This window comes from Tsukamurella sp. II2bb (assembly GCF_057815145.1).
Map to the genome: position 1 here is coordinate 398436 of NZ_JBYPZI010000003.1, position 57520 is coordinate 455955.

57 protein-coding genes are annotated in these 57520 nt (G+C 72.0%); 48 read left to right on the plus strand and 9 right to left on the minus strand.

The annotated features are described in order from the left end of the window. Positions 1-94: 94 nt before the first annotated feature. Positions 95-1009 (minus strand): LysR family transcriptional regulator, encoded by a 915-nt coding sequence (locus tag AC21LY_RS10345; protein ID WP_489046372.1) that lies wholly within the window; start codon positions 1007-1009, stop codon positions 95-97. 120 nt (positions 1010-1129) lie between these two features. Here AC21LY_RS10345 and AC21LY_RS10350 point away from each other — a divergent pair, with 120 nt between their 5' ends. The 22 genes from AC21LY_RS10350 (at position 1130) to AC21LY_RS10455 (ending at position 22000) form a co-directional block, all read left to right on the plus strand. After that, positions 1130-2092, plus strand: a complete 963-nt coding sequence (locus AC21LY_RS10350) for a ketopantoate reductase family protein (protein WP_489046373.1) — start codon at positions 1130-1132, stop codon at positions 2090-2092. Positions 2093-2095: 3 nt separating this feature from the next. Beyond that, entirely contained in the window at positions 2096-2491 is a 396-nt protein-coding gene (locus AC21LY_RS10355; RefSeq protein ID WP_489046374.1) for a VOC family protein, read from the plus strand. Continuing rightward, positions 2488-2949, plus strand: coding sequence for a MaoC family dehydratase (locus AC21LY_RS10360; protein ID WP_489046375.1), 462 nt, complete (start codon positions 2488-2490; stop codon positions 2947-2949). Before AC21LY_RS10355 ends, AC21LY_RS10360 begins: the two co-directional genes overlap by 4 nt. Continuing rightward, positions 2949-4169, plus strand: a complete 1221-nt coding sequence (locus AC21LY_RS10365) for a CaiB/BaiF CoA transferase family protein (protein ID WP_489046376.1) — start codon at positions 2949-2951, stop codon at positions 4167-4169. The genes AC21LY_RS10360 and AC21LY_RS10365 overlap by 1 nt, the downstream gene beginning before the upstream one ends. Continuing rightward, positions 4166-4999, plus strand: coding sequence for a shikimate dehydrogenase (gene aroE / locus AC21LY_RS10370; RefSeq protein ID WP_489046377.1), 834 nt, complete (start codon positions 4166-4168; stop codon positions 4997-4999). The genes AC21LY_RS10365 and aroE overlap by 4 nt, the downstream gene beginning before the upstream one ends. 40 nt (positions 5000-5039) lie before the next feature. Then, positions 5040-5498, plus strand: a complete 459-nt coding sequence (aroQ, locus tag AC21LY_RS10375) for a type II 3-dehydroquinate dehydratase (protein WP_489046378.1) — start codon at positions 5040-5042, stop codon at positions 5496-5498. Further along, positions 5491-6555: a Gfo/Idh/MocA family protein gene (locus AC21LY_RS10380; protein WP_489046379.1), complete on the plus strand. Its 1065-nt coding sequence runs from the start codon at positions 5491-5493 to the stop codon at positions 6553-6555. The genes aroQ and AC21LY_RS10380 overlap by 8 nt, the downstream gene beginning before the upstream one ends. Before the next feature lie 652 nt (positions 6556-7207). Then, positions 7208-8710 carry a sugar transferase gene (locus tag AC21LY_RS10385; protein WP_489046380.1) on the plus strand — a complete coding sequence of 501 codons (1503 nt, stop codon included), beginning with the start codon at positions 7208-7210 and terminating at the stop codon, positions 8708-8710. Positions 8711-8758: 48 nt separating this feature from the next. Continuing rightward, a complete protein-coding gene (gene gmd / locus AC21LY_RS10390) occupies positions 8759-9787 on the plus strand; it encodes a GDP-mannose 4,6-dehydratase (RefSeq protein WP_489046381.1) in 1029 nt (342 codons plus the stop codon). After that, the gene (locus AC21LY_RS10395; RefSeq protein ID WP_489046454.1) at positions 9787-10752 is read left to right on the plus strand and encodes a GDP-L-fucose synthase family protein; all 966 of its coding nucleotides are present in this window, start codon (positions 9787-9789) and stop codon (positions 10750-10752) included. The genes gmd and AC21LY_RS10395 overlap by 1 nt, the downstream gene beginning before the upstream one ends. Positions 10753-10754: 2 nt before the next feature. Continuing rightward, positions 10755-11978, plus strand: a complete 1224-nt coding sequence (locus AC21LY_RS10400) for a glycosyltransferase family 4 protein (RefSeq protein WP_489046382.1) — start codon at positions 10755-10757, stop codon at positions 11976-11978. Further along, positions 11971-13182 (plus strand): hypothetical protein, encoded by a 1212-nt coding sequence (locus tag AC21LY_RS10405; protein ID WP_489046383.1) that lies wholly within the window; start codon positions 11971-11973, stop codon positions 13180-13182. Before AC21LY_RS10400 ends, AC21LY_RS10405 begins: the two co-directional genes overlap by 8 nt. Then, a complete protein-coding gene (locus AC21LY_RS10410; RefSeq protein ID WP_489046384.1) occupies positions 13179-14312 on the plus strand; it encodes a glycosyltransferase in 1134 nt (377 codons plus the stop codon). The genes AC21LY_RS10405 and AC21LY_RS10410 overlap by 4 nt, the downstream gene beginning before the upstream one ends. Beyond that, positions 14309-14908 carry a YveK family protein gene (locus tag AC21LY_RS10415; protein WP_489046385.1) on the plus strand — a complete coding sequence of 200 codons (600 nt, stop codon included), beginning with the start codon at positions 14309-14311 and terminating at the stop codon, positions 14906-14908. Before AC21LY_RS10410 ends, AC21LY_RS10415 begins: the two co-directional genes overlap by 4 nt. Further along, positions 14889-15623, plus strand: coding sequence for an acyltransferase (locus AC21LY_RS10420; RefSeq protein WP_489046386.1), 735 nt, complete (start codon positions 14889-14891; stop codon positions 15621-15623). The genes AC21LY_RS10415 and AC21LY_RS10420 overlap by 20 nt, the downstream gene beginning before the upstream one ends. Positions 15624-15625: 2 nt before the next feature. Beyond that, the gene (locus tag AC21LY_RS10425) at positions 15626-17002 is read left to right on the plus strand and encodes an O-antigen ligase family protein (RefSeq protein ID WP_489046387.1); all 1377 of its coding nucleotides are present in this window, start codon (positions 15626-15628) and stop codon (positions 17000-17002) included. Then, positions 16993-17613, plus strand: coding sequence for a Wzz/FepE/Etk N-terminal domain-containing protein (locus tag AC21LY_RS10430; RefSeq protein ID WP_489046388.1), 621 nt, complete (start codon positions 16993-16995; stop codon positions 17611-17613). The genes AC21LY_RS10425 and AC21LY_RS10430 overlap by 10 nt, the downstream gene beginning before the upstream one ends. Beyond that, complete coding sequence (locus AC21LY_RS10435; protein WP_489046389.1) at positions 17610-18176, plus strand: LbetaH domain-containing protein; 567 nt, start codon at positions 17610-17612, stop codon at positions 18174-18176. Before AC21LY_RS10430 ends, AC21LY_RS10435 begins: the two co-directional genes overlap by 4 nt. Next, the gene (locus AC21LY_RS10440; protein WP_489046390.1) at positions 18173-19000 is read left to right on the plus strand and encodes a glycosyltransferase; all 828 of its coding nucleotides are present in this window, start codon (positions 18173-18175) and stop codon (positions 18998-19000) included. The genes AC21LY_RS10435 and AC21LY_RS10440 overlap by 4 nt, the downstream gene beginning before the upstream one ends. 1 nt (position 19001) lies before the next feature. After that, positions 19002-20381 carry a lipopolysaccharide biosynthesis protein gene (locus AC21LY_RS10445; RefSeq protein WP_489046391.1) on the plus strand — a complete coding sequence of 460 codons (1380 nt, stop codon included), beginning with the start codon at positions 19002-19004 and terminating at the stop codon, positions 20379-20381. Then, on the plus strand, positions 20365-20943 hold the full coding sequence (locus AC21LY_RS10450) for an SGNH/GDSL hydrolase family protein (RefSeq protein ID WP_489046392.1): 579 nt from the start codon (positions 20365-20367) through the stop codon (positions 20941-20943). The genes AC21LY_RS10445 and AC21LY_RS10450 overlap by 17 nt, the downstream gene beginning before the upstream one ends. A 40-nt stretch (positions 20944-20983) precedes the next feature. Beyond that, positions 20984-22000: a cellulase family glycosylhydrolase gene (locus AC21LY_RS10455; protein WP_489046393.1), complete on the plus strand. Its 1017-nt coding sequence runs from the start codon at positions 20984-20986 to the stop codon at positions 21998-22000. 12 nt (positions 22001-22012) lie between these two features. Here the strand turns inward: AC21LY_RS10455 and AC21LY_RS10460 are convergent, their stop codons facing one another. From AC21LY_RS10460 to AC21LY_RS10470, 3 genes are all read right to left on the minus strand, one after another. Next, positions 22013-22738, minus strand: coding sequence for a hypothetical protein (locus AC21LY_RS10460; protein WP_489046394.1), 726 nt, complete (start codon positions 22736-22738; stop codon positions 22013-22015). Between the two features lie 96 nt (positions 22739-22834). Next, complete coding sequence (locus AC21LY_RS10465; protein WP_489046395.1) at positions 22835-24055, minus strand: lipase family protein; 1221 nt, start codon at positions 24053-24055, stop codon at positions 22835-22837. Between the two features lie 16 nt (positions 24056-24071). Then, the gene (locus AC21LY_RS10470) at positions 24072-24740 is read right to left on the minus strand and encodes a TetR/AcrR family transcriptional regulator (RefSeq protein WP_489046396.1); all 669 of its coding nucleotides are present in this window, start codon (positions 24738-24740) and stop codon (positions 24072-24074) included. A 109-nt stretch (positions 24741-24849) separates the two neighbouring features. On the opposite strand from AC21LY_RS10470, the gene AC21LY_RS10475 reads away from it, so the two are divergent. From AC21LY_RS10475 to nusB, 5 genes are read left to right on the plus strand one after another with little or no spacing between them, the layout of a single operon-like run. Next, positions 24850-25305: a nitroreductase/quinone reductase family protein gene (locus AC21LY_RS10475; protein ID WP_489046397.1), complete on the plus strand. Its 456-nt coding sequence runs from the start codon at positions 24850-24852 to the stop codon at positions 25303-25305. Between the two features lie 40 nt (positions 25306-25345). Beyond that, positions 25346-25882: a YceI family protein gene (locus AC21LY_RS10480; RefSeq protein ID WP_489046398.1), complete on the plus strand. Its 537-nt coding sequence runs from the start codon at positions 25346-25348 to the stop codon at positions 25880-25882. Between the two features lie 5 nt (positions 25883-25887). Further along, entirely contained in the window at positions 25888-26985 is a 1098-nt protein-coding gene (locus AC21LY_RS10485) for a M24 family metallopeptidase (protein ID WP_489046399.1), read from the plus strand. Positions 26986-27000: 15 nt separating this feature from the next. After that, positions 27001-27564 (plus strand): elongation factor P, encoded by a 564-nt coding sequence (gene efp / locus AC21LY_RS10490; RefSeq protein ID WP_489046400.1) that lies wholly within the window; start codon positions 27001-27003, stop codon positions 27562-27564. After that, positions 27565-28074: a transcription antitermination factor NusB gene (gene nusB / locus AC21LY_RS10495; RefSeq protein WP_489046401.1), complete on the plus strand. Its 510-nt coding sequence runs from the start codon at positions 27565-27567 to the stop codon at positions 28072-28074. Between the two features lie 28 nt (positions 28075-28102). On the opposite strand, the gene AC21LY_RS10500 is transcribed toward nusB, so the two are convergent. Next, positions 28103-30100 carry an FAD-dependent oxidoreductase gene (locus AC21LY_RS10500; protein WP_489046402.1) on the minus strand — a complete coding sequence of 666 codons (1998 nt, stop codon included), beginning with the start codon at positions 30098-30100 and terminating at the stop codon, positions 28103-28105. Between the two features lie 70 nt (positions 30101-30170). Between AC21LY_RS10500 and pyrR the strand changes: the two genes are divergently transcribed. The 15 genes from pyrR to AC21LY_RS10575 all read left to right on the plus strand — a co-directional run bounded on the left by pyrR (position 30171) and on the right by AC21LY_RS10575 (position 46610). Then, positions 30171-30752, plus strand: coding sequence for a bifunctional pyr operon transcriptional regulator/uracil phosphoribosyltransferase PyrR (pyrR, locus tag AC21LY_RS10505; RefSeq protein ID WP_489046403.1), 582 nt, complete (start codon positions 30171-30173; stop codon positions 30750-30752). Further along, the gene (locus tag AC21LY_RS10510) at positions 30749-31702 is read left to right on the plus strand and encodes an aspartate carbamoyltransferase catalytic subunit (RefSeq protein WP_489046404.1); all 954 of its coding nucleotides are present in this window, start codon (positions 30749-30751) and stop codon (positions 31700-31702) included. Before pyrR ends, AC21LY_RS10510 begins: the two co-directional genes overlap by 4 nt. Beyond that, the gene (locus AC21LY_RS10515; RefSeq protein ID WP_489046405.1) at positions 31703-33019 is read left to right on the plus strand and encodes a dihydroorotase; all 1317 of its coding nucleotides are present in this window, start codon (positions 31703-31705) and stop codon (positions 33017-33019) included. Beyond that, positions 33016-33507, plus strand: a complete 492-nt coding sequence (locus AC21LY_RS10520) for a PH-like domain-containing protein (RefSeq protein ID WP_489046406.1) — start codon at positions 33016-33018, stop codon at positions 33505-33507. The genes AC21LY_RS10515 and AC21LY_RS10520 overlap by 4 nt, the downstream gene beginning before the upstream one ends. Before the next feature lie 2 nt (positions 33508-33509). Beyond that, entirely contained in the window at positions 33510-34634 is a 1125-nt protein-coding gene (gene carA / locus AC21LY_RS10525) for a glutamine-hydrolyzing carbamoyl-phosphate synthase small subunit (RefSeq protein WP_489046407.1), read from the plus strand. Further along, entirely contained in the window at positions 34634-37963 is a 3330-nt protein-coding gene (gene carB / locus AC21LY_RS10530) for a carbamoyl-phosphate synthase large subunit (RefSeq protein ID WP_489046408.1), read from the plus strand. The genes carA and carB overlap by 1 nt, the downstream gene beginning before the upstream one ends. Further along, positions 37960-38754, plus strand: a complete 795-nt coding sequence (pyrF, locus tag AC21LY_RS10535; protein WP_489046409.1) for an orotidine-5'-phosphate decarboxylase — start codon at positions 37960-37962, stop codon at positions 38752-38754. The genes carB and pyrF overlap by 4 nt, the downstream gene beginning before the upstream one ends. Positions 38755-38778: 24 nt before the next feature. After that, positions 38779-39261, plus strand: a complete 483-nt coding sequence (locus AC21LY_RS10540; protein WP_489046410.1) for a cation:proton antiporter regulatory subunit — start codon at positions 38779-38781, stop codon at positions 39259-39261. After that, positions 39258-40472, plus strand: coding sequence for a cation:proton antiporter (locus AC21LY_RS10545; protein WP_489046411.1), 1215 nt, complete (start codon positions 39258-39260; stop codon positions 40470-40472). The genes AC21LY_RS10540 and AC21LY_RS10545 overlap by 4 nt, the downstream gene beginning before the upstream one ends. Positions 40473-40829: 357 nt before the next feature. Then, the gene (mihF, locus tag AC21LY_RS10550; RefSeq protein WP_068520860.1) at positions 40830-41144 is read left to right on the plus strand and encodes an integration host factor, actinobacterial type; all 315 of its coding nucleotides are present in this window, start codon (positions 40830-40832) and stop codon (positions 41142-41144) included. 6 nt (positions 41145-41150) lie between these two features. Beyond that, positions 41151-41747, plus strand: coding sequence for a guanylate kinase (gene gmk / locus AC21LY_RS10555; RefSeq protein ID WP_489046412.1), 597 nt, complete (start codon positions 41151-41153; stop codon positions 41745-41747). A gap of 69 nt (positions 41748-41816) precedes the next feature. Continuing rightward, a complete protein-coding gene (rpoZ, locus tag AC21LY_RS10560) occupies positions 41817-42089 on the plus strand; it encodes a DNA-directed RNA polymerase subunit omega (protein ID WP_489046413.1) in 273 nt (90 codons plus the stop codon). Positions 42090-42100: 11 nt separating this feature from the next. After that, the gene (coaBC, locus tag AC21LY_RS10565) at positions 42101-43339 is read left to right on the plus strand and encodes a bifunctional phosphopantothenoylcysteine decarboxylase/phosphopantothenate--cysteine ligase CoaBC (RefSeq protein WP_489046415.1); all 1239 of its coding nucleotides are present in this window, start codon (positions 42101-42103) and stop codon (positions 43337-43339) included. Between the two features lie 38 nt (positions 43340-43377). Beyond that, positions 43378-44601 carry a methionine adenosyltransferase gene (gene metK, locus AC21LY_RS10570; protein WP_489046416.1) on the plus strand — a complete coding sequence of 408 codons (1224 nt, stop codon included), beginning with the start codon at positions 43378-43380 and terminating at the stop codon, positions 44599-44601. Positions 44602-44618: 17 nt separating this feature from the next. Continuing rightward, a complete protein-coding gene (locus AC21LY_RS10575) occupies positions 44619-46610 on the plus strand; it encodes a primosomal protein N' (RefSeq protein WP_489046417.1) in 1992 nt (663 codons plus the stop codon). Positions 46611-46617: 7 nt separating this feature from the next. Here AC21LY_RS10575 and AC21LY_RS10580 read toward each other — a convergent pair whose 3' ends face one another. Then, positions 46618-47295, minus strand: coding sequence for a TetR/AcrR family transcriptional regulator (locus AC21LY_RS10580; RefSeq protein WP_489046418.1), 678 nt, complete (start codon positions 47293-47295; stop codon positions 46618-46620). A gap of 62 nt (positions 47296-47357) precedes the next feature. Here AC21LY_RS10580 and AC21LY_RS10585 point away from each other — a divergent pair, with 62 nt between their 5' ends. Then, positions 47358-47927 carry an ester cyclase gene (locus tag AC21LY_RS10585; RefSeq protein WP_489046420.1) on the plus strand — a complete coding sequence of 190 codons (570 nt, stop codon included), beginning with the start codon at positions 47358-47360 and terminating at the stop codon, positions 47925-47927. Positions 47928-47936: 9 nt separating this feature from the next. Further along, positions 47937-49742 (plus strand): neutral/alkaline non-lysosomal ceramidase N-terminal domain-containing protein, encoded by a 1806-nt coding sequence (locus tag AC21LY_RS10590; RefSeq protein ID WP_489046421.1) that lies wholly within the window; start codon positions 47937-47939, stop codon positions 49740-49742. A gap of 7 nt (positions 49743-49749) precedes the next feature. On the opposite strand, the gene gdhA is transcribed toward AC21LY_RS10590, so the two are convergent. Together gdhA and AC21LY_RS10600 are read right to left on the minus strand one after the other, a co-directional pair. Beyond that, positions 49750-51093 (minus strand): NADP-specific glutamate dehydrogenase, encoded by a 1344-nt coding sequence (gene gdhA / locus AC21LY_RS10595; RefSeq protein WP_489046423.1) that lies wholly within the window; start codon positions 51091-51093, stop codon positions 49750-49752. A 54-nt stretch (positions 51094-51147) separates the two neighbouring features. Then, complete coding sequence (locus AC21LY_RS10600; RefSeq protein ID WP_489046424.1) at positions 51148-52203, minus strand: alpha/beta hydrolase family protein; 1056 nt, start codon at positions 52201-52203, stop codon at positions 51148-51150. A gap of 168 nt (positions 52204-52371) precedes the next feature. Between AC21LY_RS10600 and def the strand changes: the two genes are divergently transcribed. From def to AC21LY_RS10615, 3 genes are read left to right on the plus strand one after another with little or no spacing between them, the layout of a single operon-like run. Further along, positions 52372-52911, plus strand: a complete 540-nt coding sequence (gene def, locus AC21LY_RS10605; RefSeq protein WP_489046425.1) for a peptide deformylase — start codon at positions 52372-52374, stop codon at positions 52909-52911. Then, complete coding sequence (locus AC21LY_RS10610) at positions 52911-53846, plus strand: methionyl-tRNA formyltransferase (RefSeq protein ID WP_489046426.1); 936 nt, start codon at positions 52911-52913, stop codon at positions 53844-53846. The genes def and AC21LY_RS10610 overlap by 1 nt, the downstream gene beginning before the upstream one ends. After that, positions 53792-55201, plus strand: coding sequence for an RsmB/NOP family class I SAM-dependent RNA methyltransferase (locus AC21LY_RS10615; RefSeq protein WP_489046455.1), 1410 nt, complete (start codon positions 53792-53794; stop codon positions 55199-55201). The genes AC21LY_RS10610 and AC21LY_RS10615 overlap by 55 nt, the downstream gene beginning before the upstream one ends. A 420-nt stretch (positions 55202-55621) precedes the next feature. On the opposite strand, the gene AC21LY_RS10620 is transcribed toward AC21LY_RS10615, so the two are convergent. Then, positions 55622-56647: an LGFP repeat-containing protein gene (locus tag AC21LY_RS10620; protein ID WP_489046427.1), complete on the minus strand. Its 1026-nt coding sequence runs from the start codon at positions 56645-56647 to the stop codon at positions 55622-55624. Positions 56648-56840: 193 nt separating this feature from the next. Here AC21LY_RS10620 and rpe point away from each other — a divergent pair, with 193 nt between their 5' ends. Beyond that, positions 56841-57518 carry a ribulose-phosphate 3-epimerase gene (gene rpe, locus AC21LY_RS10625; protein ID WP_489046428.1) on the plus strand — a complete coding sequence of 226 codons (678 nt, stop codon included), beginning with the start codon at positions 56841-56843 and terminating at the stop codon, positions 57516-57518. Positions 57519-57520 lie beyond the last annotated feature (2 nt).

Below are 57520 nucleotides of genomic sequence, written 5' to 3' on the forward strand. Positions count from 1 at the left end.
GAGCCTCTTCAAGGAGCCCCCTAGAACTACCCCCCCCCCCCCCCCCCCCCCCCCCCCCCCTCTCCCCCCCCCCCCCCCCGGCGCGTGGCCCGGCTCAACCGTTCTGCGGCGCGTGCCCGAACAGGCTCATGATCCGCGCGCGCAGCCAACGGTTGGCCGGGTCGTCGGCGTATCGGGGATGCCAGTGCTGGCGGACCATGAATCCTTCGACGGGGACCGGGCATGCGTAGGTCGCGAGGCGGTAGTTGTGCGCCAGGGTCTCCCCGATGTGCCGGGGCAGGGTCACGAGCAGGTCCGTCGTCGCAATGATGGGCCCGAGTCCCAGGAAGCCGGGCAGTTCGAGGACGACGCGGGGCGTCACCCGCGCGGCGGCCAGGCCCTGCCGGAGGAGTTCGGCGCCCGTGCCGGACGCCACGGAGACGTGCCCCTCCGCCTGGTAGCGGGCGATCGGCAGCTCGCCCTTCAGCCGCGGGTGATGGAGGTTGGCGAGGCAGACCCAGTCCTGGGGGTACAGGTCCTCGCCCGCGACCCCGCTGCCGAGCCATGGCGCGTGGCCGATCGCGAGGTCGGCCTCGCCGGACTGGAGGACGCGAGCGGTGTTGCCGTCGATCTGCGCGGCGGCCAGGCGCACGCCCGGCGCCTCGGTCCGGATCGTCGCCAGGAGGCGGGGGAGCAGGGTGATGTGGCTGGCGTCGGTCATGCAGACCCGGAAGACGCGCCGCGCGGTCCGCGGGCTCCACGTGGCCTCGCTCGCGGTGAGCCGCCGCAGGGACTCGAGGACGTCGCGACTCGGCCCGATGAGGGCGTCGGCACGCGGCGTGGGAGCCATGCCGTCGGCGGTCTTGACGAACAGCTGGTCGCCGAGCAGGTGTCGCAGGCGCCCGAGCCCGATGCTCACGGTCGGTTGGCTCTGGCCCAGTTCCTCGGCGACCCGGGTCACGCTCCGCAGGTCGTAGAGGAGATCGAAGAGCCGCAGCAGCTTGGGATCGGGCAGTTCGGAGGGGTCCACGACTCCGAGTATGCGAGGGGTTATTGAAAATTTCAATGAGACTCAAGAGTTCATTGACATGACCTCGGACGGATTCCTAGCGTGATGCCGAGAGAGTTCCGATCGACTACAGGAGGCGAAGTGAAGATCGCGATCGTGGGTGCGGGCGCACTGGGATGTGCGTTCGGCGCCGCGTTGTCGCGGGCCGGGAACGAGACCTGGCTCGTCTCGCGGTCCGCGGAGCGGGCGGCGGCGCTGCGCGCCTCGGGACTCGTGCTCGAGGAGGCGGGGCGGGTCACCGTCGTACCCGTCCGCGCGACGGCGGACCCCGCCGAGGCCGGGCCGGTCGACCTGGTGATCGTGCTGGTCAAGTCCTTCGACACCGCCGCCGCGATGACCGCAGCGCTGCCGGTCGTGGGGCCGCGGACGCTGGTGATGTCGCTGCAGAACGGCGTCGGGAACGAGGAGACGCTGGCGTCGATCGTCGGCGCGGACCGCCTGCTCGCCGGAAAGACCTACGTCGGCGGCGTGACCCCGGCCCCCGGGCGGGTACGGGCCGACATCGAGGGCAAGGAGACCGTCATCGGGGAGCTCGACGGGCCCGTCGGCGCGAACGCCCGCCGGGTCGCCGACTGCTTCACCACGGCCGGGCTGCGCACCCGCACCGTCGACGACATCCGCGCCACCATCTGGGACAAGCTGCTGGTCAACGTGGGGACCGGCGCGATCACCGCGATCACCGGCCTGACCTACGGGCAGCTCTACAGCGAGCCCGACCTCCGGCGCACCGGGCTCGCTGCGATCGCCGAGGCGATGGCCGTGGCCCGCGCGGCCGGGATCGAGCTCAGCCTCGCGCGCGCCGAGGACGCCTGGGACCTCGCCGCGGCCGGGCTCTCGCCCGACTTCCTCACCTCGATGCTGCAGAGCGTGCGGGGCGGGCGGCGGACGGAGATCGACGTGATCAACGGCGCGGTCGTGCGCGCCGGCGCGGAGCGCGGCGTGCCGACCCCGGTCAACGAGACCCTCGTCGCGTGCGTCAAGGGGATCGAGCGGGCCACCCGGGACCGCCAGGACCAGAGCCTCACCGAGAGAAAAGGAGCCTAGAAGATGACAACGGGACCTTCGGCCTACCTGGAGCACGTCGCCATCACGGTGCGTGACATCCGCTGGCACATCACGTTCTTCGCCGATGTCTTCGGCCTGACGATGCGCGAGGTCGACGGCGACGTCGACGATCCGCGCCAGTACTGGACGCTGGGCGGCATCCAGCTGATCAGCGACCCCGAGCACGACGGTGCCGACGGGCGCCTCGCGCACCTCGGACTCATGTGCGCCGACCTGGACGCGGCGATCGCCGCCTGCCGCTCCAGGGGAGTGCAGTCGCTGCCCCGCGGGGAGAACTGGCTGCAGCTGCCCGACGGACTGGTGCTCGAACTCATGCAGGCGCGGCCGGCCGAGGCCGTCGCGCAGGCGCTCGCGGTGGACGCAAGGAAGGAAGCATGACAGGCATCATCGAGAAGTACTGGGACGACGCCCGCGAGGGCGACGAGTGCATCAGCCCCACCTACCGGGTCACGAAGGAGCGGATCCTCGCGTACGCGGACCTGACCGGGGACCACACCCCGGTGCACGTCGACGAGGAGTACGCGAACGCCAGCCACTTCGGCGGCATCGTGGCGCACGGGCTCTTCGGCCTGTCGATCGCGGACGGACTCAAGACCCGCTCCGACTACCGGTTCGTGCCAGGCATGTCGCTGGGGTGGACCTGGGACTTCCGGCTGCCGATCCGCGTCGACGACCTCCTTCACGTGCGGTTCCGCGTCGGCACGCTGCGGCTGAGTAAGAGCCGTCCGGGGTGGGGCATCGTCGTGCTGCCGAGCGAGCTGCGCAACGAGGCCGACGAGGTCGTCCAGCTCGGCGAGCACCGGCTGATGATCCCGCGGCGGGAGGGGACGTACTGATGCAGGCACGACCGCTCGAGGGCATCCGCGTCGTCGACTACAGCCACTTCCTCGCCGGCCCCTACGTGGGCCGCTGCCTCGCGGCGATGGGCGCCGACGTGATCAAGGTGGAACGCCCCGGTGCCGGCGACGCCGGCCGGCACCACCCCACCCTCCTCGACGACCAGCAGAGCGGCTACTTCCTGCAGCTCAACATGGGCAAGCGCGGCGTCAGCGTGGACCTGCGGGACCCGCGCGGCCGCGCGTTCATGGCCAAGCTGTGCGACTCCGCCGATGTCTTCGTCGAGAACTACCGCCCGGGCGCGCTGACCAAGCTCGGCCTGGGCTACGAGGAACTCTCCGCGCGGAACCCGGGCCTGGTGTACTGCTCGATCTCGGCGTACGGGCACACCGGCCCGGACGCGCACCGCGCGGGCTTCGGGCTCATCGCCGAGGCGAAGAGCGGCATCATGTCGATGATCGGCACTCCGGGGGAGCCGCCGCCGCTGCTGCGGGTCTCGCTGGGCGACATGTACACCGGGATCCACGCGGTCGCGGCGATCAACGCGGCGCTACTGGGCCGCGAGCGCAGCGGCCGGGGCCAGCACATCGACATGGCGCTCTACGACACGCTGTTCTCGATGCACGAGTACGCCGTGCAGAACTACACCCTCGCCGGGGAACTGCCCGAGCCGACCGGGCACGACATGCCGGGCTCCACGCTCTACGGCGTCTTCCGCGCCGCCGACGGCGACCTGGTCATCGCCGCGCAGATGGACGACAGCTGGCGCCGGTTTGCCGACCTGGTCGAGGCGCACGGCGGACCGGCCGGATTCGGCGCCGACGCCCGGTTCCACACCGGCGCCGGCCGCAACGCGCACCGCGAGGAGATCCTCGCCGCGGTCCGTCCGTGGGTGGCGTCCCGCACCGTCGCCGAGGTGCTCGCGATGCTCGACGGGGTCGACGTCCCCGGCGCCAAGGTGCAGCGGATCGACGAGGTGATCGCCGACCCGCAGATCGAGGCGCGCGGCATGATGCTCACCCAGGAGCACCCCCGGTTCGGCACGCTGCGGCTGCCGGACCTGCCCTTCCGCTTCTCGGACTGCGAACGCCCGACGCCCACCGTCGCGCCGGACCTCGGCCAGCACAACGCCGACATCGCGGCCGACCTCGGCTTCGCGCCGGACGAGATCGAGGCCCTGCTCGCCGACGGCGTGCTGCACACCAGGCCCGTCTCGTGACGGATCGGTACGCGGTGATCGGCAACCCGATCGGGCACAGCAAGTCGCCGCAGATCCACCGGATGTTCGCGGAGCAGACCGGGCAGGACATCGAGTACACCGCGATCGAGGGACCCCTCGAGCCGAGCGGCGCCTTCGCCGAGACGGTCACCGCCTTCTTCGCCGCCGGCGGCCGCGGGGTCAACGTCACGGCACCCTTCAAGCTCGCCGCGCTCGAGCTCGCCGACGAGGTCAGCGGCCCGGCCGCGCTGGCCGGCGCCGCCAACGCGCTGCACTGGGTGGACGGGACGATCCGGGCCGAGAACTTCGACGGTGTCGGCCTGGTGCGCGACATCGAGGTCAACCACGGCTTCCCGATGGCCGGCCGGCGGGTGCTGATGCTCGGCGCAGGCGGGGCCGCCCGCGGCGCGATGCTGCCCTTCCTCGCCGCCGGGCCCACCGAACTCGTGGTCGCGAACCGCACCGTCGCGAAGGCCGTCGACCTCGTGCGCGCCGTCGACAGCGGGGCCGCCGTCGCCGCCGGCTTCCCGGACCTGGAGGACATGGGCGGCTTCGACCTCGTCGTCAACGCCACCTCCGCCAGCATGTCCGATGAGGCGCTGCCGCTCCCCGCCGAGGTCTTCCGCCCGGACGGCGCGGCCTACGAGCTGTTCTACGGCCGCGGCCGTACGCCCTTCCTCGGCCAGGCCGCCGGTGCGGGCGTCGCCAGGCTGATCGACGGGGGTGGCATGCTCGTCGAGCAGGCCGCCGAGGCCTTCGATTGGTGGCGCGGGATCCGCCCGGACACCGCGGCCGCGATCCGCACCTTCTCCCCGCCCACCGCCATCTGACCGGTCGATCCCACCCAAGCAAGGAGCTCTGCAGAGAACAGTGTCCATCCTCGTCATCAACGGTCCCAACCTGAACCTGCTCGGCGTGCGCGAGCCGGGGATCTACGGCTCGGCGACGCTGGCCGACGTCGAGGCGTCCGTGGTCGCCGCGGGCCGGGAGGCCGGCCACGCCGTCGAGTGCTTCCAGAGCAATCACGAGGGTGCGATCGTCGACCGGCTGCACCTCGCGCGGACCGACGGCACCGAGTTCGTGATCATCAACCCCGGGGCGTTCACCCACACCAGCGTCGCGATCCGGGACGCGTTCGCCGGCACGGCGGTCCCGTTCGTCGAGCTGCACATCTCGAACGTCCACCGGCGTGAGGCCTTCCGGCACCACTCGTACCTCTCGGACATCGCCGTCGGCGTCATGGCCGGCTTCGGCGTGCTCGGCTACGAGCTCGCCGTCCGGTTCGTCGCCGCCGAGCTCGCGCGCCGGGCGGGGGCGGCCGATGAGTGAGGCTGTCCGGATCGCGGTGGCCGGTGCCGGGCTGATCGGGCGCCGGCACATCGAGGAGGTCGCGGCGTGCCCAGGCGTCGAGCTCGCCGCCGTGGTGGACCCGTCTCCGGCCGGCGCCGAGACGGCCGAGCGGTTCGGGGCCTCCGCGTTCGGCTCGCTGGCGGAGCTGTTCGACGGTGACCGGCCGGACGGGGTGATCCTCGCGACGCCGAACCGGCTGCACGTCGAGGGCGCGCTGGAGTGCATCGCGGCCGGAGTGCCGGTGATCGTGGAGAAGCCGCTGGCCGACACCGTCGAGGGCGGGCTGCAGGTGGTCGCCGCGGCGGAGGCGGCCGGGGTGCCGGTGCTCACGGGGCACCACCGCAACTACTCGCCGATCATGGCCCGTGCCCGCGAGATCGTGCACAGCGGCGCGTTGGGCCGCATCGTCGCCGTGACGGGGACCGCGCTCTTCCGCAAGCCGGACGACTACTTCGACGAGGGCGGCGGGTGGCGCCGGAAGGCGGGCTCCGGCCCGATCCTGCTGAACCTGAGCCACGACGTGAACAACCTCATCTCGCTCGCGGGTGACATCGTGCGCGTTCAGGCCACGGCCTCGAGCGCCGTGCGGGGCTTCGAGATCGAGGACACGGCAGCGGTGGTGTTCACCTTCGCCGGCGGCGCGCTGGGCACGTTCCTGGTCTCCGACGCGGCGGCGTCCCCGCGGTCCTGGGAGCAGACCTCCCGGGAGAACCTGAGCTACGACGCCTTCGACGACGAGGACTGCTACCACATCGCGGGCACGACCGGATCGCTGTCGGTGCCGACGATGCGGCTGCGGACCTACCCGGGCGGCTCCGGATCGTGGTGGGAGCCGCTCGAATCCGTGACCGACCGGCCTCGGCGCGAGGACCCGCTCGCCGCCCAGGTCGCGCATTTCGCGCAGGTGATCCGCGGCGAGGCGCAGCCGATCTGCTCGGCCCGCGACGGTCTGGCGACGCTGCGGGTGGTCGAGGCGGTCGCCGAGTCCGCCCGGACGGGTCTCCCGGTGGACATCCCCCGCCGCGACGCGGGCTGATCCGCCGCACGCGACGAGCGCGGCCGGACGGGCCGCGAGAAGGTACGACGCCCGGCCGGGGTATCCCCGGCCGGGCGTTCTGCCATGTCCGGCCGACCGCCGAGTGCCGTCCGCCGGCCGTGAGGCCGTGCGTATCGCACATGGACAATGCGATGCTCCCTGTCTCTCTGTCCACTCCGTTGTGCTCGAATTGATCACATTCGTGGGGCCCTTCGTGGCCGACCGGTTCGATGGCTCTCGTCCGAGTCGATGAAGGATGTTCACTGATTCGGGTGAATGGCCGATGAATGCGGCCCGCACGTATTGAGTGCCGTCGGAGACGCAGGGCGAGCAATATGAAATTGCAAACAGATGCAGAATGAGATTGCATCGATATGAGCAACGAAACGGACATCGATGCTGTTTGCAGGTCCGAATCGGGCGACTCTACCACTGTTACCGCAGCGAAAATATCGTCTCGGATCGCATTCTCATCGACTGGCATCGGGTGCACAACCCGCGTCCGCATAATCACCTCGCCTGGAACGCAATTCGCTTGAACCGGCCGATTTCTCGTGTCGGGAATTCGGTGAGGGCGCGTTGTAACATTGGTGAGTCAATCTGAGATACGACCGCTGAGTTCATTCGTCCGTATGTTTTTGATCCTCGAGAAGTGGGGGAGTGGGAAGTGGTCGTCATCCGTCGTCTCGTCGGTGCCGGCTCGTCGAAGCCGGCGACCGGTGCCGCGGTGCTCATGCGTCCCGCCGCGGGGCGGGCCCGGCATGTCCAGCGAGTGCGGGTCGCCGATACCGTGGTCATCACCGCGGCCGTTCTCATCGCCCAGGTCGTGCGCTTCGGCGGAGATCTGTTCACCCAGTTCGCGCACACCCCGATCCCCCTGGTCGTCTTCTCGGTGGGCCTCATCGTGCTGTGGAAGGTGGCGCTGCACCTGTCGCAGGCGGACGACGAGCGGGTCATCGGCTCCGCGGTCGCCGAGTACAACAGCGTGCTGACCGGCAGCCTCGGCCTGGTCGGCTGCCTGGCGCTCGTGGGCATGGTCACCAACTTCGTCTTCGCGCGCGGCTACTGGGCCCTCGCCTTCGGTCTAGGGGTCGCCGGCCTGCTCGCGTCCCGGACCTTCTGGCGGCGCCGGGTGTGGGCCGAGCGCCGCTCGGGCCGCCTCACGACGTCCCTCCTCGTCCTCGGGGACACCACGTCCGTGCGGAGGTTCCTCGCCTCCGTGCGCGCGAACCCCGACCGCGGATACCGCGTGGAGGGCGTGGTCCTCTCCGATGCGGCGGACCGCACGCCGTGCCGCGACGACCTGCCCGTCGTCTTCCCCGACCTCGAGACCGGCCTCGCCGCGCTGCGGGGACGAGAGGAGAGCGCCGTCGCGCTGACCGCGATCGACGCGCTCGAGGTGGCCGCGATGCGCGAGCTCACCTGGAAGCTCGACGAGTTGCAGATCGACCTCATGGTGGCCCCGGGCATGCTGGCCGTGGCCGGTCCGCGGATCAGCTTCCGCTCGGACGCGGGGCTGCCCCTGCTGCACATCGAGCGCCCGCGGTATCTGCGCGCGACGACCGCGATGAAGCGGTCCTTCGATCTCGTGGTGGGGACGGCGCTGCTGGTGGCGTTCGCTCCGGTACTGCTCGCGGTGGCGCTCGCCGTCAAGCTGGGCGACGGTGGCCCGGTCTTCTACCGGGCGGAGCGGATGGGACTGGCCGACAAGCCCTTCGGCATGTGGAAGTTCCGCACCATGGTGGTCGACGCGGACCGGATGCTGGCCGAGCTCGCGGACCGGAACGAGGCCGCGGGCGTGCTGTTCAAGATGCGCGACGACCCTCGGGTGACCAAGGTGGGGAAGTTCCTGCGGCGCTACAGCATCGACGAGCTGCCGCAGCTGTTCAACGTCGTCGGCGGCACGATGAGCCTGGTCGGCCCCCGGCCGCCGCTGCTCTCGGAGGTCGCCGCCTACGACGCGATGACCACCAAACGCATGCTCGTGCGGCCCGGCATGACCGGTCTGTGGCAGGTCTCGGGACGCAGCGACCTGTCCTGGGAGGAGACCGTCCACCTCGATCTGTCCTACGTCGAGAACTGGTCGCTCGCCTCCGACCTCCAGATCCTCTGGCGCACCTTCCGCGCCGTCCGCGACCACCACGGCGCGTACTGACCACGCCCTCCGCACACCTCCCTCCCCGCTCGACGAGTTAGGAACCCCATGGCAAAGACAGCACTCATCACCGGCATCACGGGTCAGGACGGCTCGTACCTGGCCGAACTGCTGCTCGCGAAGGGCTACGAGGTGCACGGGATCATCCGTCGTGCCTCGACGTTCAACACCTCGCGCATCGACCACCTCTACAAGGACTCGCACCAGGAGGACGCCCGCCTGTTCCTGCACTACGGCGACCTCAGCGACGGTGCGCGCCTGGTGACGCTCCTGTCGGAGGTCGCCCCGGCCGAGGTCTACAACCTCGCCGCGCAGTCGCACGTGCGGGTGAGCTTCGACGAGCCCGAGCACACCGGTGACACCACGGGGATCGGTGCCACGCGGCTGCTCGAGGCCGTGCGCATGTCGAAGATCGACTGCCGCTACTACCAGGCGTCCACCTCCGAGATGTTCGGCGCCACCCCGCCCCCGCAGAACGAGGAGACGGTCTTCTACCCGCGGTCCCCGTACGGTGCGGCGAAGGTCTACTCCTACTGGATGACCCGCAACTACCGCGAGGCCTACGACATGTTCGCGGTCAACGGGATCCTGTTCAACCACGAGTCCCCGCGCCGCGGTGAGACCTTCGTGACCCGCAAGATCACCCGCGCGGTGGCGCGGATCAAGGCGGGCCTCGAGGACCACCTGTACATGGGCAACCTCGACGCGATCCGCGACTGGGGCTACGCGCCGGAGTACGTCGAGGGCATGTGGCGGATGCTGCAGGTGGACGAGCCGAACGACTTCGTCCTCGCGACGGGCGTCAAGTGCACGGTCCGCGAGTTCCTGGAGACGGCCTTCGAGCACGCCGGCCTGGATTGGGAGAAGCACGTGCGCTTCGACGAGCGCTACCTGCGGCCGACCGAGGTGGACGCGCTGATCGGCGACGCCTCGCGCGCCGCGGAGCTGCTCGACTGGAAGGCCCAGGTGCACGCGCTGGAACTCGCGCGGATCATGGTGGACGCCGACATCGCGGCGCTCGAGTGCGCCGGGCGGCCGTGGATCGACACCCCCGTCGCGTCGGGAGCGAGCGCGTGATCGACGACTTCGTTCCCGGCCCCCTCGACCGCGACGCGCTCGTCTACGTCGCGGGACACCGCGGACTCGTGGGCTCGTCGATCGTGCGGGCCCTCATCCGCGCCGGCCACACCAACGTGATCGGCTACACCAGTGCGGAACTGGACCTGCGGGACCGCACGGCGACGATGGACTTCCTGGCGGACGCGCGTCCGGCGACGGTGATCCTCGCCGCCGCCCGTGTGGGCGGGATCGCGGCGAACAACGCCGAGCCGGTGGAGTTCCTGTCCGACAACCTGCGGATCCAGACCAACGTCATGGACGGTGCGCTGGCGGCCCGGGTGCCCCGCCTGCTGTTCCTCGGATCGTCGTGCATCTACCCGAAGTTCGCGGAGCAGCCCATTCGCGAGGACTCCCTCCTCACCGGCGTGCTGGAGCCGACCAACGACGCCTACGCCATCGCCAAGATCGCCGGCATCATCGGCGTGCAGGCGGTGCGGCGCGAGTACGGCCTGCCCTGGATCTCGGCCATGCCGACGAACCTCTACGGCCCGGGCGACAACTTCGACCCCCAGGGCAGTCACCTGCTCCCCGCACTCATCCGCCGCTACCGCGCGGCGGTCGAGGACCGGGCGACCGAGGTCGTGAACTGGGGCACCGGGACCCCGCGCCGGGAGCTGTTGCACGTCGACGACATGGCCTCCGCGTGCCTGCACCTGCTGGCGCACTACGACGGTGCCGCCCAGGTCAACGTCGGCACCGGAGTCGACCACACCATCGCGGAGATCGCGGGGATGGTCGCGCGGGCCACGGGGTACACGGGCCAGACCCGGTGGGACTCGTCCAAGCCGGACGGTACGCCGCGCAAGCTCCTCGACGTCGGCTCGCTGGCGGCGCTGGGGTGGAAGAGCACCATCGGGCTGCAGCGCGGCATCGACGAGACGGTCGCGTGGTACGTGGCGAACCGGGATCTGGTGCGGGCCTGACCATGCGGATCACCATCGTCGGGTTGAACTTCGCCCCCGAGGTCACCGGCATCGCCCCGTACACGACCGCGATCGCCGAGGGCCTCGCGGCCCGCGGCCACCGGGTCGAGGTCCTCGCGGGGCTGCCGCACTACCCGGGCTGGCGCGAGGTGCCCGGGTACCGGGGACGTCCCGTCGAACAGGCCGGGGGCGCATCGGTGCGGCGCCTGGGCCACTACGTCCCGCGCGGGCACAGCATGCGGACGAGGCTGCGGATGGAGCTCAGTTTCGGTCGGCTGGCGGCAGCGCGCCGCTGGGCCGAGCCGGACGTGGTGCTCACCGTGAGCCCGTCCCTGCTGGCGGCCGGGGCGGTGGTCGCGGCGGCGCGACTGCGCCGCGTCCCCAGCGTCGTCGTGGTCCAGGACCTGTACGGCAAGGGGGCCGGCGAGACGGCGGCGCTCGGTGCGGCCGCCGGTGCGCTCACCCGGATCGAGAGCGCGATCCTCACCGCGGCGTCGCGGGTCGTGGTGATCCACGACCGCTTCGCCGCGTCCGTGGCCGCCCTCGGTGTGCCCCCGCAGCGGATCAGCACCATCCGCAACTGGACTCACGTGCCCGAGATCGAACCGATCGACGTCGCGGACATCCGTACCGGCCTCGGCTGGGGCGCCGATGAGGTGGTCGTCCTCCACACCGGGAACATGGGCCTGAAGCAGGGCCTGGAAAACGTCGTCGACGCCGCCCGGCTCGCGGACGCGCGCGGCCTGCCGCTGCGGTTCTGCCTCGTCGGTGGCGGCAATCAGCACGAGCGGCTCGTCGCGGCCGCCGCCGGCGTCGGCGCGATCGAGTTCCGGGACCCGCTGCCCTCGAAGGACTTCCTGCGCGCCCTGCGCGCCGCCGACGTCCTCCTCGTCAACGAGCGCCCGGGCGTGGCGGAGATGGCGGTCCCGAGCAAGCTCACCTCCTACTTCGCCAGCGGCCGGCCCGTCGTCGCGGCGACCGATCCCGGCGGCACCACGGCGAGCGAGATCCGTGCCGCGGGCGCCGGCACCGTCGTCCCGCCCGCCGATCCCGAGGCACTGGTCGAGGCGTGCCTGGCGATGGCCGCCGATCCCGACCGCGCCGCGGCGCACGGCGCCGCGGGGCGGGAGTTCGCCGAGCAGCGGCTCGGCGCCGCCCACGCGATCGACGAGTACGAGCGGGTGTGCCGGTCGGTGGCCCGGAGCCGGAGCACCGCCCATGTCTGAGACGTCCGAGATCATCCGGGTCGGCGAGCTCGACCGCCGGTTCGCCGGCGGCCCCATCATCTGCGTGGTCGGGCCGGTCCGGGGGAGCGCGGAGATGCTCCTGCCGCGGCTGCGCGCGATGTTCCGGTGCGGGCCGGACTACCGCGTCGGCCTTCTGCCGGACCGCGGCAGCACCCGGTGGCGGAGGGTCGAACCGGACGAGTCGTGGGTGATCGACGACCCGGACTTCGACCGGAGCGACATCGGGGCCGCGGTGCGGCGCCTGCACGCCCGCCCGGTGACGCCCCCGATCCAGGTCGGCATCGTGGACCGGCACCTCCTCGTCCGGATCGACCACGGGGTCGGAGACATGGGTCTCATCTTCGAGATCGTGGCGGCGCTGTCCCAGGCCGGCGGCCCGACCGCCACCGGCTTCGTCGATCCCGCACCGACTTTCGGATTGCGCAGGCCCGTCTCCCGCATCGTCGCCCGCCAGCTGGCCGACGAGCCGAAGGCGACCCTGCGCGCCGTGCAGCGGCTCCTCGGCGAGCGCCTGCGCCGCCCGGACCCCGCCGCCGCGGTGCACGTCCTCGAGGGCGAGGTCGCGTCGTCGTACTCGGTGTTCGTGCGGTCGGATGACGACTACCTCGGGGCCCTGACGCGCGCGCGCCGCCGCGCGAGTACTCCCGCTTCGGTGAGCGCGCTCCTCGCGCGGGCGGTCGCCGAGGAGATGTCGACGCTGCATCCGGGGCTCGACGACGTGCACATCGTCGTCAGCCTGCGGGGCCGCGTCGCCGGTGACCGCGACGCGGCGGGCAACCTCACCGCAGTCGTGACGGTGCCGGTGCGTCCGCCGTCCGATTTCGCGACTCGGTTCGACGCTCTCGTGCGCTCGGTGGAGGTCCCGGTCAAGCTCGCCCTGTCCCTCGTGCAGTCGGCGGTCACCCGCCGCACCGATGCGCCCGCGGCGAGCGGCCCCTCCCTTTCGGTCTCCAATCTGACCCGGGCCGCGACCGCGGCGCGGATCGGCTGGGACGCCGAGCCCGCCGAGCGCATCTGCGCGGTCGGTGCCCCACTCACCGACCGCGGCGCCCTCGCCGTCGTCCTCTCGCAGGTGGGTTCGCAGGTCCAGGCCACGGTGCACTTCGACGCCGCGGTCCACGACCCGACCATGGTCGAGAAGGCGCTCGCGCGCGCCCTGTCCGGCGAACGGTGGGCCGGATGAGGATCCTGCAGATCGCGACCCTGTTCAGTCCGGACGGCGCCTACGGCGGCCCGACCCGGGTCGCCGTCAACCAATGCCGGGCCCTGCGCGAGCGCGGCCACGAGGTGCTCATCGCCGGCGGAGCGGACGGATACGCGGTGCGCCCCACGCAGTTCGACGGCGTGCCGGCCCGGGTGTACCCCGCCCGACGGGTGCTTCCGGGAGCAGGCTTCGCGGGCCTCACGGCGCCCGGGGTCCTCCGCCTGCTCGTGGGCCTGCGCGCCGACCTCGACGTGGTGCACGTGCATCTCGCGCGGGACCTGGTGACCCTGCCCGCGCTCCGCGCAGCACAGCTGCTGGGCCTGCCGACCGTGGCGCAGACGCACGGCATGATCGACCGCAGCGGCAATCCGCTCGCCGCGCCGCTCGACCGCGCTCTCACCGGTCCCGCGCTCCGCGCGGCGGGTGCCGTGCTGTACCTGACCGGGACCGAACGTGCCGACCTGTCGGCCGCCATCCCGGGCGAACTGGCGATGACGGAGCTGCCGAACGGCGTTCCCGAGCCCGGTATCGTCGCCGCCCCTGCCGGTCCCGCCCCCGAGGTGCTCTTCCTCGCGAGACTGCACGAGCGCAAACGGCCGGATCTCTTCGTGGACGTGGCGCGCGAGTTGGTGTCGGGCGGCACCCGGGCCGTCTTCACCGTCGCCGGCCCCGATGCGGGCCGGGGGGCCGCGGTCGCGGCCGCGGCCGGAACGGCCGTGCGGGTCGAGGGCGCGATCGACCCGGACGCGGTCTCCGACCGCATCGCTCGCGCGGCCGTCTACGTCCTGCCGTCGGTCGACGAGCCCTACCCGATGTCGGTGCTCGAAGCCATGGCCGTCGGGCGCCCCGTGGTCGTCACCGACAGCTGCGGCCTCGCGGGCGTGGTGTCCGACGGTGGCTGCGGCATCGTCGTGGACGCCTCGCGGGAGGCGCTGCGCGGCGCGATCGCGCGCCTGCTCGAGGACCCCGCCGCGGCCGCGGAGATGGGGCGCAGGGGCGCGGCTCTGGCCCGCGAGCGGTTCGGCATGGCGGCGATCGCCGCGCGTCTGGAGACGGTCTACGACCGGGCCCGGGCGCGCGTGCCGCACGGTGCGGGAGCGCTCTCATGACGGGCAGGCGCACCGTGACGTGCATCGTCGTCGTCCTCGGCGCGCTCCTGGGCGCGCTGGCCGGAGCGGGAGCCGATCGTCTCGGCCAGTGGCAGTACGAGGCCACCGCGTACGTCGCGACGTCCGCGAGCGACATCACCTCCGACCCCAGCTCGGTGTACCAGAGCTCGTACGGCGTGTGGCGGCTCCCCGAATACGAGGCGATCGTGCACTCGAAGAGCTTCCTCACCCGCGTGGTGGCCGACAAGCACCTGGGGGTCTCTCCCGACGAGCTGGCCCGGCGCATCCACACCGGCACCGCGGCGAAGAAGACCGCGGTGCTGACGATCAGCGCGACCGACTCGTCCGCGGTGATCGCCGCGGCGCTGGCGAACTCCGTCGCGGAGGCGCTCGCCCAGGTGATCGAGGAGCGGGAGCGGGAGGTGGACGTCCGTGCCACCGTCGCGGCCGCCGCGGTGCCCCCCGACCGTTCGGACGCGCCGCCGCTGTCCCTGGTCGTGCTGCAGTCCGCCGTCGCCGGGGTCGTCATCGCCTGGGCACTGATACTTCCGATCGTCCGAACAAGGAGGACACACCGTGGCATTCGTACTGCGTAACCGCGAGGACCGCTCGGGGCTCGCGGCCCTGTTCGTGTGGCTGCTGCCGGGCTCGCGGCTCAAGACCCGCGTGCTCAACGCCCTGGGCAACGAGATCCACCCCGACGTGACGGTGGGCCCGAACCTGGTGATCGCCTGCGGCCCGTTCCGCATCGGGGACAAGGCCCGGGTCGGCTCCCTCAACACCTTCCGCAACCTGTCGGAGGTGCGGATCGGCGGGGGCTGCTTCTTCGGGAATCTCAACTCCATCACCGCTCATCCCGACTTCCAGTCGAGCCATCCGTGGGCGGGCAAGCTCATCCTCGATCCGGAGTCGGGCGTGACGAGCCGGCACTACCTGGACTGCTCGGGTGAGATCCGGATCCACCGCATGGGCGCGATCGGCGGGGTCCAGTCGATCCTGCAGTCGCACGAGATCGACCTGCGCCGCAACGAGCCCAGCATCGGCCGGATCTCGATCGGTGAGTACGGGCTGACCGCGACCCGGGCGCTGGTCCTCAAGGACGCGCACGTGCCGCCCCGCTCGGTGCTCGCGGCCGGGGGAGTCCTGATGCGCGGTGACACCGGCGGTAAGGAGGGCATCTACGCGGGCAATCCGGCACGCTTCGTCAAGGAACTCGGCGATGCGAAGTGGATGAGCCGCACGGATCTGGACACCCCGGTGCGCCCGGCGGGCACCGCGTCGTCGGACTCGGCCTCCGAGGCGGTCGACTGAGCGTGGTCCTGCTTCTCGCGGCCGCGGCCGCGTTCCTCCTCGTGGGCGCTCTGCTCCCGGGGTCGACCCTCCGGCTCCCGCCCGGCGCGCAGCGCCGGGCGGCGGTGGCGACGGTGCTGCTCACCGCCTGGCCGGCGTCCTGGACCTTCCTGTTCGGGCCGCTGCTCTTCGGCGGCGTCGCGCCGTCGTACTACCCGGTGATCTGGTACGGCCCCGCGATGGCGGCGGGCTTCCTGATGCTGGTGCGGAACCTGAACTCGCCGCGGGCGCATCCCGACCGGGCGACCCTCCTGATCGCGAGCGTCAGTGTGCTCACGCTGCTGTCGGTCGTGCTGGCGCCGAAGAACTCCAGCGACATCATCCGCTGGGTGATGGCGGCACTGCTCTTGTCGGGCGCGGTGATGGCCGCGGAACGGGTGCCGGCGCAGGCGATCACGGTGGGCTGCCGGATCGCGCTCGCCTGGGTGGCCACGTCGGTGCTCGCGGCCGTACTGGTCAACCCGGCGGTGATCGGCGATTGCCGCGCCGACAAGTGCGGAATCGCGGGGCAGGTACTGACCTCGCCCTTCGCCGGGAACGGCAACATCCTGGGCCTCTACGTCGCGATGCTCCTGCCGTTCGCGGTGCACCGGGCGGGACTTCTGCGGGCGGGCGCCACGCTCGTCGGCGTCGTCGGGATCTGCGAACTCGCGGGTTCTCGCTCGGCGTACATCGGCGTCGCCATCGCGACCGCCGGATACCTGGCGCTGGCGGTGTGCCGGTCGCGCCGGAACCGGATGGCCGTGCTCGCGACGGGGCTCGTCTGCTGCCTCGCGACGTCCCTCGTCCCCGCTGTCATGGTGTACGGGAACGAGGCATTCACCTTCCGCGGAACGCTCTGGAACCGGGCCAAGGAGTTCGTCGCGGACCGCCCCGTCTTCGGGTCCGGGCCCACGGCGTGGGAGAAGTTCGGGCTCACGTCCGTGGAGGACGCGAACTACTCCCCGCACAACATCTGGCTCGACACGACGGTGTCGGTCGGGCTCTGGGGCGTCGCGGTGATGGTCGCCGCGCTCGCGCTGAAGATGTGGCGCAGCGACGCCGACGACCGCGCGGCCATCGGCCTGTACGTCTGCACACTGCTGGGGATCGGCACCCTGGAATCGCTGTTCGTCCCGTACTTCCTCGGTATCGCACCGTTCGTCGCCGTCCTGCCCCTGCTCGTCGGCGGAGCGCCCGAGGCCACGGACCCGCCCGACGCGCCCGATGCGGCCGCGGAGCCCGAGGCGGCCGAGGGCCCCGCCCCGCCGGTACCGGAGCGCTCCGACCCCGTCACCGAACGAATCTCATCCCCCGCCACGACCGTGGCGGCCACCACACCGGGAGACCCATGGACATGATCATCAACCTCGTCCGTCGCAGGATCGCACTGATCCTGCTCTGTGCCGTGATCGGCGCGGCGGTCGCGGCTGGGCTCGCGCTCACCGGCGGGCAGTCCTACCGGGCCACCGCCAGGCTCTTCGTGGCCACGTCCGCGCAGGACGTGGCGACCGCGAGCCAGGGCGACCTCGCCGCGAAGTCCCGGGTGCGGACCTACGCCGCGCTGGCCACCAGCCAGGACGTGCTGCGGCAGGCCGCCAAACGGGTGACCACGCAGACCACCGCATCGGACATGAAGTCGGCGATCACCGTCTCCAACCCGCCGGACACGGTCCTGCTCGACGTCTCCGCGACCGCGAACGATCCCTCGGTCGCGGCGGCGAAGGCGCAGGCCCTGGCGGACCAGCTGGTCGCCACGGCGACGCTGGTCGAGAAGCCGATCAGGTCGGGACCGCCCTCGGTCGGCCTGGTGATCCTGCAGCCCGCGGCGAGCGGTGTCACGACGGTACCGAGGTTCGACCCGCTGACCTTCGGGATCTACACCGGCGGCGGCCTGATCGCCGGACTGGTACTCGCACTGCTGATCCCGGAGCGCGTCCGGCTCCGCGGGAAGCGGAGGCGGCGCCGATGAGCGCGCGCGACACGGACACGGCGGCGCCCGCCGTCTTCCGCGATCTGTCCACCTTCGACGGAGCCGGGATCGACCGGGGCCGTTCGGTCGCGGTGCGGTGCCTCTGGCTCGCGGTGCAGGGCACGGTCCTCATGCGCTGGTGGTTCCCCAACCGTGCGCGCATCGCGGTGCTCCGCGCGTTCGGCGCCACCGTCGGCGCGGGATGCATCGTGCGCCACCGGGTCCGTATCGAGCTGCCCTGGTTCCTCGAGATCGGCGATCACAGCTGGATCGGGGAGGGGGTCTGGATCATCGACAAGGCGCCGGTCCGGATCGGCTCGCACGTCTGCGTATCCCAGGGTGCGGTGCTGTGCGCGGCGAGCCACGACCCGCGGCGCCCCGATTTCCCCGAGGTCGACCGCCCCGTCGTGATCGGCGACGGTGCCTGGATCGCCCTCGGTGCCACAGTCCTCTCCGGTGTCACCGTCGGAGTCAACGCCGTGGTCCGAGCGGGAGAGGTCGCCGCCCGCGACGTCGATCCCGTCCGGATCGACGCGGCGCACACGGAAGGAAGACGACGATGAGCGACAACGGAACGCAGGCACCGACGATCTCGGTGCTCATGCCCGCCTACAACCCGGGGCGGTACCTCGAGGAGGCGGTGCGCAGCGCCGTCTCGCAGTTGGGGCCCCACGACGAGCTCGTGGTCCAGGACGCGAACTCGAACGACGGGTCCGCGGAGGTCTTCGCGGCGTGGGCGGCATCCGACCCCCGGGTCCGCGTCGTGCACGAGAAGGACGGCGGGCAGAGCGACGCGCTCAACCGCTGTCTCGCCCGGGCACAGGGGGACTGGTGCGTCTGGCTCAACGCCGACGACGTCCTCGTCGACGGCGCACTCGACGCGGTGCGCGCGGCGATCGTCGCCCGGCCCGAGGTGGACCTCGTCGTGGGGGCGAACCAGATCCTGCGCGCCGAGGGCGACGTGGTCGACGACTACGCCGGCCACGCCCTGACCCGGGGGTACATGGTGAGCAGGGGCTGCGCCGCGTTCTCGGGGTCGATCGCGATGCGGTCGGACTTCCTGCGGCGGGTGGGCGGCTTCGACGCCCGGCTGAACACGATGATGGACCTGGAGCTGCAGCTGCGCATGGCAGACGCCGAGCCGCGCCAGGTCGTGCTCGAGCACGTCATCGGGGCCCTGCGCTTCCACGAGGTCTCGAAGTCCGCCAACCTGTGGCGCGAGTTCGTCTCCGAGAGCCACGAGGTGCGGATGGCGCACGCGAACACGCCGGCCCTCAAGGCTGCCGCCCTGATGTGCACGGGCATGCATCTGGCGTCGGTGCCGATCTTCCGGATCCGGCTCTCGCCGACGTACCGCGCGTTGCGCAAGTCGGTGGTTCGGCGCTGACGTGGGACGACACTCGGCACCTCCCCGGCGGAGCGTGCTCAACTCGGCGATCGGGCGGGTCACCGCGCGAGTGGTGAGTTCCGTCGCGCTCGGAGCGTGCCTCATCCTCCTGGCGCGGGGCACCGATCCGCGCTCGCTCGGCGTCTTCATGACCGCCTACGCCGTCGGGTTGATCGGCGGCGCCGCGGTGGGCTTCGGCGCCCCGACGAGGGTCCTGCGGGCGCCCGCCGAGCGGCCCGGAACGGCGGCGGCGCTGTACCGGGTGCACACCGCCGTGGTGTGCACCGTCTTCGGCGTCGCGGTCCTCGGCGCCCTCACGGTGTCGACGGTGGTGGCCGCGGGCGTCGTCTTCGCCTGGGGCGACACGGTGCTGAACTACGCCCAGGCGCACCTGGTCGCGGTGGGCCGCGACCTCGCCGGCAACCTGCTGATCCTCGTCCACCGGATCGTCCCGCTGCTCGTCGCGGCCACCGGCGTCCTGGTCGCGGGCAGCGTCTCCTTCGCCGTGCTCGGGTGCGCGCTGACGATCCCCGTCGCCCTCGGTGTGCTCGTGCCCCGCCGGCGTTCCGAGCGGGCGCCGGGGGTCGGCCGGCGCGAGGTCTTCGGCCCGGGCTGGACCGGGTATCTCGGGTACACCGGCGCGGCGATGATCAGCCAGCTGCAGGTCCCCGTCCTGGGTGCTGCGGGCGGGGCGGCGATGACCGCGCCCTACGCCCTGGCGGCCCGGGTGACCGGGCCCATCACGCTGGTCACCGTGTCGCTGACCCAGGTGCTCGTGCCGGAGCTCGCGCGCCGCCGCAACGATCCGGCGGCGTTCCACCGGATCTTCCGCGCGATCATCCTCGGCTGCGCGGCCTACCTCGTCGTGATCGTGGCGGCATGCTGGCCCGCCGCGCTGGTCGTGACGGCCCTGGCTGGCCCGCAGTACCACGACGCGACGGTGCTGGTGGCGGCGTGCATCGTCGCCGCGGGGCTGAGCGCCAACAGCCAGGGGCTCAACGTCAAACTGCTCGCCCTCGGCCGGCCGCAACGTGCGACCGTCGCCATCGTCACCGGCAACCTGGTCGGGCTGGCGGTGCTCTTCGCCGCCGGGACCACCGCAGATCTCCGGTCGGTCGCGTGGGCGCCGATCGTCACCGAAGTAGTCGTGCTGGCGCTGATGGCGCTGGCCATCACCCGGCATATGCCGGACCCGGCCGGGTCCGGCGAAGGAGAGGAATCCTCGTATGTGGAGCGTGTCGAAACTCGCGCGAGCGGCCCTGGTCGCACTGATGCTGACAGCGTCGAGCGGATGCGCGGCGGAGTACGTCGATCCGGTGTCGTCGGTGCCGGTGTCCTCGGTGCCCGCGTGGGCGGGTACACGGGTGGCCATCGTCGGTGACAGTTTCACGGCGGGAACCCAGTTCGGTGGACAGGGGGAGGCCAACTGGGTGTCCCGCGCCCGGGCACGGCTGCAGCAGGACGGTGCGTCGATCGACCTCGCCGTGTCCGCCTACGGCGGGCAGGGCTATCTCGCGCGCGGCGAGGGCGGGCACACCTTCGGCGATAGCGAGAAGGCGGTCGTCGACGCCGATACGGTGGCGCTCGTCGTCTTCGGCGGTTCCAACGACATCAACGCCAAGGGCGATCTGACGAAGGCGGTGCAAAGCCTGTGCGCCGCGGCGAAATCGACCGCGCGCGCGATCAAGATCCTCCTGGTGACCCCGGCGTGGCCGAGTTCGGCGGCCGGCGTCGTCGCGGTCGCCGACAACGCCGCGGCACTGAAGAACGCGGCGAAGGGCTGTCCGGCGGAGGTCTTCGACCCCGTCGCCGACCGTTGGTTCCCCGATCTGGACAAGCGCCGCAAGGAGTTCATCGGCACGGACGGCATCCACCCCACGGACGCCGCGCACGAGGTCTTCGCCGACCGGATCTACCCGTGGATCAAGAACTTCGCGAAGTAACGGCAGCGGTACGCTCAAGCTCAACCTCGGAGGAATGACAATGATCATCGCTCGACTCCTGGCCACCGTGATCCTCGCGATCTCGAGTATGTCCGTCACCGCGCTCCCCGCCCGTGCGGCCGTCTGGATCCCCGTGGGGGTGGCCACCGTCTGCACGCTCCAACCCGGTTGCAACGCCTACGACGAGGCGAACAAGACCGCCGCGGTGGGCGGCAAGCTGACCAGGATCCCGGTCCCGTGGAACCTGGTCCAGCCCTACTCTGCGACGGCCTACGACTGGAGCCGGGTCGACGCCGCTGTCGCCGGCGCGCGCAACTCGGGGCTGATGGTCCTGCTGGTCCTGTACGGGCCCGCGCCGGTGTGGGCGCAGGCGCCGGGAGCGAATCCCGTGGGGACGGGTAATCCGCCCGCCGATCCCCAGACCTTCGGGACGTTCGCGCGGGCCACGGCGCAGCGGTACGCGGCGCAGGCCAGCGCCTTCGAGGTGTGGAACGAGCCGAATCTGCCGCACTACCTGCAGCCCCCGACGGCCGCGACCTATTTCCCGCTGCTCAAGGCGGCGTACCAGGGGATCCGCGCGGCGGGAGCGCAGCAGCCCGTGGTGACCGGGGGCACGTCGAGTTCGCCGGACGGGACGCCGGACGTGACCTTCCTGCGCGATCTCTACGCGGCGGGCGGCAAGCCCTACTTCGACGCGGTGGGCGTGCACCCCTACACCTTCCCCCAGCCGATCACCGGGAACGGTTCGGGGATCTTGGTCAACGGCTATCAGGTGATGCAGGCCAACGGCGACGCGGCCAAGAAGATGTGGATCACCGAGTACGGACAGCCCACCGGCACCAGCGCGGTGGCGGTGCCGGAGCAGCAGCAGGCGCAGATCATCGTGGATGCGATCCAACGGACGCAGCAGTTGAGCTGGGTCGGTGTCTTCGTCGTCTTCAACACGCGCGACCTGAGCCCCGATCCGACGGTCATCGACGCCAACTTCGGGCTGTTCCGGTACGACGGGAGCCCGAAACAGGCGGCCTTCTCGCTGCGGTCCCTACTGGTGGGGTGAGACGCGCCGGGCTCAGCCCGGCCGGAGGCGGCTCAGTCCGCGCCGTGCCGGGCTGAGTCGGCGCGCGAACCGGATGCCCGCGCTGTCCGCGTGCGGGTCGCCGTAGTGCACGATCAGGGTCGCGCGCAGCCGGTCGGGCGCGCAGGGCAGGTTGCCGTGGAAGGCGCGGTAACCCCAGAACGCGTAGCCGTTGCCCGGGGTCATGTCGACGATCGACTCCTCGCGGCGCGCCAGGGCACGAGCGGTGACCCACCGGCGGTAGCGCTGATTGTGCGTCAGGAGCTTGTCGACGGCGTGCCGCGCCACCGTCCGGCGGAACGGGCGGTGGTTGGGCAGCACGATCAGTTCGCCGAGGGGCTCGTCGTCCGCGGGCCCAGGCTCCGGCAGTTCGATGGGGATGACGATCGTCAGGACGTAGGCGTCGTAGTGCAGCAGCCCGGGGGTCTCCCGCCGGTCCGGCCCCGCGAGCACCCGGAGGAAGCTGGGCAGGCGCCGCCCGTCACCGGTCGCACCCGGCCAGCGTTGTTCCGCGACGCGGCGCACCAGGTCGATGAGGGCCGGGTCGGTGACGAGCGCCGCGGCCGGCGCGTGCGTCCGGACATCGGGATCGACAATGGTGAAATCCCGGCTACCGAATTCCTGGAGATTGTCCGAAAGTCGTTTTCGTGACTCCTCGATCCATTCTTGCGACACCAATCCGGGTAATTCGACGACGCCCTCCCGGTCGAGTGCGGACACCAGATCCGATGCTGATTCCGGCACGCGGAGAGTCGGCTGTGGTACTGCGGATTCCATGCGTCGCTTCTCCTCATCGGCGGTCCCGGGCTGAGCGTATCAACCGGCGGGACGTGTGCCGGAGGGGCATGTGGATCGCATGGGGCGTTGGGCGATTCGATCCGCCAGCCAGGATATGACCTCGTCGAGGTCCGACGGTGCGTAATGGCCGCCCGAACGGGTGCGGTGATCGACCGGCACGCCCGCCGTGCAGAGCTTCGCGACCGCGGAATCGGTCCACTGCGGAAGAATCAACTCGTCGCCCGTGCCATTGATGACGAGAGTGGGGACGGCGCGATTCGGGCGATTCGGGAGCTCGTTCTCACTCAGGTAGCGAAGAAATCGGGCGCTGCCGTCCACGCTCGATGCGGTGGCGCCCGGGCGCACGTCGTCGGGTCCGATCGGCGGTCCGGACGGGTCGATCCACGGCGTCGGGCTGGTGCCGGCGCAGCCCTTGGTGAAGTCGCCGGCGTGCTTGAGCAGCGTGCCGTGGAGCACGTCGCTCGTCTGCAGCGTGGGATCCGAGGCCTGGGCTCCGGCGACCAGCTGCGGCAGGATCGAGTACTGGGCCGGGGTCAGCTTCCCGCTGGCGATCAGCGTCCCGAACTGCAGTGACAACGCGGGCACGGCCATGGCGTTCGCGGCGATCCGCAATTCGGGCGTCGCGGTGGGGGCCAGCTCGGCGGCGGCTTCGGTGGCTCGGCCGCCCTGCGATACCCCCAGCAGGAAGACCCGGTTGGACAGCTGCGCCGAGGCCTTTCGTGCCGCCCGCACGGCCCCGAGGACGTCGTAGCCGTGGCTCGCCGAGTTCAAGTACGGGTGACGTCCGGCCGATCCCAGCCCCAGGTAGTCGGGCATGACCACGGCTGCGCGCAGCTTCGTCACCGCGGCCAGCACGATGGGGAGGTTCTGGTACATGCCGGAGTCGAGGGTCGGCGCGCACTGCGGCTGCACCCCGGTGGTGCCGTGCCCGAAGGCGACGATCGGCCAGCCGCCGGGAGGTGGATCGCCGGCGGGCAGGTACACGCCGGCGGTAGCGGCCGCGGGGGAGCCGCCGGGGCCGATCGTGGTGTAGGTGATCTTCTCGGCCTGCGAGGTCGCGGACGACAGCTGCCGCGCGACCTTCGGTGCCGGACCGCTCGTGATGAGCGTGCCCAGGACCCGTTGGTCGGCGTGCAGTTCGATGCTCGGAAAGGTCTGCGGCGGCTCGTCGGTACCGCAACCGGCCGCCGTGGCGGCGGCCAGGACGAGGGCGAGGAGGCCGCGGAGGGGGCGATTCACGTGTCCAGGGTAGTGATCAATCCAGACCGAGGAGTCCGGCTCCGTGCTCGAGGGTGTACTCGAAGAACGCGTCCGCCGGTTCGAGGGTGTTCGCGAACTGCCCGAACAGCTCGAACGTGATCGCCCCGAACAGCTGCGTCCAGGCGAGGACCCCGAGCGCGAGCAGGCGGTGATCGGCGCCCGGGGCGACGGCGTCGGCCACCGCGCCGAGCTGCGCGTCGAGTTCGTCCGACGGGGCCGGGCCGGTGCGTGTTCCCGCCGCGGCGATCCGGGCGAAGGCGCCGGAGACGCGGATCGCCGCGGCGGTCGTCTCGGGCGGTGCGTGATATCCGGGCACGGGGGAGCCGTACAGGAGGGCGTACTCGTGGGGGTTCGTCCGCGCCCAGTCGCGGACCGCGTGCCCGCACGCGAACCATGTCGCCCGTGGGCCGGTGGCCGCGGCGTCGGCCGCCTCGACGGCGTCGCCCAGGGCGTTGTAGGCGTCGGTGATGAGCCTCGTCAGCAGCGCATCGCGGCTCGCGAAGTAGCGGTACACGGCGGAGGACGCCAGCCCCAGGTCGCGCGCCACCGCCCGCAGGGAGAGCGCTGCGGCCCCCACCTCTCGGAGCTGCTCGCGGGCGCTGCGGGTGATCTCGGAGGTCAGCTCGGCGCGGGCGCGCTCGCGGGCGGTCTGGGCGGCGTTCACGGCTCCATTGTTGCACCGATACGAAACGAGAGCACTGCTCTTGACAACGGTCCGGCCGGGGCGGAGCATTGCACTCGAACGAGAGCACTGCTCACACTTGGAGGATCTCATGACCGCACCCGCCGCCGATCACGTCCGCCCCGGCCGGACGGCCACGGCGTTCAACAACCTCGTCGCCTGGCTCGCCCGCCGGGGCGTCTCCGTCTACGGCAGCCGCGAACTCGCGGTGCGCGGGCGCACGTCCGGTCAGTGGCGCACGGTCCCCGTCAACGTCCTCGTCGTCGACGGTGCCGAGTACCTCGTCGCGGCCCGCGGAGTCACCCAGTGGGTGCGGAACATCCGCGTCGCGGGCGGCGGCGAGCTGCGGCTCGGGCGGACGATCGAGCCGATCACCGCGGTCGAGGTCGCGGACCCGGTGGCGAAGGTGCCGGTGCTGCGCGCCTACCTGCGCAGGTGGGCGTGGGAGGTGGGCGCGTTCTTCCCGGGCCTGTCCGCCGACAGCTCGGACGCCGAGCTCGGGGCCGCGGCGCAGCGGCACCCCGTCTTCGTCCTCGCGCGAGCCTGACCGGCTGCCGGGCGGCCTCCTCGGCGGTACCGTCGGGGACGTGAGCGAGAGCAGGATGATCGATCAGTCCAGCGGCGTGCTGGAGGTGCACACCGGCGTCGCCGGCCGGTCCGCCCGGCTGGGGCACCGCCTGGTCCTCGCCGTCCGTACCTGGCAGGTGACGGTCGAGCTCGACGGTGACCTGCCCCTCGCGCTGGCCGTCACCGCCCGCGCCGGCTCCCTCGAGGTGGTCTCGGGCGAGGGCGGCCTCACCCCGCTGAGCGCGCCGGAGCGGGCCGTCGCCACGGCCAACGCGCACCGCTCCCTGGAGGTCAAGAAGTACCCGGAGATCGGCTACCGGTCCACCTCGATCGAGCCCTCAGAGAACGGTTTCCGCGTCGCCGGCGCGCTCACGATCCACGGTGTCGAGCGACCCTGTGCGTTCGCGCTCAACTACGAGGACGGCGAGCCGGCGCCCGCTCTGGCCACGGCCGTGCCGGTGCGGCAGACGGACTTCGGGATCAAGCCCTTCTCGCTCATGATGGGCACGCTGCAGGTGGCGGACGAGGTCACCGTCGTCGCCCGCGCGCTACCGTGACGGGCATGCCGCACACCCACGACCACGCCCGCCGGCGGGACGCGCTCCGCGCCGCGCTGAGCCGCCACGAGCCCGCCGTCGAAGCCCTGCTCGTGACCGACCTCGACAACGTGCGCTACCTCGCCGGGTTCACCGGCTCCAACGGCGCGCTGCTGGTCACCGCCGACGGCGAGGGGGACGCGATCGCGACCGACGGTCGCTACCTCACCCAGGTCCGGGAGCAGTCGGGCGATCTGCGCGCGGTCATCGAGCGTGACGTCGCGAAGGCGCTCCTCGACCAGGCCGGCCGGGAGGGGTACGGCACCGTCGGCTTCGAATCAGCGGCGCTGAGCTACGCCGATCACGCCCGGCTCACCACCGATGGGCCCGTTCGGCTGGTCCCGACCGCCAGGCTCGTGGAGGCCCTCCGCGAGGTCAAGGACGACGGCGAGATCGAGCTCATCCGCCGGGCCTGTGCGATCAGCGACGAGGCGCTCGCCGCGCTCGTGGCGGAGGGTGCGGTCCGCCCCGGCGCGTCGGAGCGACAGGTCGCGCGGCGGCTCGAGAACCTGATGTACGACCTCGGTGCCGAGGCCGTCGCCTTCGAGACCATCGTGGCCGCCGGGCCGAACTCGGCGATCCCGCACCACCGCCCCACCGACGCGGTGCTCGCCCCCGGCGACTTCGTCAAGATCGACTTCGGCGCCCGCTTCGGTGGCTATCACGCCGATGAGACCCGCACCTTCGTCCTGGGTGAGCCGGCCGCCTGGCAGCGCGAGATCTACGACCTGGTCCGGGCCGCGCAGGCCGCCGGGCGGGAGGCACTCGTCCCCGGGCGGGAGGTCCGCGCGATCGACGGTGCGGCCCGCTCGGTGATCGAGGCCGCCGGCTACGGCGAGCGGTTCCTGCACGGGCTCGGTCACGGCGTCGGTGTGCAGATCCACGAAGCCCCGACGCTGGGCAAACTCGGCAGCGGTACACTGTCCGACGGTGCTGTGGTCACCGTGGAGCCGGGTGTGTACCTCCCGGGTCGTGGTGGAGTCCGCATCGAGGACACCCTCGTGGTCCGTGCGGACGGGCCGGAACTGTTGACGCGCACCACCAAAGACTTGATCGCACTCTAGGAGAATCGACACACCGTGGCATCGACTGCTGATTTCAAGAACGGCCTGGTCCTCAACCAGGAGGGCCAGCTGTGGCAGATCATCGAGTTCCAGCACGTGAAGCCGGGCAAGGGCCCCGCCTTCGTGCGCACGAAGCTCAAGAACATCGTCTCCGGCAAGACGGTCGACAAGACCTTCAACGCCGGCGTCAAGGTCGAGGTCGCCACCGTGGACCGCCGCGACTTCAGCTACCTGTACCACGACGGCTCCGACTACGTCTTCATGGACGGCGAGACCTACGACCAGATCAACCTGGACGAGGCCAAGGTCGGCGACGGCGCGAAGTTCCTGCTCGAGAACATGCAGGTCCAGGTCTCGATGCACGAGGGCGAGGCGCTCTTCGTCGAGCTCCCCATCTCGGCCGAGTACGTGGTGCAGCACACCGACCCGGGCCTGCAGGGCGACCGCTCCACCGGCGGCACCAAGCCCGCCACCCTGGAGACCGGTGCCGAGATCAACGTCCCGCTGTTCATCAACACGGGCGACAAGCTCAAGGTCGACACCCGTGACGGCAGCTACCTGGGGCGCGTGAACTCCTAAGTGCCCGAGCAGTCTCACACCCCCCGTTCCACCAAGGGGCCCAAGAAGTCGGGCGCCCGGCACCGGGCCCGCAAGCGCGCCGTCGACCTGCTGTTCGAGGCGGAGGCGCGCGGCGTCACCGACCTAGACGGCCTGCTCGACGAGCGTCGGCGGCTGGCCGCCGACGACGCCTCGGTCGCGCCCGTCTCCGAGTACACCGCCACGCTGGTCACCGGCGTGGGGCTGGACGGCGAGCAGATCGATTCCGTGATCTCCTCGCACCTGACCGGCTGGACGCTCACGCGGCTTCCTGCGGTCGACCGCGCCATCATGCGCATCGCGGTCTGGGAGCTGTTCAACGCCGCAGACGTGCCCCCGGCCGTCGTGGTCGACGAGGCGGTCGAGCTCGCCAAGGAGCTCTCCACCGACGAATCGCCGACCTACCTCAACGGCGTCCTCGGCAAGGTCGCGACCCTCGCCCCGCAGGTGCGGGCCGCGGCGGCCGCGCAGCCCGCCGAGCGCCCGGAGTAGAGCCGGTCCCGCAGGCGCGGGCGACGGCTCAGCCCTTCACGCGCGCGGCGAGTGCGCGGGCGTTGCGGAGCGCGAGGGCCTGCACCACGCCAATCGGGTGCACGCCGCTCGCGGTCGGCAGCATCGACGCGTCCGCGATCACCACGTTCGGCACGTCCCAGAGCGCACCCTCCGGGTCCGCCGCCCCGCGCCGCTCCGAGGACGCCATCCGCGCCGTGCTCATCGGGTCGTGGGCGCCCAGCGCGATCTCGCCGATGCCGTATCCGGCGGCGTGCGAGCGCTCGAGGAACTGTTCGACGGCCCGGTCCCCGGGCACGTGATCGCCGCCGCGCTGCTGTCCGGTGAAGATCCGGCGCGCGCCGGCCGCCTCCAGAATCCGCACCGCGGTGTCCACCCCCGTGCGCAGGTGCACCCGGTCGGCCTCCGCCAGGTCGTACCGCACCGAGGGCTCGCCCGAGGCGTCCATCACGACCTCGCCCGCGCCGCGGTCGCGCAGCACGGCGCGCACGATCGATAGGTGCGGCAGCTGCCGCATCACGTTCAGGTGCTCGACGGGGTTGCGCCACGGGACGAAGCTCGACGCCAGCGCCGGCGTGAGCGGGGCCGTCTCGTAGCGCACGCCGAACCCCCTGCCGTCGAGGTCCGCATGGGCCTCGCACAGCCGGGTCGTCGGCGCGCCCTCCCACGGGGCGACGGAGTCGGCGAACAGGCCGACCGCGGTCGCCGTGGGGTGCAGGTGCAGGTGCTTGCCCACGTGCGGTCCGCCGATCCCCGAGCGGGCGAGCAGCGCGGGGGTCTGGAAGCCACCCGCCGCGACCACCACGGCGCTGCAGCGCACCGTCAGCCACGAGCCGCCCGACGTACGCGCGACGACGGTACGGGCGCGGCCGGCCTGCGTCTCGATCGAGCGCGCCTGCGCGCCGGTCACGATCCGCGCGCCCTTCTTCTGGGCGTCCCGCAGCCAGGTGCGGCTGGCGTCCTGCCTCGCGGCCACCCGGCTGGACGGGCCCCAGCGCCCCTCGGCCTCCCCGTCGTCCGCCAGGCCGATGGGGTGCACGGGCAGGTCCAGCGCGAGGCAGCCCTTCTCGAGGATGAGGTCGCGCGTCGACGGGACGCCGGCGCCGTCGGAGACGCCCGAGCGCTGCCACACCTCGGCGAGCGCGGCGTCCAGGCCGGGCCCGGTCTCGATGCCGCGAGTCGCCCAGTCCGCGCGCACCTCCTCCGGCGGGAGGTAGTAGCCGCCGTGCGAGATCGCGGTCCCGCCGCCGAGACAGCGGGCCGTCAGCAGGTAGGACTGCGCGTTCTCGGTCCAGAACGGGCCCGGCGCGTACAACTGCTCCAGGTTGTCGAGATCGGAATCGCCCACCTCCGTGGGGGAGACGTAGTCGCCGCGTTCGAGGACCAGTACGTCCAGGCCCGCCTCGGCCAGTGCCGCCGCGGCCACCGCGCCGCCCGCACCCGAGCCGACCACGACGACGTCGCACGCCGTGGAGGCGTCGATCTCGTAGCGCGCGGGGGTGAGCGGGCGCTGCGCCCGCAGGGCGCGGGCGCGGGGGCGGCGGAGCGGGGCCTGCCGCGGGTAGCCGATCGCGGCCATCAGCTCCGCTCCCGGCCCGTGCAGGCCGTCGGCGCCGCCGGCGGCGTAGTAGGAGAGCAGCGCGATGTTGCGCAGGCGCTTGAAGAGCATCCGCTTCTGGACGAACCGCGAGCGCGAGAGATCGATCAGGACGCGCTCACGTTCGGCGATCGGGAGATCGGCGAACCGCTGACCGCGGGTGCCCAGCACAGTGGTGCAGAACACCCTGTTGTCGAAGAGTGACAGGGACTGCGCCAGAGAGACCCCGTCGCTGTCGCGCGGGCTGCGGTCGGCATAGGAAACCGCCAGGTCACCGGCCCGCAGATCACTCGCCGAGGGGATCGCCACACCGTCTCCCGGGGCGAAGGCGTCGACGATGGCGGACAGCGTGGTGCGTTGCCTGGTCGACAATTCCATGACCTGAACGTACTGGTATGCTTCGTGTCGCATCAAGGCATCCTTTTCAGTCCGTCCAGCGAGGCGGAGCGAGCCGTCCGGAGAGGCGGAGAAGGAGGTCCTCATGGCTCGGGAACTCATGTCCGCGGCCGATGTCACCCGCACGGTGGCACGGATCGCGCATCAGATCATCGAGAAGACGGCCCTGGACGCCGGCGGCGATCCGCCCCGCGTCGTCATGTTCGGCATTCCCACTCGCGGAGCGGTTCTCGCTGCCCGGCTGGCGGCCGATATCGAGGAGTTCTCCGGCGTGGCGGTGCCCGTCGGTCACCTCGACATCACGCTCTACCGCGACGATCTGCGGCACAAGCCCCATCGCCCGCTCGAACGGACCACGGTGCCGCCGCAGGGCGTCGACGGTGCCCTCGTCATCCTGGTCGACGACGTCCTGTACTCGGGCCGGACGGTGCGCGCCGCGCTCGACTCGCTCCGTGACATCGGGCGGCCGGCCGCGGTGCAGCTCGCGGTCCTCGTGGACCGCGGTCACCGGCAGCTGCCGATCCGCGCCGACTACGTCGGCAAGAACATCCCCACGTCCCGCCAGGAGGACGTCCACGTCCGGCTGCAGGAGAAGGACGGAGAGGACTCCGTGGTGATCTCCGAGCTGCCGGCCTCCGAGTCGAGCGCGTCGGGGGGCGATCAGTGACCAGGCACCTGCTCTCGGCGGCGGATCTGAGCCGCGCGGAGGCCGAGGAGATCCTCGACGAGGCGGACCGGTTGCAGCAGGCGCTGCTCGGCCGCGAGGTCAAGAAGCTGCCCACCCTGCGCGGCCGCACCGTGATGACGGTCTTCTACGAGAATTCGACCCGCACGCGCGTCTCCTTCGAGGTGGCGGGCAAGTGGATGAGCGCCGACGTGATCAACGTCTCCGCCTCCGGCAGCTCCGTCGCGAAGGGGGAGTCGCTGCGCGACACCGCGCTGACGCTGCACGCGGCGGGCGCCGACGCGCTGATCGTGCGCCACCCGGCTTCCGGTGCGGCGCAGCAGATCGCGGCGTGGACGAACTCCGCCGCGGCGCTCGGCGGCCTGCCGGGCCCCGTCGTGATCAACGCTGGCGACGGCATGCACGAGCATCCGACGCAGGCCCTGCTCGACGCGCTGACGCTGCGGCAGCGCCTCGGCGGCATCGAGGGCCGCCGGGTGGTGATCGTCGGCGACGTGCTGCACAGCCGGGTGGCGCGCTCGAACGCCCTGCTGCTGTCCACACTCGGCGCCGAGGTGGTGCTGGTGGCGCCCCGCACCTTGTTGCCGGTGGGCGTCGAGACCTGGCCGGTCACGGTCGCCGATTCGCTCGAGGCCGAGCTGCCCGGCGCCGACGCGGTGATGATGCTCCGCGTGCAGGCCGAGCGTATGAACGGCGGCTTCTTCCCGAGCGAGCGCGAGTACTCGGTGCGGTTCGGGCTCAACCCGCAGCGGGCGGCGCTCCTGCCCGAGCACGCCGTGGTGCTGCACCCGGGCCCGATGCTGCGCGGCATGGAGATCGGTTACTCCGTGGCGGATTCTGCGCAGGCCGCGATCCTGCAGCAGGTCAACAACGGTGTGCATGTGCGCATGGCCGTGCTCTTCCATCTGCTCGCGAAAGAAGGGGATACGTAAATGACCGGCCTGCTGCTCAAGAACGTCCGTCCCTACGGCGAGGGTGATCCGGTCGACGTCGCGATCGCCGGCGGCGAGATCGTGGGGATCGGGCCCGGCCTGGCGGCGCCGGAGGGCGCCGAGGTGATCGACGGTGGCGGCACGATCCTGCTGCCCGGCTTCGTCGACCTGCACACGCACCTGCGCGAGCCCGGCCGCGAGGACACGGAGACCATCGAATCCGGTTCCGCCGCTGCGGCGCTCGGCGGGTACACCGCCGTCTTCGCTATGGCGAACACCAGCCCGGTCGCCGACTCCGCGGTGATCACCGACCACGTCCACCGCCGCGGCCAGGAGGTGGGTCTCGTCGACGTGCACCCCGTCGGCGCCGTCACGGTGGGCCTGAAGGGCGAGAAGCTCGCCGAGATGGGCATGATGGCCGCCTCCAGCGGCCGGGTGCGGGTCTTCTCCGACGACGGCGTGTGCGTCTCCGATCCGCTCCTCATGCGGCGCGCGCTGGAGTACTCCGCGTCGCTCGGTGTGGTCATCGCGCAGCATGCCGAGGAGCCGCGGCTGACGCAGGGCGCCGTGGCGCACGAGGGGCCGGAGGCGGCGCGCCTCGGCCTCACCGGCTGGCCCCGCGCCGCCGAGGAGGCGATCGTCGCCCGCGATGCGCTGCTCGCCCGCGATGCCGGTGCGCGCGTGCACATCTGCCACGCCTCGACGGCGGGCACCGTCGAACTGCTGATCTGGGCCAAGGGGCAGGGCATCGACATCACCGCCGAGGTGACGCCGCACCACCTGCTGCTCGACGATTCGCGGCTGGCCACCTACGACGCGGTGAACCGGGTGAACCCGCCCCTGCGCGAGGCGTCGGATGTGGCGGCGCTGCGGAAGGCGCTGCGGGACGGGGTGATCGACTGCGTCGCCACCGACCACGCGCCGCACGCCGATCAGGACAAGTGCTGCGAGTTCGCCGCCGCCCGCCCCGGGATGCTAGGCCTGGAGACCGCGCTGGCGATCGTCGCGCAGGTCTGCGTGGAGACCGGCGATCTGAGCTGGCGCGATGTGGCGCGGGTGATGAGCGAGAAGCCCGCGCGGATCGCGCGCCTGGACGACCAGGGCCGGCCGATCGCGGTGGGTGAGCCCGCGAACCTGACGCTGGTCGACCCCGACCTGGGCTGGACGGTGCGCGCGGACGAACTCGCGAGCCGCTCGCGCAACACCCCGTTCGCCGAGCTGGACTTCCGTGCCAAGCCGGTGCTGACGCTGCTGCGCGGCCGGATCACCGCCCGCGACGGCGCCGCCTCCGCGCCGGGATCCGGGGAGCGGGCGTGAGCGTCAGCGATCTCGCGACGCTGGTGCTCGTGCTGGTGGTGCTCGCCGGCCTGTTCTCGTTGATGGCCGTGGGCTGGCGCCGCCGCGGGCAGCGTCAGGCCGCGGCCGTCGGCGAGATCCCCAGCACGCCGGTCAAGCTCAGCGAGCTGGTCTTCGGCCCGGTCTCCGGCGTGTACGTCGGCAGCACCGTGGCGCCGCACTGGCAGGACCGGGTCGCGGTGGGGGACTGGGGCTATCGGGCCACGGTGAACCTGAGCCGCTACGCGGACGGGTACCTGATGGAGCGCGGGCGCGGCAATCCGATGTGGATCGCCGACGAGCGCCTGGTCGAGGTGCGCCGGGCCTCCAAGCTGGCCGGCAAGGTGATGCCGGGCGACGGCCTGCTGGTGTTCCGCTGGGAGCTGCCGACGGGCACCGTCGTGGACACGGGCTTCCGCGCCGACGACAAGACGACGTATCGAAAACTGATGGACGTGAGGGAAAGTTAGAGATGGCTGCCGACAACAGAGCACTGCTGGTTCTCGAAGACGGAACGGTGCACCGCGGGGTCGAGTTCGGCGCCGTCGGACAGACCCTCGGCGAGGCCGTCTTCTGTACCGCGATGACCGGCTACCAGGAGACGCTCACCGACCCGTCGTACGCCCGCCAGATCGTGGTGGCCACCGCGCCCCAGATCGGTAACACGGGCTGGAACGACGAGGATGACGAGAGCAGGGGCGACAAGATCTGGGTCGCCGGGTACGCGGTGCGCAATCCCACTCGCCGCGTGAGCAACTGGCGCTCCAGCGGCACGCTCGAGGGCGAGCTGGTGGACCAGGAGGTCGTCGGCATCGCCGGCATCGACACCCGCGCGCTGGTGCGCCGCCTGCGGGATCACGGTTCCATGCGGGCCGGGATCTTCTCCGGCGATGCGCTCGCCTCCGAGGCCGAGCTCCTCGACCGGGTGCGCGCGCAGCCGTCGATGAAGGGGCAGAACCTGATCGGTGAGGTCTCGACCACCGAGTCCTACACGATCGAGCCGGAGGGTGACCCGCGGTTCACCGTCGTGGCCGTGGACCTCGGCATCAAGACCAACACCCCGCGCATGTTCGCCGAGCGCGGCATGCGGGTGCACGTCGTCCCGTCGACCATCACGCTGGACGAGGTGCGCTCGCTCAACCCGGACGGCTTCTTCCTCTCCAACGGCCCCGGCGATCCCGCCACCGCGGAGCACGAGGTGGAGCTCACCCGCGGCGTCCTCGACGCCGGCCTGCCGCTGTTCGGCATCTGCCTCGGCAACCAGCTGCTGGGCCGCGCCTTCGGCCTGCAGACGTACAAGATGAAGTTCGGCCACCGCGGCATCAACATCCCGGTCGTGGAGCACAGCACCGGCCGGATCTCGATCACCGCGCAGAACCACGGCTTCGCCCTTGAGGGCGAGCGCGGCGCCGAGTTCGACACCCCGTTCGGCCGCGGCCGCGTCAGCCACGTGTGCGCCAACGACGGCACCGTCGAGGGCGTCGAGCTGCTGGACGGCCGCGCCTTCTCGGTCCAGTACCACCCGGAGGCCGCGGCGGGTCCGCACGACGCCGCCTACCTCTTCGACAAGTTCGCGACTGTTATGGGAGACAAGTAATGCCACGGCGCACCGACATCCAGCACGTCCTGGTGATCGGCTCCGGGCCGATCGTGATCGGCCAGGCCTGCGAGTTCGACTACTCCGGCACCCAGGCCTGCCGCGTGCTCCGCGCCGAGGGCCTGCGCGTCTCGCTGGTGAACTCGAACCCGGCCACGATCATGACCGATCCCGAGTTCGCGGATGCCACGTACATCGAGCCCATCACGCCCGAGTACATCGAGAAGGTCATCGTCGCCGAGCGCGACAAGGGCTTCCCGATCGACGCGGTGCTGGCCACCCTCGGCGGGCAGACGGCGCTCAACGCCGCGGTGGGCCTGCACGAGCAGGGCATCCTCGACAAGTACGGCATCAGCCTGATCGGTGCCGACTTCGACGCCATCCAGCGCGGCGAGGACCGGCAGATGTTCAAGGACATCGTCGCCAAGATCGGCGGCGAATCCGCCCGCTCCAAGGTGTGTTTCACCCTCGACGAGTGCAAGGAGACGGTCGCCGACCTCGGCTACCCCGTCGTCGTCCGCCCGTCGTTCACCATGGGTGGCCTCGGCTCGGGCATGGCCTACGACGAGGCCGACCTGATCCGCATCGCCGGCGCCGGCCTCGCCGCCTCGCCGACGGCGAACGTGCTCATCGAGGAGTCGATCCTCGGCTGGAAGGAGTACGAGCTCGAACTCATGCGCGACGGCCGCGACAACGTGGTGGTCGTCTGCTCGATCGAGAACGTCGACCCCGTCGGCGTGCACACCGGCGACTCGGTCACCGTCGCTCCCGCCATGACGCTGACCGACCGCGAGTACCAGATCATGCGCGACCAGTCGATCGCCATCCTCCGCGAGGTGGGCGTCGACACCGGCGGCTGCAACATCCAGTTCGCGCAGAACCCGCGCGACGGCCGCCTGGTCACGATCGAGATGAACCCGCGCGTCTCCCGTTCGTCGGCCCTGGCGTCGAAGGCCACCGGCTTCCCGATCGCGAAGATCGCGGCGAAGCTCGCCGTGGGCTACACGCTCGACGAGATCCTCAACGACATCACCGGCGAGACCCCGGCGTGCTTCGAGCCGACCCTCGACTACGTAGTCGTCAAGGCTCCGCGGTTCGCCTTCGAGAAGTTCCCCGGCGCCGACGACACGCTCACCACCACGATGAAGTCGGTGGGCGAGGCGATGAGCCTGGGCCGCAGCTTCGCCGAGGCCTTCGGCAAGGTCATGCGTTCCCTCGAGACCAAGCGCCACGGGTTCTGGACGGGCGCGCCAGTCGAGGGGAGCCTCGACGAGCTGCTGCAGGAGATCAAGACCCCCAAGGACGGACGCTTCTACCTGATCGGCCGCGCCTTCGAGCTGGGCGCCACCGTCGAGCAGGTCTTCGACGCGACCGCGATCGACCCCTGGTTCCTCGAGGAGATCAAGGCCGTCATCGATCTCGGCGCGCAGGTCCGCGATGCGGATCTGACCCCGGATCTGGTGCGGCTGGCCAAGACCCACGGCTTCTCGGACCTGCAGATCGCCGACCTGCGCGGCGTCACCGAGGACGAGGTCCGGGCCTACCGGCACGAGCACGGCATCCGCCCGGTCTACAAGACCGTCGACACCTGCGCCGCCGAGTTCGAGGCGAAGACGCCGTACCACTACAGCAGCTACGAGCTCGACCCGTCGGCCACGAGCGAGGTGGCCCCGCAGACGGAGCGGCCCAAGGTCCTCATCCTCGGCTCGGGCCCGAACCGCATCGGTCAGGGCATCGAGTTCGACTACTCGTGCGTCCACGCCGCGCTCACCCTGAGCGAGGCCGGCTACGAGACGGTGATGATCAACTGCAACCCGGAGACCGTCTCCACCGACTACGACACCGCCGACCGGCTCTACTTCGAGCCGCTGACCTTCGAGGACGTCCTCGAGGTGTACCACTCGGAGCAGCTCTCCGGAGAGGGCGGCCCGGGCGTCGTCGGCGTCATCGTGCAACTCGGCGGCCAGACGCCGCTGGGCCTCGCGGCGCGCCTCAAGGCCGCCGGCCTGCCGATCGTCGGCACCTCGCCCGAGGCCATCGACCTCGCCGAGGACCGCGGAGAGTTCGGGCGCGTGCTCACCGAGGCGGGCCTGCCGGCGCCGAAGTTCGGTACCGCCACCACCGCCGACGGTGCTCGGGACGTCGCGGCCGGCATCGGGTACCCGGTGCTGGTGCGCCCCTCCTACGTGCTCGGCGGCCGCGGCATGGAGATCGTCTACGACGAGAAGGCGCTGCTGGACTACATCTCCCGCGCCACGGAGCTCGCCCCCGACCGCCCGGTCCTCGTCGACCGGTTCCTCGAGGACGCCGTGGAGATCGACGTGGACGCCCTGTGCGACGCGACCGGCGAGGTCTTCATCGGCGGCATCATGGAGCACATCGAGGAGGCCGGTATCCACTCCGGCGACTCGGCCTGTTCGCTGCCGCCCACCACGCTGGGCCGCGCCGACATCGATGCCGTGCGCACCGCGACCGAGGCGCTCGCCCGCGGCATCGGCGTGCACGGCCTGATGAACGTGCAGTACGCGCTCAAGGACGACGTGCTCTACGTCCTCGAGGCCAATCCGCGCGCCTCGCGCACGGTGCCCTTCGTCTCGAAGGCCACCGCCGTGCAGCTCGCCAAGGCGTGCGCGCGGGTCATGCTGGGGCAGACCATCGCCGAGCTCCGCGAGCAGCAGATCCTCCCGGCGGAGGGCGACGGCTCGCTGATGCCGATCGACGCGCCGGTCTCGGTCAAGGAGGCGGTGCTGCCCTTCAACCGGTTCCGCCGCGCGGACGGCACCGGCGTCGACTCGCTGCTCTCGCCGGAGATGAAGTCCACGGGCGAGGTGATGGGCGTGGACCGGGACTTCGGCACCGCCTTCGCCAAGTCGCAGACCGCGATCAGCGGCTCGCTGCCGGCCACCGGCAAGGTCTTCGTCTCCGTCGCGAACAAGGACAAGCGCTCGCTGATCTTCCCGATCAAGCGGCTCGCCGACCTGGGCTTCACGATCCTCGCGACCGAGGGCACCGCGGACGTGCTGCGGCGCAACGGCGTCCAGGTCGAGACCGTGTTCAAGCACTCGGACGTCATCCCCGACGGCGAGCAGTCGATCGTCGACAAGATCAAGGCCGGCGAGGTGGGCCTGATCATCAACACCCCGTACGGCAACGCGGGACCCCGCGTCGACGGCTACGAGATCCGTACCGCCGCGGTCCAGGCCTCGGTGCCGTGCGTGACCACCGTGCAGGGCGCCTCGGCCGCGGTCCAGGGCATCGAGGCGGCGCTGCGCGGCGGCATCGGCGTCAAGAGCCTGCAGGACATGCACGCGGCGCTGGTGAACCGGTGACCTTCGCGGACCGCGTCGCCGGCGCCGTCGCGGCGCGCGGCCGGCTGGTGGTGGGCATCGACCCGCACCCGCCGCTGCTCGCCGCGTGGGGGCTGTCCGACGATGCCGCCGGCGTCCGCGAGTTCGGCCTGCGCTGCGCGGAGGCCTTCGCGGGCGAAGTCGGCTTCGTCAAGCCGCAGGTCGCCTTCTTCGAGCAGTTCGGCGCCGCCGGCCTGCTCGCCCTGGAGGAGGTGACCGCGGCCTGCCGGGAGGCGGGCACCGTCGTGATCGCCGACGCCAAGCGCGGCGACATCGGCTCCACCATGGCCGGCTACGCCCGCGCCTGGCTCGGCGATTCGCCGCTGGCCGCGGACGCGGTGACCCTCTCGCCGTACCTCGGTTACGGCTCGCTCGCGCCTGCGATCGACGCGGCCCGGGCCGCCGGGCGCGGCGTCTTCGTGCTCGCGCGCACCTCCAACCCCGAGGGCGCGCAGGTCCAGGCCGACGGTGTCGGTCAGCGCATCGTCGACGATGCCCGGGCCGACAACGCGGACGGGACCGGCACCGTCGGCCTCGTGGTGGGTGCCACCCGCGAGCACGGCCTGGACCTGGACGGCCTGCGCGGTCCGATCCTCGCGCCCGGCCTGGGCGCGCAGGGCGCCACCCCGGCCGATCTCGCCGCGATCGTCGGCCGCGATCAGACGGTGTTGCCGAACTCGTCGCGCCAGGTCCTGTCCGCGGGTCCCGACGTCGCCGCCCTGCGGTCCGCGGCGCTGTCCGTGCGGGATGACGTGGAGCGCGCTCTCGGCTGAGCCGCGAGGTCTATCCTCGGCGGGGTGAACGTGGATGTGACCCCGCTGCCCGGAATCGGCGTCCGGAAGGACTTCGAGATCACCACCGGCAGGCGGGTGGGTGTGGTGGCCCATCGGGACGGCACCGTCGACCTGATCCTGTCGGAACGGGACGATCCGGACGCGTGCGGCGCCCAGGTGCCGCTGTCCAACGAGGAGGCCGCGGTGCTGGCCAACCTCCTCGGGGCGCCGCAGCTGGTCAACCAGCTGCGCGACGAGCACCGGGAGCTCGAGGGCATCAACACCCGGCAGATGCCGATCCAGCCGCACTCGCCGTACGACGGGCGCACCCTGGGCGAGACGCAGATGCGCACGCGCACCAAGGTGTCGATCGTCGCGGTGATGCGGGCGGGCGAGGTGCAGCCCTCTCCGGGGCCCGAGTTCGTCTTCACCGCGGGTGACCTGCTCGTGGTGGTCGGCACCGCTCAGGGGCTCGACGGTGCCGCGCAGATCCTGACGAACGGGTGAACCTCCACGTCAGTGAGAGCACGCTCGCGCTCATCGAACTGGGGGCGATCTTCTTCGCCCTCGGTTTTCTCGGACGCGTGGCCACCCGGATCGGGATCTCCCCGATCCCGCTGTACCTGATCGGCGGCCTGGCCTTCGGCGCGGGCGGCGTGATCCCGCTGGGGCAGGCCACGGAGTTCAGCCACACGGCCGGGGAGATCGGCGTGGTCCTGCTCCTACTGATGCTGGGGCTCGAGTACACCGCCGCCGAGCTGGTGACGGGCCTGCGGCAGTCGTGGCTGGCCGGTGTGCTGGACATCGTGCTCAACGCCACGCCCGGCGTGATCGTCGCCCTGATCCTCGGCTGGGGCCCGACGGGGGCGCTGGTGCTGGCGGGCGTGACGTACATCTCCTCGTCCGGGATCGCGGCGAAGGTGCTCAGCGATCTGGGCCGGCTCGGCAACCGCGAGACGCCGGTGGTGCTATCGGTCCTGGTCTTCGAGGACCTCGCGATGGCGGTGTACCTGCCGATCCTCACGGCGATCCTGGCCGGGCTCGGCCTGGCCGGCGAGGTCGAGGCCGTCACCATCGCCATCGTGGTGGTCACGGTCGTCCTCGTCTCGGCCCTGCGGTACGGGCACCGCGTCTCCGCGATCGTCTACAGCGAGGACCGCGAGGTCTTCCTGCTCAAGCTGCTCGGCGCGGCGCTCCTGGTGGCGGGCATCGCCTCGGCGCTGCAGGTCTCGGCCGCGGTCGGGGCCTTCCTGCTGGGCATCGCCATCTCCGGGTCGATCGCGCACGAGGCGGTGCGCCTGCTCGAGCCGCTGCGGGATCTGTTCGCGGCCCTGTTCTTCGTGGTCTTCGGGTTGAACACCGACCCGCGGGCGATCCCCCCGGTGCTCGGGTGGGCGGTGCTGCTCGCGGTCGTCACCACCGCCACGAAGGTCGCGACGGGGTGGTGGGCGGCCAAGCGGGCCGGGATCAAGCGGATGGGCCGTGCGCGGGCGGGTGCGGCCCTCGTCGCCCGCGGTGAGTTCTCCATCGTGATCGCGGGGCTCGCGGTCGCGGCGGGCGCGGTGGACGGGCGGCTCGCGGCGCTGGCGACCACCTACGTGCTCATCATGGCGGTGGTCGGCCCGGTCGCCGCACGCATCGTCGAACCCGTGGTCCGGTACGTGGACCGGACGCCGCCCCCGGGTGCGGGGCGGCGCGCGCCGGTGACGACGGAGTAGCTCCGGTCCGGTCCCGGCGTCGTCGCCGTCCCGGGGGGCGTCTGCGGGCGCTCGACACGCGCGACGAGGGGAGATGACTTCCGGACATCTTCCCAGGTCACACCAGTTACACGTGTCACATCGCGCGGAGTGCGGGTCGGTGTGGCCGTGGAGTCAGGAACCGTTGTGCGGCACCGTGGTTCGACGGTTTCGTGGCTGGCGCCGGGGGTGCGGCCCGGACCGGGGTGCGCAGGGGATACAGCACCGCCAATCCGCAGGTGAGAGGGGGGTGGGGTTCCCATCCCGGGCGAAACGTGGGTACCGTCGCAGGAGTCGCAAGTACGCGGCAAAGACCAGTACATCGAAGACGGAGGAATCGTGGCCCTTCCCCAGTTGACCGACGAGCAGCGCGCCGCTGCTCTGGAGAAGGCAGCTGCCGCTCGCCGCGCACGCGCCGAGCTGAAGAACCGACTGAAGAGCGGCGGCACCACCCTGCAGCAGGTGCTCAAGGACGCCGAGACCGACGAGGTCCTCGGCAAGATGAAGGTCTCGGCCCTGCTCGAGGCCCTGCCCAAGGTGGGCAAGGTCAAGGCTCAGGAGCTCATGACCGAGCTGGAGATCGCCCCCACCCGCCGCGTGCGCGGTCTGGGCGACCGGCAGCGCAAGGCGCTGCTCGAGAAGTTCTCCGCCTGACACACAGTGTCCGGAGAAGTTCCCGCGGGCCGGAGGGGCCGACTGGTAGTACTGGTCGGCCCCTCCGCCGTCGGTAAGTCGTCAGTGGTCGGCAGGCTCCGCTCGGAGGTGCCCGACCTGTTCTTCTCGGTCTCCGCCACCACGCGCGATCCGCGTCCGGGTGAGGTGGACGGCCGGGACTACCACTTCGTCGGCGAGCGCGGATTCGACCGCCTCATCGCCGACGGTGACCTGCTCGAATGGGCGGAGATCCACGGGGGGCTGCAGCGCTCGGGCACGCCCGCCGGGCCGGTCTACGAGGCGCTCGAGGCCGGCCGTCCCGTTCTGGTCGAGGTCGATCTCGCGGGCGCGGCCAGCGTCAAGAAGGCGCTGCCGGAGGCGGTGACCGTCTTCCTCAGCCCGCCGAGCTGGGAGGAGCTGGAGCGAAGGCTCCGGGGCCGCGGCACCGAGAGCCCCGAGAAGATCGAGCGCCGGCTCGAGACGGCGCGGGCCGAAATGGCCACCCGCGACGACTACGACGCGGTCGTCGTCAACGACGACTTGGACCGCGCCGTGCGTGACTTGGTATCCTTGCTGGTCGGCGCCGGCGACCCGACGCAGTAGCCCCGCCGCCCCTCGGGCGTAGACTGGGTGGACCAGCGACAATAGTGAAGTTCGTAACGTAGGAGAAGCGTGAGCACCACCACTGAGACCGTGTACGACCAGCCGCTCGGCATCACCAACCCGCCGATCGACGAGCTGCTCGAGCGCACCTCCTCGAAGTACGCCCTGGTGATCTACGCGGCCAAGCGCGCGCGCCAGATCAACGACTACTACAACAGCCTGTCCGACGGAATCCTCGAGTACGTCGGCCCGCTCGTCGAGCCGGGTCTGCACGAGAAGCCGCTGTCGATCGCGTTGCGCGAGATCCACGAGGATCTCCTGGAGCACACCGAGGGCGAGTGAGCTGATCGCCCATGATCATCGTCGGGGTAGGCGGCGGGATCGCCGCCTATAAGGCGTGCGCCCTGATCAGGCACTTCACCGAGCGCGGGCACGAGGTGCGGGTGATCCCCACCGAGTCCGCGCTGAAGTTCGTCGGTGCCGCCACTTTCGAGGCGCTGTCCGGCAACCCCGTGCAGACGTCGGTCTTCGAGTCGATTCCCGAGGTTCCGCACGTGCGCCTCGGGCAGAACGCGGACCTGGTCGTGATCGCACCGGCCACCGCGGACCTGATGGCGCGCGCCGCCCAGGGGCGCGCCGACGACCTCCTCACCGGCACGCTCCTCACCGCCCGCTGCCCGGTGGTCTTCGCCCCGGCGATGCACACCGAGATGTGGGAGCACCCCGCGACGCGCGCCAATGTCGCGACGCTGCGCGAGCGGGGCGCCGTCGTCATCGAACCGGCGTCCGGCCGCCTCACCGGCAAGGACACGGGCGCGGGCCGGCTGCCCGAGCCGGACGAGATCGGCGCGCTCGCCGACGTCCTGCTCGAACATCCCGGGGCGTTGAACCGCGACCTCGAGGGCCGCAGAGTCGTCGTCTCCGCGGGCGGCACCAAGGAGGCGCTGGACCCGGTCCGGTATCTCACCAACCGCAGCTCCGGGAAGCAGGGCTACGCGCTGGCCCGGCTCGCGGCGCAGCGCGGGGCCCGGGTCACCCTCGTGGCCGGGAACACGGTCGGCCTCGCCGACCCGTCGGCGGTCGAGGTCGTGCGCATCAGCTCCGCGCTGGACCTGCAGGCCGCGATGACGAAGTACGCGGCCGACGCGGACCTCGTCATCATGGCCGCCGCGGTCGCCGACTACCGGCCGGCCGAGGTCGCCGCGACCAAGCTCAAGAAGGGCGCCGACGGGACGAGCGGGGCGCTCGAATCGATCACGATGATCGAAAACCCCGACGTGCTCGCCGGCCTCGTCGCCGCCCGACGGGAGGGCGCGCTCCGGCCCGAGACCGTCATCGTCGGCTTCGCCGCCGAGACCGGGGACGCGAGCGGCACCGTGCTCGACTACGGCCGCGCCAAGCTGCGTCGCAAGGGATGCGACCTCCTGGTTCTCAACGCCGTCGGCGACGGCAGGGCCTTCGAGGTCGACGACAACTCGGGCTGGCTGCTCGGAGCGGACGGTGGCGAGACGGCCCTGCCGCTCGGCTCGAAATCCGCCATGGCCGCGCGCATACTGGATGCCGCCGCCGCTCGGGTGCACTCCGCCCGATAGTTTTTGTCATTTGCACGCATATCGAGAGGACGTCCGACGTGGTTTCCGGTTTCGCCAGTTCCGCCCATCGCCTGTTCACCAGCGAGTCGGTCACTGAGGGCCACCCGGACAAGATCTGTGACGCGATCTCGGATTCGATCCTGGATGCGCTGCTCGCCGAGGACCCGGCTTCGCGCGTTGCGGTGGAGACCTTGGTCACAACCGGGCAGGTCCATGTGGCGGGCGAGGTGACCACCTCGGCCTACGCGGACATCCCGCACATCGTCCGGGATAAGGTCCTGGAGATCGGCTACGACAGCTCCGCGAAGGGCTTCGACGGCAACTCCTGCGGCGTCAACATCGCGATCGGTGCGCAGAGCCCGGAGATCGCGCAGGGCGTGGACCGGGCCTACGAGCACCGGGTCGACGGCGGCCAGGACGAGATCGACGCGCAGGGCGCGGGCGATCAGGGCCTGATGTTCGGCTACGCCTGCTCGGACACCCCCGAGCTGATGCCGCTGCCGATCTCGTTGGCGCACCGGCTCTCGCGGCGACTGACCGAGGTCCGCAAGAACGGGACGCTGCCGTACTTGCGGCCGGACGGTAAGACGCAGGTCACCATCGAGTACGCGGGGGAGCAGCCCGTCCGGCTGGACACGGTGGTGATCTCCAGCCAGCACGCGGCGGACATCGACATCGACGGCATGCTGGCGCCGGACCTGCGCGCGCACGTGCTGGACACCGTGATCCGGGACCTGAACCTGCCGAGCCTGGACACCTCCGAGGTGCGGCTGCTGGTGAACCCGACCGGCAAGTTCGTGCTCGGTGGGCCGATGGGCGACGCGGGCCTGACCGGCCGCAAGATCATCGTCGACACCTACGGCGGCATGGCCCGTCACGGCGGCGGCGCCTTCTCCGGCAAGGATCCGTCGAAGGTGGACCGCTCGGCCGCGTACGCCATGCGCTGGGTGGCGAAGAACGCCGTCGCCGCGGGCCTGGCGGAGCGGATCGAGGTCCAGGTGGCCTACGCGATCGGCAAGGCTGCGCCGGTGGGCCTGTTCGTGGAGACCTTCGGCACCGAGCAGCTCGACCCGGCCAAGATCCAGCAGGCCATCACGAGCGTCTTCGATCTGCGGCCGCGGGCGATCATCAACGACCTGGACCTGCTGCGGCCGATCTACGCGCCCACGGCGGCGTACGGCCACTTCGGTCGCACCGACATCGACCTGCCGTGGGAGCGCACCGACCGCGTGGACGCCCTGCGCGCCGCGGCCGGCCTCTGACGGCCGGCTCGTCCGGTGTGACCGCACCCGGCCCCGCCGAGGCCGCTCAGGCCGCCGTCGAACTCCCGATCGCCCGGGTCCTGCCCCTGCTGCAGGTCAGCCACCTCGATCGGGAGTTCGACTATCTCGTGCCGCCCGAGCTCGACGAGCAGGCGCGACCCGGGGTCCGGGTCCGCGTCCGGTTCTCCGGCCGGCTGGTCGACGGCTACCTCCTCGAGCGGTTGCCGCGCACCGAGCACGAGGGCCGGCTCGCGCCGCTGCAGCGGGTGGTCTCGCCGATGCCGGTGCTCACCGGAGCGGTGTTGCGCCTGGTCACGGAGGTCGCTGCGCGGTACGCCGGGACGCGGGCCGATGTGCTGCGGCTCGCGATCCCGCCCCGGCACGCGCGCGTCGAGAAGGCCCTCCTCGAACAGGAACCGGCCGCCCACGTCCCGCCGGAGGCGCCCCCCTCGGCGCTCGCCGAATACACCCACGGCGCCCAGTTCGCGGCCGCGGCCGTCGCGGGGCGCGCGCCCCGCGCCGTCTGGCAGGCCCTGCCCGGGGAGGACTGGGCGGCCCGCCTGGCAGAGCTGGCGGGCACCGTCGTCGCGGCGGGCCGGACGGCCCTGCTCATCGTCCCGGACCAGAGCGACCTCGACCGGCTCGCGGCGGCTTGCGCCCACCTCGAACCGGCGGTCCTCGCCGCGGGGCTCGGACCGTCCGCGCGGTACCGGCGGTGGCTGCTCGCGCTGCTCGGCCGGGCGCGCCTGGTGATCGGCACGCGGAGCGCGGCGTTCGCTCCGCTGCCCGATCTCGGCCTGATCGCCCTCTGGGACGACGGCGACGAATCCTTCGTGGAGCCGCGGGCGCCGTATCCGCACACGCGCGAGGTACTGGCCCTGCGCGCGCACCAGGAGGGCGCCGCGCTGGTGATCGGCGGGTTCGCCCGTACCCCCGAGTCGCAGTCGCTCATCGAGGCCGGCTGGGCCGCGGAGATCACCGCGCCCCGCGCGCTGGTGCGGAGTCGCTCGCCCCGGATCTCCGGCACCGCCGACTCGGACGTCGCGCTCGCGCGGGATCCGCTCGCGCGCTCGGCCCGCCTGCCGGCGGCGGCGTTCGCCGCGGCGCGGGAGGCCCTCGACGCCGAGCGGCCCGTTCTCGTGCAGGTCCCGCGCCGCGGGTACGCCCCCGCCCTGTCCTGCGCGCGGTGTCGCACCCCGGCCCGCTGCCGGCGCTGCCACGGCCCGCTGGAGCAGGCCGACGGTGGCGTGCTGCGCTGCCGCTGGTGTGCGCAGACCGACGCCGGCTACCGGTGCCCGGCCTGCGGCGGCACCACCATGCGGGCCGTGATCGTGGGGGCCATGCGCACCGCCGAGGAGCTCGGGCGGGCCTTCCCGGGGGCGGCGGTCACCGTCTCGGGCGGCACGACGGTGCTCGCCGAGGCGCCGGGCGGCCGGCGGATCGTCGTCGCGACGCCGGGGGCGGAGCCCGTCACTCCGGGCGGCTACGGGGCGGCGCTGCTGCTGGACGGCTGGCTGATGCTCGGCCGCGCCGACCTGCGGGCGGCGGAGGAGACGCTGCGCCGGTGGATGAACGCGACGGCGCTGGTGGCCGCCGACGGTGCGGTGGTGTGCGGCGCGGACGCGGGGATCCGCGCCGTGCAGGCGCTGATCCGGTGGGACGCGGCCGGGTTCGCCGCGGCCGAGCTCGCCGAACGCGCCGAGGTGGGCTTCCCCCCGGCCACGCATCTCGCCGCGCTCGACGGTGCGGAGCCCGACATCCGGGGCGTCGTGGACGCCGCCGAGCTGCCCGACGGGGCGGAGGTGCTCGGCCCCGTCGACCTGCCGCCCGGGGTGCGGATCCCGGGCGCACCGGATGCGGGGCCGCCGCCCCAGCGCCTGCTCGTCCGGGTGGCGCGGCGCGACGGCCGCGCCCTCGCGCGGGCCCTGTTCCTGGCCCAGGTGGGCCGGAGCCTGCGGAGGGAGGGCGATCCCGTGCGCATCCAGATCGATCCGCTCCGGATCGGGTGACCCTCGGTCAACCCCGCCGGGCGAGCCGCGCCTCCACCGCGCCGATCGACAGGTCGATCATGTACGCGAACTCGGCGTCGGCGTCGAACCGGGCGAGCTCGGGCGCGACGGCCTGCACCGCCGGGAGGCCGCACGCCGCGAGGGCGCCCTCGCGGCGTGCGATCGCCTCGGCGTCCGTCACACCGAAGGTCGGGGCCGCCTCGAACTCGCGGAGCAGGGTCCCGATCAGGGCGGCGAGCTGCGCCCGCATCAGGTGCACCGCCTCGTCGGGCGGGAACCCGGCGGTGAGGAGGACGTCGAGGATGGACTGGGTCGGCGCCAGGGCGGCGACGGACTGCACCTGGCGGGTGAGCACCAGTGTCGCGGCCCGCGGGTGGGCCTGGGCGGCGGTGCGGAAGGCCCGGGCCACCCCCTCCAGGTCCGTCCGCAGGTCGCCGGTGGGGACGTGGACGACGATCGACCGGAGCAGGTGCTCGGTGACCGCGTCGAGCAGGTCGTCCTTGTCCCGCACGTGGTTGTAGAGGCTCTTCGGGTCGACGGACAGGTGCCGGGCGATGGAGCGCATGCTGACCTCGGCCACTCCGTCCCGGTCGATCAGCGCCAGCGCGGCCTCGACGACCGCGGCCCGGCTCAGCCTGGGCGCGCCCAGCGCGGGGCGGCCTCGGCGGGGGCGCGGGTCGGTCATGAACCACATCATTCCTCATCTTCGATACCCGAAATTACCCACAGTGTGGGTACGCTATCCCGATGAGCGACCACACTTCGCGCTTCGTGCTGCCGCCGGTCCCGGTCCTGCGCGCCCGTGAGCAGCTCGTGCTCGATCACTTCCGGGACGAGGTCCGCCAGGACTGGGACGCGACCCTGTCGACCTTCCCGCACCCGCGCTACGAGCTGATCGCGTCGATGACCGTCCACGACGGGGACCGCGAGGTGCGCGACTACTACACCGACACGCGCACGGCCTTCCCCGATCAGAACCATGAGCTGATCGCTTTGCGGCACAGCGCGGACGCGGTGATCGTCGAATTCTGGCTCCTCGGGACCCAGCGCGGCCGGCTCGGCGGGATGCCGCCCACCGGCGGCCGGCATCGCACGCGGATGACGGCCTACTTCGTCTTCGACGAGGCGGAGAACCTGGTCGCGGAGCGGATCTACTTCGACCAGCTGACCATCCTCCGCCAGCTTCTCGCCGGCCTGAACCTGCGCAGCCCCAGGGGGCTGCTCACCCTGGGCCGCGTCCTCGTCGGTGCGCTCCGGATGTCCGGCGGGGAGCCGGACCCGCGGCTGGTGCGGACCGCGCCGCCGAGGCTCGACTAGCCTTTCGGCATGCGCGCGGGCTGGGCGAAGGCCGACATCACGGGCGAGCCGTGGGGCGTCGGGTTCATGGGCTACGGCATGCCGGGCCAGCGCGGTCGCGGGCTGGTGACGCGGCAGTGGGCGCGCGCCTTCGTCGTCGCGGCGGGCGATCACCGGGTGGCCTTCGTCGTCGCCGATATCGGGATGTTCTTCCAGGCCGCCGTCGACGAGATCACGGATCGGCTCGCGGCCGCGACCGGCGGCCGGCTCTCGGCGGAGAACGTGGTGCTCACCGCGACCCACACGCACTGCGGTCCCGGCGGTCACGGGCGTCACCGGCTGTACAACATCACCACGTTCGGGTGGCACCGGCGCACCTTCCATCGGCTCGTCGACGGGGTGGTGCGTGCCGTCCTCGACGCCGAGGCGGCGCTCGCCCCGGCGGAGCTGTCCCTCGCGCGCGGGGAGCTGCACGACGCCTCGGTCAATCGCAGCGCCTCGTCCTTCGACCGCAACCCGGACCGCGACCGGCTCCCCGGACGGATCGATCCCGCCGTGACCCTCCTGCGGATCGAACGCGACGGCGAGCTCCGCGCGGCGATCGACTGGTTCGCGGTGCACTGCACCTCGATGGGGAACGGGAACCGCCTCATCAGCTCCGACAACAAGGGCTGGGCGGCCGCCGCGTGGGAGGCCGCCGAGCGGGCGCACCGTCCGGACTTCGTCGGAGCGTTCGCGCAGACCAATTCCGGTGACATGTCGCCCAACCTGGGTGGCAGCGCCGGCCACGGCCCCACCGACGACGAGCGGGACAACACCGCCGAGATCGGCCGGCGACAGCTGGCGGTGGCGCGGCGGCTCGCGGCCGGCCCGGGCCGTGCGCTCGCGCCCCCGATCGGGTACCGGCTCGCGTACGTGGACTTCGGCGCCGCCCGCACCGCGAACGGGCCGACGGGGCGCGCCGTGCTCGGCGCGGCCTTCGCGGCCGGCACCTCCGACGGGCTCGGCTCGCCGGCCTTCCACCAGGGGCTCGGCAACCGGGTCGGTGCGATCAGCCGGGCCCTGTACCGGCGGTCTCCGGCCCTGCGTTCGCGACAGGCACCGAAGGAGATGCTCCTGCCCGTCGGCGCTCTGGGCTGGGTGCAGGAGCGCCTGCCGGTGCAGCTGGTGCGTCTCGGCGAGCTGCACCTGTTGTGCCTGCCCGTGGAGGTCACCGTGACCGCGGGTGCCCGGCTGCGCTCCGCGGTCGCCGCCGCGGCGGGGATCGACCCGCGGGACGTGCTGGTCCAGGGTTACGCCAACGGCTACGCGCACTACCTTACCACGCCCGAGGAGTACGACGCCCAGCGCTACGAGGCGGGCAGCACCGTCTTCGGCCGCAACGAACTCGCGGCCTTCACCGAGGCGGCGCAGCGGCTCGCCGCCGACCTCGCGGCGGGCCGCCCGACCGACCGGGGCACGCCCCCGCCCCGGCAGCGGCCCGGGCGCTTCGGGTCACCGTCGGGCGGGGTGGCGCTGAGCCGTCCACGCCCGGTCCGCGTGACGACGGTGCGCACCCCCGGACCGGACGGACGGGTCGCCGTCGGGTTCGAATGCCCGCACCCGAACCGCGTGATCCCGGACAGTTACCTGCGGGTGGAGCGACGCGACGGCGACGCCTGGGTGCTCGTGGCCGACGACGACGCCCCGTCGACCGAGCTCGCCTGGACCCGGCGTCGCGGGGTCTTCACCGCCACCGTCACCGTGCGGGACCTGCCCGCCGGCACCTACCGGGTGGGCTACGCGCAGGAGCGGCCCGGCCACTACGTGTGGACCGGGCCGCTCCGCGTGCGGTGACGAGCGCCTAGATGACGCCGAGGGCGAGCATCGCGTTGGCGACGCGGATGAACCCGGCGATGTTCGCGCCGGTCACGTAGTCGCCCGGGCTGCCGTACTCGTCGGCGGTCTCCAGGCAGCGGTCGTGGATGCCGCTCATGATGTGGGCGAGCCGGTCCTCGGTGTAGTCGAAGGACCAGGAGTCGCGGGAGGCGTTCTGCTGCATCTCGAGGGCGCTGGTCGCGACGCCGCCGGCGTTGGCGGCCTTGCCGGGCGCGAAGGCGACCTTCGCCTCGGCGAAGAGTCGTACCGCGTCGGGGGTGCACGGCATGTTCGCGCCCTCGGCGACGTACGTGGTGCCGTTCTTGATCAGCCGGTCGGCGGCGTCACCGTCGAGCTCGTTCTGGGTGGCGCAGGGGAGCGCGATGTCGCACGGCACGTCCCAGACGGAGCCGCCGGGGACGAAGATCGCGCCGCGCTCGGCCGCGTAGACGTCGATCCGGGCGCGGCGGCGCTCCTTGACGTCCTTGAGCAGCTCGAGGTCGATGCCCTTCTCGTCCACCACGTAGCCCGACGAATCGGAACACGCGACGACGGTGCCGCCCAGCTGCTCGACCTTCTCGGTCGCGTACACGGCCACGTTGCCGGAGCCGGAGACGACGACCCGCTTGCCGTCGAAGGAATCGCCCTGGGTCTTGAGCATCTCGTTCAGGAAGAAGACCGCGCCGTAGCCGGTGGCCTCGGTGCGCACCTGGGAGCCGCCCCAGGTGAGGCCCTTGCCGGTGAGGACGCCCGACTCGTAGCGGTTGGTGATGCGCTTGTACTGGCCGAACAGGTAGCCGATCTCCCGGCCGCCCACGCCGATGTCGCCGGCGGGGACGTCGGTGTACTCACCGATGTGGCGGTAGAGCTCGGTCATGAAGGACTGGCAGAAGCGCATGATCTCGCCGTCGCTGCGACCCTTGGGGTCGAAGTCGGAGCCGCCCTTGCCGCCGCCGATCGGCAGGCCGGTCAGGGAGTTCTTGAAGATCTGCTCGAACCCGAGGAACTTCACGATCCCGAGGTACACCGAGGGGTGGAAGCGCAGGCCGCCCTTGTACGGTCCGAGCGCGGAGTTGAACTCCACGCGGAAGCCGCGGTTGAGCTGGACGGTGCCGTTGTCGTCCTGCCACGGCACGCGGAAGATGATCTGGCGCTCCGGCTCGCACAGCCGGCGGATCACGGCCGCGTCCACGTACTCGGGGTGCTTGGTCACCACCGGCGCCAGGCTCTCGAGAACCTCCTTGGCGGCCTGGTGGAACTCGGTCTCACCCGGATTCCGCCGGAGAACCTCGCTGTAGAGCTCATCGAGCGTGCCGTTGTTGTGCGCCAATGCACTGTCCCTTCCGTCCGTTATAGGCCCGGATGGCACCTTACGCGGCGGTGCTCACCGCCCCGCGCGCGGCCGGAATTCGTCGGTGTAGCCGAGGATCGCCTTCTGGACGACGGGCCAGTAGCGGTTCTGGGCCTGCGACGGGAGGTAGACGTTGTGGCCGGCGCCGGGCAGCAGCACGGTCTCGCCGTGGCCGCCCCTGGCGCGGAGGGCGGCCACGAAGGCCTCGCAGCCGGCCGGCCGGACGATGTGGTCCGCGGTGCCGTTGAAGCAGGTGACCGGCACCGCCGGGTTGATGTTCTGGATCGGATCGGCCACCGCGAACTGCTGCGGGAACTCGTCCGGCAGGCCCAGGAACAGCCGGGTGTTGACGTTGCCGTCGGCGACGGCCCGGCGCATGTCGAGCACACCGCCCATGGACACGACCGCCGCGGGTGTCACCGCGGGCACACTGCCCATCGCGCCGGGGGTGAGCATCGACCGCGCCGACGCCCACACCGCGAGCTGGCCGCCCGCGGAGTGTCCGGCGACGACGACGTCGTTCAGGTCCAGGTTCGGGGCGCGCTGCGCCTTGATGGTCTGCAGGAAGTCGATCGCGGCGGCCGTGTCCGTGAGCGTGACCGGGTAACCGCCTCCGGCCCCGATGCGCCGGTACTCGACGTTCCACACCGCGACGCCGTGCGAGACGAGCGACCGCGCCATCTCGGACATCGACGTCGCCGCCGACGGCATGCGCCAGCCACCGCCGTGCAACAGCACCACCACCGGGATCTGCGCGGGCAACTCGATCGTGGTGCGGGCGCTCAGCGGGCCGCCGCCGGCCGGGTTCTGCTCGATGGGCGGGTTGGTGGGCAGATACAGCTCGCCGTAGTTCTGCTCGGGATCGGGAGCGCCGTCCGGGACGGTGTAGGCGATGCGCTGCGGCTGGGTGACCGGGAACTTGCCCACCAGCGCGGCGGGGCTCACCGGCGGGTAGGACGGCGCCGCGGGCGCCGACGAGGACGGGGCACCCGAGCCGTGCTGCACGGTGGTGGTGCACGCCGTGCCGAACAGCACGGACAGGCAGACGGCGGCACCGATCAGCGGCCGCCGGGCGCGCGCGATCTGCACGTGAACCCTCTCTCGCCCGGCGGGGCGGGTGTCATGGCGTTTCGGTCGAAATCCTAAGGCAGCCGCGAGCGAACTCCTAGCGTGGACGCGCCGGTGTGACCCGCGCGGCAGCGCCGCCGTCACCGGAGTGCGTGCCGCGCACGCCCGTCCGGGCTGGATAATGGGGGAATGAGCGTGCTCCCCATTCGGATCTACCCGGACCCCGTCCTGCGCACCCCCGCGGACGAGGTGACCGTTTTCGACGCCGATCTGGCGCGGCTGGTCGATGACATGATCGAGACCATGCACCACCACGACGGCGCGGGCCTGGCCGCGCCCCAGGTGGGCGTGAGCAAGCGGGTCTTCGTGTACGGCTGCGGCGGGCGGGAGGGGCACCTGATCAACCCGGTGTGGCGCGCGGTGGGGGATGAGATGCAGACCGGTGCCGAGGGCTGCCTGTCGATCCCGGAGGTCCGGGGCCGGTGCACGCGGCACATGAACGTCGTGGCGGAGGGCGTCGACCGTACCGGCGCGCCCGTGACGATCGAGGCCACCGAGATCCTGGCCCGATGCATCCAGCACGAGAGCGACCACCTCGACGGCGTGCTCTACCTGAGCCGGCTCGAGCCCGAGGAGCGCAAGGCCGTCATGCGCGTGATCCGCAGCTCGCCGTGGTTCACCGATCCGGCTGCCACGCTGGGCAGCGCCGCCGCCGGGGGGCGCGGCTGATGCGGCTGCTCTTCGCCGGGACGCCCGAGCCCGCCGTGCCGGCGCTGCGCGCACTGCTCGACTCCGATCACGAGGTGGTGGGCGTGCTCACCCGCCCGGACGCCCGGTCCGGCCGGGGCCGCGGCGTGCGGCGCTCGCCCGTCGGGCAGGTCGCCGACGAGGCGGGCATCCCCGTCCTCACGCCCGCGACGCTGCGCGATCCGGAGGCCCGGGCTGCGATCGTCGACCTGGCGCCGGACTGCTGCCCGGTGGTCGCCTACGGCGGGATGATCCCGCCGGACCTGCTCGACGTGCCCGCACACGGGTGGATCAACCTGCATTTCTCGCTGCTCCCCGCATGGCGCGGCGCGGCGCCCGTCCAGGCGGCACTGGAGGCCGGGGACGAGGTCACCGGCGCGTCCACCTTCCGCATCGAGGAGGGACTGGACACCGGCCCCGTCTTCGGGGTGCTGACCGAGCGCATCCGGCCCGAGGACACCTCGACGACGCTGCTCGCGCGTCTCGCCGAGCACGGCGCGGAACTGCTGCGGCGCACCGTCGACGGGGTGGAGGCCGGCGCGCTGCAGGCCCAGCCCCAGTCCGCCGACGGCGTCTCGCATGCGCCAAAGGTGACCGTCGACGCCGCGCGGGTGCGCTTCGACCTGCCCGCCGGCGCCGTCGACCGGCACATCCGCGCCATGACCGACGCGCCCGGCGCGTGGGTGCCGCTCGGGGATGCCCGGCTCAAGCTCGGGCCCGCCGTCGTGGACGCCGAGTCCGAGCGGCTGGCCCCCGGTGAGCTGCGCGTCACCAAGCGCGAGGTCCACGTGGGCACCGCCACGGCGCCGCTGCGGCTCGGCACCGTCCAGCCGCCCGGCAAGAAGCCCATGCCCGCCGCCGACTGGGCGCGCGGCGCCCGGGTCGAGTCCGGCACCATCCTCGGAGGCGACCAGTGACCGATCCCGCGCGCCGCGCCGCACTCGAAACCCTCGCCGCGGTCCGCGAGCGGGGCGCGTACGCCAACCTGGTGCTGCCCGGCCTGCTCCGGGACAAGCGGCTCAAGGGCCGCGACGCGGCCTTCGCCACCGAGCTCACCTACGGCACGTGCCGGGCACAGGGACTGCTCGACGCGGTGATCGAGAACGCCTCGGGGCGCCCGGTCTCCGATATCGACGGGCCCGTGCTGGATGGGCTGCGCCTGGGTGTCTACCAGCTGCTGCGCACGCGAGTAGGGGCGCACGCCGCCGTCTCGGAGACGGTGGACGCGGTCAAGGCGACCTCCGGGCGCGGCGCCGCCGGCTTCGCCAACGCGGTGCTGCGGAAGGTGTCCAAGGACGACGAGGACACCTGGGTCGCCCGGGTGGCCCCGCCCGCCGCGGACGACCTGCTCGGGCACCTCGCGATGCAGTACGCGCACCCGCGGTGGATCGCCGAGGCGTTCTGGGAATCACTGCGCGCCAACGGTATCAATTCGATGGGGCAGCTGCAGGCGCTGCTCGCCTCCGACGACGCCCGGCCGCCCGTGCACCTGGTCGCCCGGCCGGGGGAGATCTCCGCGGAGGAGCTCGCCCTGATCGTCGAGGGTGGGCCCGGCCGGCTCTCGCCCTACGCCGTGTACCTGCCGGGCGGCGATCCCGGTGCGCTCGAACCCGTCCGGGACGGCCTGGCCGGTGTCCAGGACGAGGGGTCGCAGCTCGTGGCGCGCGCCGCCGCGGTCGCGCCGCTCGAGGGGCCCGACGGTGGCCGCTGGCTCGACCTGTGCGCGGGCCCGGGTGGTAAGGCCGCGCTGCTCGGCTCGCTCGCCGCGATCGAGGGTGCCCGGGTCGACGCGATCGAGCCCGCCGCGCACCGTGCCGAGCTGGTCCGCAAGGCGGTCAAGGGGCTGCCGGTGGACGTGCACGTCGCCGACGGCCGCAACTCCGGCCTGGAGCCCGGGTACGACCGGGTGCTCGTCGACGCGCCCTGCTCCGGGATCGGCGCCCTGCGCCGCCGTCCGGAGGCGCGCTGGCGCAAGCAGCCCTCCGATGTCGCGGAGCTGACGGTGCTGCAGCGCGAACTGCTCACCGCTGCCGCGGCGCTCACCCGGCCCGGCGGGGTGGTGCTCTACGCGACCTGCTCGCCGCACGTGGCCGAGACGCTCGGCATCGTCGGTGACGAGGAGCTCCTGGCGACCGCCGGGCTGGAGCGGATCGACACCCGGCCGCTCGTGCCCGCGACCGACCTGCCGCTCGGCGACGGCCCGCACGTCCAGCTCTGGCCGCACCTGCACGGCACCGACGGCATGTTCTTCCAGGCCCTCCGCCGCCACTAACCCGACGGTGACGATGTCCTCCGGAGGCAGGTGGCCGCAGCGCACCACCACGCCCCGTCGCCGGGCCTGCGACGGAAGCCAGATCTCCGGACGGTGACCGTCGGCGTACGCCGCGCCGCGCAGCGCCGCGGCACTCCATCCGGCGAAGACGAGCCCGGGATACGCGACCTCCAGGGCGTCGGCGACGTCGTCGACGGTGGGCGCCCCGGTGCCGTCCCGGCGAACGCCCCGGATCACCGACGAGACCTCCCGCCGGAGCGCGTGCACCGTCCGCCCGGCCAACAACTCATCCCTGCGCCCCATCACATCAATTGGACGCACCAGAGTCGCGAACGGATCCCTACGGACGCAATTGAACACCGTTATGGAGACCGCGACCTGCGGTTTTCTGCTCCATAACGGTGTTCAATCGGGCGGGGGTCAGGCCTTGAGGACGCCGCCCTTGGTGAATTCCTGGACGAGGACGCCGCCGGGGCCGGGCTTGGCGTCGCCCTTGGGGTAGCCCATGCCGAAGGCGCCGCCGCCCTTGACCCACTGATCCTTGATCTTGCCGGAGACCACGTGGGCGCCGTACTCGGGCGACCACACGATCGAGCCGTTCTGGAAGTCGTTGTAGGCGCCGGCCACGGAACCGGCGGTGGTCCCGCCGACAGCCAGCTCGCTCATGAGCGGGGCACCGAGCTTGCCGCTCGGGCCGCCCTCCTTGAGGTACAGATCGCGGATCGCGCCGGACACGCCGGCGGCCTTGCCGCCGTTCACCTTCGGGTTCCAGTAGATGGTGCCGTTGGTGAACTCCTGCACCTTCCCGCCGGCCGCGTCCTTCTCGACGGCGAGGGGCTGGCCGTACTTCTTCTGGCCGCCGTCCTTGGTGAAGGTGTCGTTGATGGCGCCGGTGACGGCGAACTTCAGCGGCTCCTCCGGCGTGGTGCCGGCCGCGGGCGTGGTCGCCGACGCCTGGCCCGCGAGGAGCTGGCCGAGCAGCTTCTGCGCGTTCGGGTCGCTGCCGAACATCTTGACCAGCGTCGAGACGTCGGTGGTGGGGAGCTGTCCGGTCGCGAGGATCTGCTGCACGCCGGGGATCTTCGCCAGCTCGGCCAGCGCGGGCTGGGCGGCCGCGGGAACCGCGTTGGCGGTGGAGACGAGCGGAGTGTTCGCCACAGCGGGGGTCGCGGGCGTCGCCGCGCCCGGCACCGCGGCCACGGCATCCGCGGCGGGCGCGGCAGCTGCCGGAGCCGCAGGGGCGGCCGCAGCCGGAGCCGCAGGGGCGGCCGCAGCCGGAGCGGCAGCAGCCGGAGCGGCAGCCGCGGGAGCCGCCGGGGCAGCCGGAGCGGCAGGGGCGACGGGGACCGCCGGCACGGCGGGATCGGCGAGGGCGGGCCCTGCTGCGAAGACGGTGGCCGCGGCGAGAGCCACGAACGTGGTCACGGTGGTGCGTGCGATCCGCATGACGACCTCTCAACAATCGACGACACGAGAGTTACCCGTGTGATTATTGAGTCTGATGTTACAAGAGTGACTAATGAAACTCAACGACGACACGATGCGAGTCGGTGAATCCGCGGCGGCACGGCCACCCGAGGCCGAGTCCGGCGTCGTGTGCCCGCTCGGCCGTGAAGTCGCGGGACGTAGAATCCGACGCATGTCTTCGCCGATGATCGCGCCGTCCATCCTCTCCGCCGACTTCGCCCGACTCGGCGCGGAGATCGACGCCGTAGGCGGGCCGGAGGGCGCCGACTGGGTCCACGTCGACGTCATGGACAACCATTTCGTCCCGAACCTCACCCTGGGCCTGCCGGTGGTCGAGAGCCTGCTGAAGGCGACGACGATCCCGCTCGACTGCCACCTGATGATCGACGATCCGGACCGGTGGGCACCGCCCTACGCCGAGGCGGGCGCCTACAACGTGACCTTCCACGCGGAGGCCACCGACGATCCGGTCGCTGTCGCCAAGGACATCCGCGCCGCCGGCGGCAAGGCCGGCCTCGCGATCAAGCCCGGCACCGCGTTCGAGCCGTACGCGGAGATCCTCAAGAGCTTCGACACGCTCCTCGTGATGAGCGTCGAGCCCGGCTTCGGCGGACAGTCCTTCATCGCCGACGTCCTGGAGAAGGCACGTGCGGCGCGGCGCCTCGTCGACTCGGGCGAGCTGCGCCTGCTCGTCGAGATCGACGGGGGGATCAACGCCGACACCATCGAGCAGGCCGCCGCCGCCGGCGTCGACTGCTTCGTGGCCGGTTCCGCCGTCTACAACGCCGCGGACCCCGCCGAGGCGGTGCGCAAGCTCCGCGCGCAGGCCGCCGCCGTACCGCGCGCCTGACC

Coding starts and splice junctions, on each gene's coding strand:
- carB (WP_489046408.1), top strand. CDS start 34,634: ATGCCACGGCGCACCGACATCCAGCACGTCCTGGTGATCGGCTCCGGG.
- AC21LY_RS10405 (WP_489046383.1), top strand. CDS start 11,971: ATGTCTGAGACGTCCGAGATCATCCGGGTCGGCGAGCTCGACCGCCGG.
- AC21LY_RS10365 (WP_489046376.1), top strand. CDS start 2,949: ATGCAGGCACGACCGCTCGAGGGCATCCGCGTCGTCGACTACAGCCAC.
- AC21LY_RS10455 (WP_489046393.1), top strand. CDS start 20,984: ATGATCATCGCTCGACTCCTGGCCACCGTGATCCTCGCGATCTCGAGT.
- coaBC (WP_489046415.1), top strand. CDS start 42,101: ATGATCATCGTCGGGGTAGGCGGCGGGATCGCCGCCTATAAGGCGTGC.
- rpe (WP_489046428.1), top strand. CDS start 56,841: ATGTCTTCGCCGATGATCGCGCCGTCCATCCTCTCCGCCGACTTCGCC.
- AC21LY_RS10485 (WP_489046399.1), top strand. CDS start 25,888: ATGCCGCACACCCACGACCACGCCCGCCGGCGGGACGCGCTCCGCGCC.
- AC21LY_RS10355 (WP_489046374.1), top strand. CDS start 2,096: ATGACAACGGGACCTTCGGCCTACCTGGAGCACGTCGCCATCACGGTG.
- AC21LY_RS10590 (WP_489046421.1), top strand. CDS start 47,937: ATGCGCGCGGGCTGGGCGAAGGCCGACATCACGGGCGAGCCGTGGGGC.
- AC21LY_RS10580 (WP_489046418.1), bottom strand. CDS start 47,295: ATGACCGACCCGCGCCCCCGCCGAGGCCGCCCCGCGCTGGGCGCGCCC.
- AC21LY_RS10380 (WP_489046379.1), top strand. CDS start 5,491: ATGAGTGAGGCTGTCCGGATCGCGGTGGCCGGTGCCGGGCTGATCGGG.
- AC21LY_RS10415 (WP_489046385.1), top strand. CDS start 14,309: ATGACGGGCAGGCGCACCGTGACGTGCATCGTCGTCGTCCTCGGCGCG.
- pyrR (WP_489046403.1), top strand. CDS start 30,171: ATGGCTCGGGAACTCATGTCCGCGGCCGATGTCACCCGCACGGTGGCA.
- AC21LY_RS10610 (WP_489046426.1), top strand. CDS start 52,911: ATGCGGCTGCTCTTCGCCGGGACGCCCGAGCCCGCCGTGCCGGCGCTG.
- AC21LY_RS10500 (WP_489046402.1), bottom strand. CDS start 30,100: ATGCGACACGAAGCATACCAGTACGTTCAGGTCATGGAATTGTCGACC.
- def (WP_489046425.1), top strand. CDS start 52,372: ATGAGCGTGCTCCCCATTCGGATCTACCCGGACCCCGTCCTGCGCACC.
- AC21LY_RS10475 (WP_489046397.1), top strand. CDS start 24,850: ATGACCGCACCCGCCGCCGATCACGTCCGCCCCGGCCGGACGGCCACG.
- AC21LY_RS10515 (WP_489046405.1), top strand. CDS start 31,703: ATGACCGGCCTGCTGCTCAAGAACGTCCGTCCCTACGGCGAGGGTGAT.
- AC21LY_RS10410 (WP_489046384.1), top strand. CDS start 13,179: ATGAGGATCCTGCAGATCGCGACCCTGTTCAGTCCGGACGGCGCCTAC.
- AC21LY_RS10430 (WP_489046388.1), top strand. CDS start 16,993: ATGGACATGATCATCAACCTCGTCCGTCGCAGGATCGCACTGATCCTG.
- gmd (WP_489046381.1), top strand. CDS start 8,759: ATGGCAAAGACAGCACTCATCACCGGCATCACGGGTCAGGACGGCTCG.
- AC21LY_RS10400 (WP_489046382.1), top strand. CDS start 10,755: ATGCGGATCACCATCGTCGGGTTGAACTTCGCCCCCGAGGTCACCGGC.
- AC21LY_RS10620 (WP_489046427.1), bottom strand. CDS start 56,647: ATGCGGATCGCACGCACCACCGTGACCACGTTCGTGGCTCTCGCCGCG.
- AC21LY_RS10440 (WP_489046390.1), top strand. CDS start 18,173: ATGAGCGACAACGGAACGCAGGCACCGACGATCTCGGTGCTCATGCCC.
- AC21LY_RS10360 (WP_489046375.1), top strand. CDS start 2,488: ATGACAGGCATCATCGAGAAGTACTGGGACGACGCCCGCGAGGGCGAC.
- AC21LY_RS10585 (WP_489046420.1), top strand. CDS start 47,358: ATGAGCGACCACACTTCGCGCTTCGTGCTGCCGCCGGTCCCGGTCCTG.
- carA (WP_489046407.1), top strand. CDS start 33,510: ATGGCTGCCGACAACAGAGCACTGCTGGTTCTCGAAGACGGAACGGTG.
- AC21LY_RS10435 (WP_489046389.1), top strand. CDS start 17,610: ATGAGCGCGCGCGACACGGACACGGCGGCGCCCGCCGTCTTCCGCGAT.